The following is a 57,671-nucleotide window of genomic DNA, read 5'->3' on the forward strand; positions in this document are numbered from 1 at the left end:
CTAATCCTTTCTCCGTTAATCTGACAAGTTCCTGCCAGAAGTGTGTGAACAGGTAAAGTTACTCGTTCACTATTTAACAGCAATTGTACGGTTTCAGTCAATCGAATTTTTAGGGTACTTCCATTTTCTACTACCACTTTGTCACCGTCGCCGTGTATTACTGCTTCGATGGCGGTGTTGTTAGTGCGGGTTGATTTGGAGTTGGTTTTTGCACTGTTAGCGCCGTAGAAACCGTTAGTCGTTCTCTTTTCAGTTTCCGTCAAAATCATAGTATTAGGCTCTTCGGCTTCATTTTTGAGTAGCCCCTTGTTCTCCGCTTCTATTTCCTTTTTGAACAATGTGCGGTACTCAGCGGGTAATTGGCCACCGTAGGCTTTTTTGAGGGTCAAGTATTCTTTGGTCATTAATGGATCGGCAGATAGGGTAGGGGAGGTTCCACCTTCGGTTTGGCCACCCATATTCCTTTGATTCGCCATTTCTATTTGCCGTAAAACAGTTTCGGTCGCACGACGATTAAAATCACGGTCGGCTCGGTCTTGACTTTCCTCGCTTAATTGCTCCTTACTTTTTGGGCTGCGGTACATCGTCTTCAACACCCGTTGCTGCTCCCTTAGTTGTCGTTGGTTTTGCTGGGTAAACTGACGCTTTTGAAATGCTTTTTGCTCAGTAGGTGAAGCGTATTGTAGTTGATTATTCCTCCGTTCAATTGCTTGCAAATCATTTTCAGTCAAGTATTCATTCGTGCCCAGGCGTTGCGTCGGGTTCTGCCCCGTGAGCATTTCGGTATTTTGAGCAGCGTGTTGATCGAGGGCATTTGTACCTGAACGATTAGGGCTAAGGTCGGAAGGGGTAAAGTCTTTGTCATACTTGTCGTCATCCTTCACATTTTTTAGTTTTGCTTCGGGTGGGGCTAAGTCGAGGTGAGTACTATCAGCAGAATTACTTTGACCAGTTGAGATAAATCCACCCATCACTCCAAAAATTCCTATTCCGATTAAACAAGCAATTGGGATTAGAAACATGGCTAACTGTTTTTTATTAAAACTCAATTTTTTAGCCGTTTCAGCCCCTGCCGTCATGGGCACATGGTGCGGATTTGAGTTGTTATTCATGTGCATTGGTAGTGAAAAATTTAATTAAAAACATTCCTTATTTGCCAAATGAACCATGCGAAAAGTAAAAGCAAAACGCTTAAAATCAGTACGTTTCTTAGCCGAAAGCCTACTCGGTGTTGCCAGCTATTTAGGTAGTTTGCTATTTTAATAGTCAGTTCCGAAAACCATTTTCCTACTTGTTCGCCCACCTGAAAGGCAGGATGTTCTTCCTCTTTTTGGGTTTTTCTGAATAATGAGCGCATGGTTATTTTGAACGTTCCCGCACGATTTTGGAAGTAAGAATTTGGAAATCACGCATCAAAAAACCGTTGGGTGAATTATCAGAACGATTGATGTCCACCAAATACGTTTGCGTAATAAGTTGCCTTTCTGAAATAGCAGTAGCTCGTTCTTGAATAAGTGTTGCGTACGTGATGGTTCGGTAAGGATACATTCGTAAATCCGTTAAAACAGAATCTACTTTAACTCGTTGGGTTACGTTCCCTTGAATCATTTCACGATAAAAATTCTGCTCGCTGAGGTTATCATGTAGCTTCTTTGCAGACTCATCACAGAGAAATAACGCTTTTTTCATGTTGTCGTCAATGGATTTCGGGTCAGGCGAAACATTGAAGAATAGTTCGTGAAAACGACTTACATGGTGACGGGCTTCGGCTGGGCGATTGTCGGTTACGTCTCCGCAGGTTACTTCGATGGCTTCACCTCGATTGACCAGATAGATGCGTTTTGAGAAATCATTACTGTATTTGAACGCCAGTACCACTGCCGTAATAGAGATGAGAAATGAACAGGCAAATGCCACGATGACCAGCAGCCTACCTCGCTGGAAGTCCTTTTCTAATTGCAATAATTCTTTCATTTTTTGTCGTCGTAAATTTCAATGGATGCCCCTTTTTGATGAAAAACATAGGTTTTAGCTGTGTTGCGTTGGTATTTTTTGAATGACCAAATTACTATTGCAATCGTCATGAAGGCCAATAGTCCCAACGCTCCAAGATTGAAATTGAGAGTTTTTCGGTGGCGGTACAGTAGGTTATTTCGGTATTGAAATGATTTTAAAAGCATGTGTTTACAGACGGTTAATTTTACGATTCAAGCGATTCTTTTGGCGTTTACCTTCCTGTTTTGTCGCATTTAAGGCTCCGAGGGCTGTTGCTCCAACCGTAGATTTTGCCAAGCCACCCACTCCGCCAATTACCCCACCAACTACTTTCCCTTGTGAACCATAGCTTGCACCTTTGTTAGAACCTTGTTGGACACCTGTTGAAACGTTCTTGGGAATGTTTACTAAACCATCAAGTGAAGCTTTGCTCGTATCTCTCAATATTCGAGTACCAGCACCAGCCGTTCCTTTGGCCACTGATGAGGCTGCACTACCAAGCGTTTGATTAACCATGCGAGTAGCTCCTTGTACCATTGCCCCGACCCCGCCTACGGTTACGAGCATATTGGTCATAGAAGGAACTTGAAAATAGCCAATCAGAAACATGACGAGTAAGGCGATGTAGGCTAATCCTAAATACTCAGGTTGCTGAGCTTCAGCTCCTCCCGACTGTACGGCAACCGCAGGGTCATAGGCATTCAGGTAGGCATCAGAAGCGGCAAAGGCAATGCTGCTGTACAAAGCCGCAACGGTGGGCATAAGTGTGTAGTTGATGTAACTACCAAACCAACTGGCTATATTTTGAGTAAAGCCAGGAAATATCGCTAATACAAACGCAATGGGGGCGCCCATTCTTAGTACGAGGCGGTAACAGATGGAAATCAAGAATAAAATGGCTTCGGCCAAGTGCATGATTGCCATTAAAATATCTTGAAGGGCAGACAAAATCTGAAACTTAAATTCCTCTGAAAAACGTTGGAATCCAATTTTGAAATCAACGCCTACACTACCCAAACCCATGAATGCTTCACGGTCTTCGTTTAAGTCACCACCAAAAATTTCTTTGTATCGTTGAGGATTGGTACCAATTTCGTCCCACTTCTCCCGAATTTTCTTTTGTACCATTTCGGTGTTCTTCTTGACCTTTTCGTACAAATCTCCGTTTGATGCGTTGACCAAACTTACTGTTTTCTTGCCAAAAGCGTCCATCACGTCACACATTTTGGGAGCGGAAGCAATAAGTAACACCATGAGAAACGGACGTAGATACGGGAAAAAGTCAATCGGTTCGTTACGGGAAATTTGCCCAATCAATCTCGAAAATATATAGACCAACGCACCAATCCCCGCCACTGCCCGTATGCTGACCTCTATTTTTTCCGCTGCACCATTAGAACTGGTGAGGGTACTTTGATAGACGTATTCGAGCGTTTTTAGAATATCGAAATTCATGCTATTTCAGTTTGATACCTTCGTCAATTCGGTATTTTTTGGTCAGTTCTTCTCGCATCGGAACCAGTAATTCCCGTCCGAGTATCTTGACAATCACCTCAAATTCTTCTTTAGAAATCTCTTTACCGTCAGGGGTTGCCCAACCTACCGTTTTTGTCCCAGCCCAGTTTTCAATCGGTCGGTATCCTTCTGCAATTTTCATGGATAAAGCTATGCGCTGTGCCTTCATTTCGGCGATTTGTAATTCATCTTGATAATTTAAAAGACGTTTGTTAAAATCCTCTTGTGCCTGACGCATTTTGACAGCATCCTCGGTTTCGGTGTAGTTGTCCAAAACAGAAGTTCCTTCTGGGTAAAAAGCATCATAAGCTTGTTCGTTGCCATTGTTAAAGTTAAAATTCCCCCCTAATGGGTTGCTTGTAACGTTTGCTAAGGCAATGTCATAGAGCTTGGCCGTAGCCTGTCGATCTCGTAAATTTCCAGCTCTCCTCATGGACATAGCTCGGATTCGATTGTAGTATGCTTGTACCAGATTTTGAAATTTTCCCGCTCGTTCGTGCGCCATGTTGAGCCAGTTCATTCGTTCGGAATCATTCATTTCAAGGATATTTTGTGAGGTAGATTGCCTCATATCTTTCAAAATATCTGTTCCTGCTTTGGTTAAACCTTGAAAATCCTGAATAATTAGCTGGTACTCGGCAGGATAAATATGCCCATCCTTTCCAATTGAATTAGCCATTTGATTGAGCATCGAAGTCGTTTGGGTAATGGTTGAAACCAACTGGGTTCCCCTGTGAAATTGTTGTACTCCACTGGCTACTTTTTTCAACTTTTCGACATTTTTGACCAAGGTTTTAAATGAAGGGTCTTGCAGCAGTTTGATGAGCTGTGTAACTGCCGTATGCAGAGGGTCAGATACCACAAACTGTGCATTGGCTTTCAATTGAAAAAAGGTCAAGAAACCTATCAGAGTGAGTAATTTTAAGGGTTTTAAACGTAACATGGGAGTAAGTATTAAGGTTGAAAAACAGTTGTGCGTTCACCGTTTGCCCACGCTTTTACGGCACTTTCAAGGTTGCCGTTGTAGTTGTTTTGGGCTAAATCTTGAATTTCCTCCACCTCTCGTCGTTCAGTGGTAAAAGTTCCATAGGCCGTTTTGGAAACTTCAACCCCATAAACTTTGCAATAGTCCCCCAGTAACAACGCCAATTCTTTGTACGGTGGGCGATTTGGGTCTTTGCCTTTATTGATACTTAAAATGATGTTCGCTTGCTTTTCGGAGAGTGCCAGTGTCTGCATGATTTCGCCAAAACGTTTCTCATAATTGCTTTGGTCAAGCAGAAACTTAATCGGCGAATTGTTGATAATAGCATCTTTGACGATGGCATTTCCAACCAAATCATCTACTTCCTGTGTAACAACCCCCAATGAGCCGTAATGCTTCCTAACGGTCTTTGAACACCAGCGTAAGAAGTCAGAAAAACTGTCTTTTGCCAAAGCTTTCCACGCTTCTTCGATGACCAACATTTTCAACACCCCTTTGACACTGAATAGTTTACGAACGTAGGTGTTCATAATCATAATGGTTGTCACGGGAAAAAGTACTGGGTGGTCTTTGATATTATCTAACTCATAGATTACGAAAGGTAAATCCATGAGGTCAATGTTTTGCCGAGAATTGAGCAAGTAGTCATATTGCCCTCCTTTGTAGTAGGGACGTAAAACGTATAGAAAGTTTTGTAAGTCAAATTCCTTTTCTGAACGCCCCTGGTTTTGCTTAAAGATGTCAGGATAGTCATTTTGAGTGAACTCATAAAAGCTATCGAAACATGGAAAAATATCATTCCCGTCATTTCGATTGCGACGCAGAGCCACGTAGTATTCGTGAACAATACTCGAAATTGTTACTTCTTCGGATTTGGATGAGCGTTCCCCGTCTTTTTTCCAAAGAGCCATCAACAGATTCGCCAAAGCATCTTTGGTCTCTTCATCAGGGTTCAAGTCCTTCATGTAGAAGGGATTGAAATTAATGGGGTTATCTGTTTCGTAGGTAATGTACCTTCCTCCCATGAGTTTGCACAGTCGTTTGTACGAGTGTCCGACGTCCACCATGCTGATGTGTACGCCATGGGAAAGTAAGTAGTAAATGATGTTGTTCATTGTAAACGACTTACCCGACCCTGATGGGCCAATGACCATAAAATTTCGGTTGGAAATCAACCCTTTTTCCAACGGGGCAAAGAATGGGTCAACCATACATGGACGCCCAAAGCGATCGGTCAGTAGAATTCCATTTTTGTTGAAAAAACCGTCTTGGTAGTTGGTTTCTAAGTTCCAAATGCTCGTAGCTTCTTCCAAAAAACAGGTAGCCAAGTTATCCGTTCCGATTTCAGAAATATTTCCAGGGATACAAGCCCAGAACAACGTTTCAGCATCCCAAGTGGCTAACTTTGGTTTGAAGCCTAACTTAGAAATTGCCGCCGCAGCCAATGAACGGTAGTTATCAGCAATTTCAGAATCTCGGTGAAAAACCATTACATTGAAGTGTGCTTTTACGACCTTTCTATTGTTGGCTTTCACTTCTGCCATAAAGGCATCTTTGGCTGAAATACTTACTTCGTTTTCCTTCGACCATGCCGAAAAAGAATAATGTCGGCGAACTTCTCCGACCATGTCGTTTACCATGGCATCACCGTCGCAAACCACTAACGCTTGATTATATACGTGATTGCAGGAGAGCATCATTCCCAGTGTCGAACCCGTTGAAATGGGGAAGTGGCTGCTGTCGGTGGAAAACTGTTCGAGCCGAGCGGAATTTTGTAAATCGTTCGGAAAATCGTTGAGTTCGGTAATAGCGTAGGTATAAGTAGTATTACCTGCCACTTTCAAACCGTCTTTTGTTTCGAGATCATACAACGCTTCGTCATCAAATGAAAGCGAAAAGTATTTTTGAAAAAGCCCCGTTTCAGTTTTTGTACCGAGAATTTCATCTTTGTTTAACCTATTCAGCTTTACCTTTCCGGAATCGTTGAAAGTTGCCTCGAATTGATTCACAATGTCCGTAAACTCAATCCATGTTTTCGGATCTTGGATTTCCTTTGGTACCAAATGACGTTTGAGTAGCGAGGATTGTTGACTCGTTCGTTTCAAAGGCGAAGAAGCAGGCCGAGTAATGTACAAATAGCAACGATGCCGTAGATAGGGACGTTCTGCAAAGTGTCGTTCATTTTCCCAAGCCACATAATTGTTGGATTGTAGATAGACACTCTCAAAATTTGGGTTGTATTCGTCCTCAATAAACATGTCCTGCTTGTGAATCATGTAGCCAATGGGCAGAATCTTGATTGCTCGAACCAACACGTCGTGTAGCGTATCGTATTCGCTATCTGAGATGGCGAATATTTCGGGGACTTTCATTTCAAAAGCTACCGTCAAATCAGCATTTTTGGAAACGATAATGTCCGTTTCAGCATCCACTGCCAAAATAGGGAATATCGTTTCAAGGTTTTTTGCCTTATTTTGGTTGATATTTTTCACTTGCGTTTGGATAAAGTTCGTATTTCAATCAATCGGGCAAAAGAACGGTTTTGGTAAACAAAAAAAGGCTTATGATTTTTGACAGCCAATTTGATTTCGCCCCAGCGTCCGTGCCGTTTATTGGCATCATAAGTATAAAAAAGCGTACTTCCTGCGCTAATCAGCAATACCGAAATAGCAATCAGGGTGTTCAAACCGATGATATACAAAAACAGCGTTAGGAAAATACTCGCAATGATGCCGACGGCAGCGTAGTAGAAATGTTTGCCTCGTAGTCCTCGAAACTCAATTTCATTGTCAACGCCCCTAAATACAGGAAAAGACTTCATAGAATTGCACTGATTAAATAACCCATACTGAATAAAAACAACAATGAGCCGAACCATTTGAGCATATACTCGTAAATGTCCTCTTCTCCATTTTGAAATTTTCGGTAGATTTTGATGACTCCTACAATTGTAATGACGATACCGAGTAGCAATGAAGCTTGGTAGATTTCAATGGAAAGACCTTCTGCCGTTCCTGAAATTCCCGTAAAAAAGACATAAGCGCCACCTACTATGAAATTATCCACCATGACTACGATGCCACCAGCAAATAAGATTCCGATTAGCCAAATAAAAATCATACCTTCTACTTCTTCACCTCGGTTCCATTTTTGAAAGAGCCGTAATCCTGCAATGACCGCAGCGGCTGCCGCCAGTGATAGGCAGGTATTTCGGGCTATGGCGTAGAATGAATCCATAATTAAGGGTTAATGCCAAAATCTTGTTGAGTAACCCGCGGAGAACCAACTTCCATTTCTGAAACATAAGCACTCAGACCCGTAGTGATAGCAATCACAGCAAGTATTGCGGCTGCCCACCGCCAAATTTCAGTGGTAATGCGGTCGCTTTCACCTAATTGCCAGCGGGTATAAATCCGAAGCCCTCCAATCAAACCCATGAATCCACAAACCAAATACGTAAAAGTGATGAACATAGAAAGATTATTGTGTAGTGGTTCGGTAAACTGTTCACCAATTCCCACCCTCGAAAATCCACCTTTTTTAGTCAAATCTACTGATTGAGCAAATGTATATTCATTCATTAGTGTAGCCAGCAAAAATGAAGAAACGATATATTGAAGTCGTTTCATTGGCTTAAAAGAACACAGCTTGTAGCGTAGCTGCAATGGCCAAAATGAACAAAATGGCACCCATCCAACCAACTGCGGCTTTTTGGGTATCTTGGTCTCCGTTTTGCCATTTGCTGTATATCCTGAACCCTCCGACTAAGCCAACAATAGCTGCAATGACGTAAATAATGGTAGTTACTGGTGTAAAATAAGCTTGTAAAGCAGCTGCTTGTTGCTCTATCACTTGGGCTCCTCTTTGAACACCTGCGTTTTGTGCATTGACTTGTTTTAGGACTACTGTCGATAACAGAAGCGTGTACAAGTAGCAATTTTTCCTTTTCATAAATACATGAATTATTTGGGCTTGTTACTAATTTGATGTGCAAAGTAAATGACAAAATAATTATAATGTCAATTAAAATAAAAAATATTATTTATTTAAAACTCAAAATGTATCATTATTCATGTGTTGATTTAGGGTAGAAATGTACAAATACAAGTGCGTAGTTTATATAAAGATATTTTAATATTTTTATATTCTAGTATATCTTTATTTTGATATTTTCCTATTTATTGATTCATTTGTGGCAGAAAAAAGCACATAATCGCAATGAAAGTAATCACCGTAGCGCATCAAAAAGGAGGAGTTGGCAAGACGACATTGGCACTCAATCTTTCTTTTTTGTTTAAGGATACACTCAAGGTAGGTATTCTTGATACCGATTTACAAGGGAGTGTCGTTGGCTTGGGTGAGTTACTGGAGGGAGTAACACTTGTACCGAGGGAAGCTTTGGAAACGGGAGAAGTACCCGAATTAGATATTCTGATAATTGATACGCCACCTTATTTGACTGATCAACTTTCCACTTTGTTTGAAGTTTCAGACTTTGTTTTGGTACCAACGAAAGTGAGTTACTTAGACGTGATGGCAATTAAAGCAACCATTGCCTTGATTGCAGAAGCGCAAAAGAAAAACCCCGATATGAAAGCAGGTATTGTCTTAAATATGGTTAAATATCGAACAAGTGTGAATGCTGATATAAAGGGAATTTTGGATAGCTATTCTATTCCAACCCTAAAAACAAAGGTAATGGAACGAGTGAGTTACATACGTTCAGTTGTAGCAAATGGGGTAGGGAACATTGAGGATGAAAAAGCCCGTGAAGAAATGATGGCGTTAGCGGAGGAGATAGTTGAACAACTTTAAAAGAGTAATACAAAATGGCAGTAGATGACAAATTTAAAGAGCGGCTTGGTAAATTGGAGACAAAACTCAAAAAAGAGCCAGCTGAGTTGCCGATGCAAAAAGTGGAGCCTGTTCAGGCTGTAACTCCTAAAACGGTAAAAGAGCCAGAGGATGAAATTACCCAATTTAATGTCAAGATACCTTCTTCCTTGATGAAGAAAATTAAACTTAAAGCGGTTGAGCAAGATATTAATATTAAAGATATGGTAGCTCAAATCTTAATTGAGCATTTTAAGAACATGTAGAGGATGAGGTGGGAATACGAAAAACATCACTCAGAAATTGAGTACCCGATTGGTATTTTAGATTATGAAGCACTGGCTATTGGTATTTATGCAGGGTACAAAGTCTGTAAGGTATATGATTTGCATTGGTCGTACGGTTTACTGACATTCTTCGTTGCTGCGGTGACCTTTTGGGCATTGATTCAGGTGAGGTTTGTTCGTCTAATCTTAATTTGGAGCTTGACGCTCATCATTGGGTTTTTGACCTACTACATGGTACAAGACTCAGTGGATAATTTCATGGGAATTGTGGCTGGCTCATTGGTCGGATCGTTGATTTACTACAAACACACCAACGACTACAAAGTGTATCTCTATTATCAACAGTTGAAAGAACGAATGATTGAAGACGAAGAAAAGAGTTTTAAAGCAGCCGAGCTTCGGCGAAAATTTGAAAAGTAGCATAATTAGTATACCTATACCTTTGTCAATTTAATACACTAAAATACCGATTAGTGTATTAAATTAAATATTTTTATTATTTTAAGCCCCAAATTAAATTGATTGTTCAATGTCGGGGCTTTCGAGCAAGGAAAAAGAGGGATATGCTCAGGGGGTTGAGCTACTATTGATTATTGCCATACTGTTGTTAGTATTTCATTTTTTGTGGTTTTGCCATGAAATTTTAGCTGAAAGTCTGCCTATTCGAGGCTTTATTTATACGTTTTTGACTAAGTTTCATCGACAATTTGGATTGTTTGACACACCTATTCTGTCCAAAATTCTGACTTACTTTTTGATTTTTTTATATTCACTTGGCTCAAAAGGAAAGATTGACCCCAACGTGAAAAGGCAGAAAATAATGATTGATGCTGCAATGGGGACTACTTTATTCATGGGTTCAATTTTTTTGCTCTACCTCAAAACAGCCTTTTCTCCTATCTTGATTGATACGCTTTATATTATCGTAACATTGGTAGGTACGTTGTTTTTGGTCAAATCAGGCCAATATCTTTCTCGTTTGCTTTTTGTTCAGCCTGAAAATGACATCTTTAATGAAACGAATGAAGAGTTTCCCCAAAACGAAGCACTGGTAACAAATGAGTTTTCTGTCCATTTTAAAACAACGTACCATTTTCGAGGTAAATGGAGAGAAGGGCTGATAAATATTGTTAACCCGTTCCGTTCCACAATGGTATTGGGAGTACCTGGGTCGGGTAAATCGTATGCAATTTTGATACCTGCGCTTTGGCAGTCTATATATAAAGGATATACTGCTTACATTTATGACTTTAAGTTTCCTGACTTAACCGAAGAAGCCTACAATGCCTACCTAAAAACACTAAGGGAAAACAGCTTTGCATGGGGAAAGAAAGCCAATGGCGATCCGCTCATTCCCCAATTCTATGTCATTAATTTTGATGATATAGAGTACTCACATCGTTGCAATCCGCTTTTACCCGAGTTGATGACCGATGTTATGGACGCCTATGAGTCTGCTCAAACAATCATGTTGAACTTGAACCGTACTTGGGCGCAGAAACAAGGTGAGTTTTTTCCCGAGTCAGCGATTAATTTTTTGACCTCTGTTATCTGGTATCTACGCACTGTAAGTATGAAATATCAGGAATTGTACGAACAAGAGAAGCAGAAGGGGGAAGGTGAACAAAGTCCCAAATTGTTACAAGACTTTAAGCGACTGGGACAAATTTGTACGTTCCCCCATACGCTGGAATTTACAAATCGACGTTATGATGAAACATTCCAAGTAATGGAACAGTACCCCGAAGTCGAGATTTATGTACGTCCTTTTATTGATGCTAAAGCAGGAGGGGCAATGGAACAGTTGGAAGGACAGATTTCATCAGTTCGTATTCCGATGGCGCGGCTTTCGTCGCCAACGTTGTACTGGGTGATGACAGGCAATGATTTTAGCTTAGATATTAATAACCCCGACGAACCTAAAATACTATGTACGGGAAATAATCCTGAGCGTGTCAGCGTGTATGGAACCGCCTTTTCGCTTTACACGTCTCGCATGATGAAATTGGTGAACAAGAAGGGTAAACTAAAATCAGCACTTTTTTGGGATGAGTTGCCGACGATGTTTATCAAAGGAATAGACATGCTCATTGCTACTGCACGGAGTAATAAAGTAGCGACATGGTTAGGATTGCAAGATTTTGAACAGCTAGTTCGCGACTATGGCGAAAGGGAGGCTAAAGTAATTATCAATATTGTAGGTAATATTTTCTCAGGGACGGTAGTTTTTGAAACTGCCGAAAAGTTGGCTCGTCGATTTGGTAAAACAAACCAAGAGAAAGAGTCGATAACGTACTCTAAAAATGATACTACCATCAATGTATCGACACAGCAAGCGGATGTAATACCTGCCTCAAAAATTTCTACCTTAAAACAAGGAGAGTTTGTGGGGCAGTTTGTGGATAATTTTGGCGAAGAGTTTGATTTGAAGACGTTCAAAGCATTTGTGAGCGTAGAAAAAGACCAACTTCAAAAATCGGAGAAGTTACCTAAAATCAACGATTTAGGGAGGTTGGTAGAGAAGAAGTACGAGATAGATTACTATGCCCTTACCGAGCCTGAAAAGGTTTCTTATAAGAATAAACTCCTACAAGAACATTATCATCGAGTGAAACAAGATATTTCGCTACTCATAGAGTACGAAATGGCGGAATACCAAATAACCATACCCACTAAAAAGTAACTAATCTAACCACCGCTCAAGCGGTTTACCTTGAAAAAGTAAAATACAATGAATCCAAGAGGAAGACCTAAGTTAGCTGCCGACGAAAAAGGAAACTACAATCCGATTTTGGTTGGCGAAGATGTGCTAAAAACGTTACAGATTTCTTCAGAACAGCCTGAAGAACAGGCCGAGTTACAAGCCAAATTAGCAACTATCAAGGAAAATACGGAAGCAAGTGAGTATTATTGGAAGCTGGTTTTTACGTATTCTTTTTTTGTGTATAAAAATCGTAAAATGACAGATGCTATTTTTGACAGAGCTGATACTACTACCCTTGAGTCAATCAAAAAAATGAACCTAAAGCAGTTAGCGGAGACTGTGGGAATTGAGTATCATAATTTTAAAAACATGTACTCAGGTCGGGGGAATGCCAAGAATTTGTTGCAATATCAGTCATTTTTGTACGAAAATGGAGTCAATTTTATTTCGCTACAATATACCGATACGCTCATCAATAAGGCGTATTCTTATTATCAATTGCTGCAAAGTGATAAATATACGAGCGAAGAATTGAAGGATTTGTTTTTCTGATTTGCTTACAAATCTCGGTGTAAGCAAATCAAAATTGCTTTACCGAGATTTGTGATAACCTAAAAGAGAGATAGATTATTGTTTTCGAAAATAACCTTCCAAAAATCGAATCCCGAGTGTCAAGTATTCAGCGGGATTTACATAAATACTGTTTTTCTTGATGGCATAATGTAAGTGTTTCCCCGTGGAATGACCTGTATTCCCTAATATTCCAATCTTTTCGCCAACGTTTAAAAATTGATTTTTTTTCACCTGAATATCAGCCAGATGGCCGTAAATGGTCTGATATGAGTTACCATGATTAACAATAACGAATAAACCGAGGGCGTTATCATAGCCCACTTGCTCTACTAAACCTGTTGCTGTCGTTCGGACATATTGATAGTTTCCTGCAATGTCAATTCCGCTATGGTGCTGAAACTTGCCCTTCAATGGGTGTTTACGCCAGCCGAATCCCGAAGAAATTCGGTTTCCCTCCCAAAAACCAACAGGTGGTAGGCAAGGAATGGTAAAAGCCACAACTGGATTTGATTCAAAAAAATAAGGAAATTGACGAATAATCTCGGCATGAGATAATTGCTGTAATTTGATTATTAATGACCTTTCTGAGTGCAGAATACTATCTAACACTGCTTGGGCGTTGGTTATTATTGGAAATAAAAATAAGATTATTTTCAATATATATTTAATCATAAAGGTAAAAATAAATAATTTGTTTTATTAAAATGACTTAACTTACTTTGTGATTGAAAAATAAGTTGAGCCATTTTTCAACTGCTAATCCATAACAATTGATGATGTTATCTCTTAATGACCTAACAAAAAGGTACGGGGCCGAACGAATCAACGTAGCTATTCAGCCGCTTTACATTGCTGACGGTGAAGAACCGCTCGACCCAAGTAAATATGTGATAAATGCTTCTATCAATGACCCTGAACTATGGGAATCACTGTCTAATGACGAGCAAAATCTACTCTATACAGCTCATTTGGATACCCTTTTCGATACCAAAGACTTGTTAAACTCACTGTTCGATGTCAATGAACCCGACGGTGGTTTTGAAATTCCTGACTAACCTCTAAGTCCGAAAAGACCATGCAAGATGTCAAAAACCGAGCTTCGAGAGAGCAATTAGCCATCCTTCGACATTTAAACAAAGAAGCAGTGCGCTACATCGCATTCGGTGATTTTGCTTTAAATGGCATTGATAATAGCCGCACCATTGGAAATGTTCAACTCTGGATTGAACCTACACCCGATAATGTTGAAAGATGCAATAAGGCCATCAAAAATATGTACGGGGCCAGGAGTATCACCCAATTGCCCCCAAGCGTCGTTACCAATCCAGAAGCCAAACGTATTTTAACGCTGGGCAGTGGTGAAGTTCGAGTTGCTGTTTACCCTGCAATCAGTGGTTTTCATCCTGCCGAGTTTAAAGAAGTCTATCAACGAAGCGAGAAAGGTAGAGCGTATTTGCCAAGTCAAACGGGTAAATTAGATGGCTCTGTTGGGTACAAGCAGTTAAATCTGAACGACTTGTATCACAATGTCAGAGAGTCAAAGTCGGTTCATAAGGCTTGGAATCTGGAAACTATTGAGCGATTTGCTGTTAAAAATGATTTGACCTTAAAAAAGCTTGATGGTAGCGAAATTACGGCGCAAGATAAGGTAGCTATATCATCCCAAACTCAACGAAAAGGCGGACGTATGACCCGAGATTTGAGCCAAATAAAGCAGGATTTAGATTTAGAAATTGTATTGCAACACTATGGTTATCAGTTAGACAAAAAGAAGTCTCGCCCCAACGATGCTTGGCGGCTTTACGAAACTGGAATCAAAGGCGATAAGCAACGCTTGGCAGTAGCAGCCGTAAAGGATTACGGAACAAAGTTTTTTGTAGACTTAAACGATCCGCAATTTAAAGGGGATATTTTTAAGTTTATGGAGCGGATGGAACACGGGAACTATCGCCATATTTTTCAGACCATTGACTCAATCATGATGCAAGACGGATTCGCTGAAAAGAAGCGTATGGTTGAGCCAATGATTGAAGTCCCTGCCAATTATTTCTTGAAAGATACGCTGCTCCGTGAGCAGGATTTGTATAGCAAATATCAGATTGCCCCGCTAACTGATACTGAATACTTGGAAGGTCGGACTATTACAAAAGAGGTGCTTTTTTCCAAAGAATTTGAGGGGCGAATCAAAAATGTGGCGTTTGATACAGGTGTGATTCGGCATGTGAATACGGCCTTTCCTATGTATGTCCGTGACGGAAACATTGCGTCAATGGACATTCGAAATTTGGCTTACAAAGCATTTCCCGAAGGGGAGCGAGGAGAGGCATTATGGCATTCAAATCGTTTTTTTGAGGCAAAAGAATTACTGAAATTTGACAAAGGGCAAGAAATTCCACAAGGTACTATTGGTACAATTTATCGCCAAGATACTAAAAATGTAGTGTTCTTATATGGAGAATTAGGCGAAGAGAAGCATGTTATTCTACCCATTGAGCAAGCAAAAACAGGGTTTTATGAAGTTCCTGTTCAACGAATTGTCATTTCAGAATCAGCCATTGATGCGATTTCGTTAAAACAATTGAACCCTGAACAAGCCGATGAACGACGTTTTTACGTAGCAACAGGTGGGCAGCCTGGCGGGAAACAAGTGGCTTTTTTGCAAGAAATCCTCAATCGAAATCCACAAGCTCAATTAGTGATTGCACAGGATGGCGATAATGCGGGGCTACGATTTGCGGTGAATTACTTGGCCTTAGACCACCCGTCCGAAAACCCCGAGATGAAGATTAAGCCCTACCTGACGTATTCATCGCCTACCAATCAGCAAACAAAAAAAACGGAAGAGAATACTGAAAACCAAGAATCCGTCGGAACAAATCGGTTGAATTTAGAGCTTCGCTACCCCTTAGCGTTGGGAGCAAGAAAAGCGCAGGAACTAAACGAAGGTTTCATAAAAGATTTGGTCGAAGACATGAACTTGTTCGTGAAAAGATACAGCACGGATTTGAACGATAAAGAAAAGAAAATCAATGAGTTTCAGCGGGAAACGATGTTGGATGAAAACATGAAATACATGATTACCCGTACGATTATTCACTTTCCGAATGACACTAAATTATTGACCAAAGCACTGAATAGGATAAGCGATGAAATAGAAAAACGGCAAGAACAAAAACTGTTTCAAATCGTGCGTCCAACTCGTCAGCAAAAAGATTTGAACGATGTGTTGAGAGAACGTAACGGTCAAGCCTTACCTCCTTCTCATAACCTTAAATTGCCCGCACCGCCCACAATTAAACCTTACCAAGAGATTCAAAAATCAAAACAGGAGGAAATAAAAAATGCTGAATCACAAGGGTTTGGACAGGGAAAGAACAAAATTGGTTTTTGATAAAAAAATGGAACAGGATTACTTTACCCTATACTTACAAAGCTATCTGCAAAGCGAGTTTCCCGATGTGCTGGCTAAACTCACCACGGAAGAAATAGAAAATCTTGTTTCAGAGCGGGTAAATCAAGCTGCTTCTATTTTTGAGCAGGAACGATTATCAGGTAAGGATGTTTTACAAGCCCAAGAGGTAGCCATTGCTGACCTCACCAATGGGCTGTCTTTCTCGATATATACATTTTTGAATAACTTGCTCGAAACCGAGTTTCTGCCTGACTATCAAAGACTAATCGCATCAGAGAAACGGCAAAGCTTTCTCATCACCATTTGCCCCTTGCTTGAAAAGTTGGTGAAAAATTACGAAGAATCAGACACAGGCGAGAATCAGCGACTCTGCTACCATTTAATTATCGGCCAACTTGAAACATTGATTCAGACGCATGGCGTTTAATCCCAAACACCACCTTTTACAAAATACCGAGGCAATTCGCCTTGCGTTGCAATTACAAAAAATGGGTAAAGCCCCAACGCAGGAACAATCGGAACTCATTCGGCAATATGCAGGATTTGGAGGAATAAAAGCTATTCTTTTGCCATTAGAAGACGACAGCACTTGGCAAACCAAAGCAGATACAGAACTACGACCTTACGTACAAACCCTGTGGGAAACAATAGAAAATGAAGTAGGAGAACAACGGGTTGAGGAATACTGGCAAAGCCTCAAAAACAGCGTATTGACAAGTTTTTACACACCACCTGCGGTAATTGAAGCTCTGGGCGAAGCTATACGAAATACGGGATTCGAGGTAAATGGTTTTTTAGACCCTTCGGCAGGATTGGGGCAGTTCTCGGATGGTTTTCAGCGAGTCGGTTTGCCGCTTTCTAATCCCCTTTTGATTGAAAAAGACCTGCTGACAGCGACACTGTTAGAAACCCTACACGGTAAAAAACAAGTTAAACAACAAGGGTTTGAAGACATCAACAGTCGCTACCTGAATACATTTGATTTAGTTGCCTCTAACATTCCCTTTGGAGATGTGGCTGTGTGGGATGCTGCCTTTGCCAATAGCAAAGACAAAACCAAACGACAAGCCTGCCGCAGTCTGCACGGCTATTTTTTTGTCAAAGCCGTGGATGTGGTCAAAGAGGGTGGGGTAGTGGCCTTTTTGACGACCGATGCTTTGATGAATAGCCCAAGTAATGAGCCAATTAGGCAGTATTTGATGCGGAATACCCATCTGGTAAGTTCGGTTCGTTTGCCCCACAATTTGTTCACTGACTTTGCAGGTACAAGCGTTGGCAGCGATTTAATTATCCTGCAAAAAGACACGCAAAAAACGAGCCTGAGCCAGCGGGAGCGACTTTTTATCCAAAGCACTCGCCGAGAATATCCCGGTAACCAATATTATGAAGACCTCAGCCGCATTGTTCATACCCAATTGCAATTTGATACTGACCAGTACGGAAAACCCGCCCAAATTTTTACCCATCAAGGTGGCACCGAAGCCATAGGGCAAGCATTGAAAAAAATGCTGGACGAGGATTTTGATCAGCACCTCAAAATCGTTGTACCAACAGCAAAAGCTAGTGTTTCAATTAGTAAAGCACCGCTTACGCCGCAATTAGACCTTTTTGCCACGATTCAACCAACGCCAGTCATTGAACCTCAACCCTTTGAGGGTATAAAATATCCTCACCTGAAAGAAGGCTCATTGGTGGAACAAAATGGGGAAGTAGGCAAGGTCTATGAATTGGCGGAGAAAAATCCCCTTTTTCGCCCTCTTGAATTCTCAAAAACCCAACAGGGAAAAGTTAAGAGCCTGATTCAGCTTCGAGATAACTACTACCTACTGTATAACTTTGAGCAGGAATTTCAAGCCGAAAATGCAGGTTTACGACAATTACTCAATGAATCGTATGACCAATTCACTGCCCAATATGGCGAATTAAATCGTAAAGAAAACGTAGGGGTAGTCCTACTGGACTCGCAAGGCAAAGAACTGTTGGCCTTGGAACGAGTCAAAGACGGACAATTTATCAAAGCCGATATTTTCGAGCAACCTGTTGCCTTCTCCAAAAAACAACGCATCGAAACCGCCGAGGATGCCTTGCTTGCCTCGTTGAATTGGTTTGGGAAAGTGAATGTAGAATACATGCAGGAAATCAGTGGCCAAAGCCAAGAAAAGCTGCTGAACCAATTGCAAGACCGTTTGCTGTATAACCCGATCCGGGAAGAATACCAAACCCGTGAAATGCTTTTATCGGGCAACGTTTTTGAAAAACTACAAGCCGTTGAAGACTACTGCGAAACGAATCCTCACCACACCGAAGCTCTCAGAACCCAAGCGGCATTACAGGAAAATCAACCCGAAAAAGTCCCTTTTGAATTGTTGGAATTCAACTTTGGTGAACGTTGGATTCCGACACAGGTATATCAGGATTATTTAAGTCATTTGTTCGACATTCCTATTCGGATTCAATATGCCCCATCCACTGACACATTTACGGTACGCACCTCCCGAAGTACCCAAAGCAATGCCAAAATTACCACAGAATTTGCCGTTAATGCCCAAACCCGCACCTACGACGGTCTTGATTTAGCTGAATATGCCTTACTGAACACCAATCCACATATTACTAAAAAGTTGTACGATGGAGGACAAGAAGTGACGGTTAAAGACCAGGAGAAAACCCAACTGGCGGCGAGTAAGATTGAGCAGATTCGTAATCAGTTTCCCAACTGGTTAAGTGAGCAACCAAAAGAGCTCAAAACCGACATAGAACAGTGTTATAACCAACTGTTTAACTGCTATGTGAAACCCCAATACGACGGTCAGCATCAACAATTTCCGCACCTCAATTATAAAAACTTGGGTATCCCGAGTTTATATCAAAGTCAAAAAGATGCCGTGTGGATGTTGTTGCAAAACGAAGGGGGCGTAGCCGACCACGAAGTAGGTTCGGGAAAAACCCTGATTATGTGCGTAGCGGCTTACGAAATGAAGCGATTAGGAGTCGTTAATAAACCCATGATTATCGGTCTCAAAGCCAATGTGCATCAGATAGCCGAAACTTTCCAATCTGCTTATCCCGAAGCCAAATTATTGTATCCACAGGCTGGTGATTTTAGTCCTGAAAACCGAGTCAAGCTATTCAACGACATCAAAAATAATAATTGGGATTGCATTATTTTGACCCACGACCAGTTTGGTAAAATCCCCCAATCGCCCAGAATCCAGCAAAAAACCGTCCAAGCCGAATTAACGAACGTCGAGTTGGATTTGGAAGTAATGCGTCAACAAAACAACGAAGTATCCAAAGCAGCCCTGAAAGGTTTGGAAAAACGCAAAGCCAATCTGACGGTAGAAATGTCCCGTATCAATCACCAACTCAAAGAAAAAAAAGACGACGTTCCCGACTTTCAGCAGATGGGTATAGACCATTTGTTTATTGACGAAAGCCACCGTTTCAAAAACCTGATGTTTACGACCCGTCACAACCGAGTTGCGGGCTTAGGTAATCAAGAAGGAAGCCAGAAGGCTATCAACTTACTGTACGCCATCCGAACCATGCAGCAACGAAAAGACAAAGACTTATGCGCCACTTTTTTATCGGGGACAACCATCAGCAACTCATTGACTGAGCTGTATTTGATATTCAAGTACCTGCGTCCCAAAGAGCTACAAAAGCAGAATATCGTCAATTTTGACGCTTGGGCAGCGGTATATGCGAAGAAAACCACCGATTTTGAATTTTCGGTGACCAACAATTTGATTCAGAAAGAACGCTTTCGTTATTTCATCAAAGTTCCTGAACTGGCCATGTTCTACAATCAAATTACCGATTTTAGAACGGCGGATATGATTGGAATTGAACGTCCAAAATTGAACCAAAAGCTTGTTCATGTGCCGCCCACCCCGCAGCAGGAAGATTTTATTCATAAGCTGATGAAGTTTGCCGAAACGGGTGATGCGACTTTGCTCGGCAGGCCTAAACTAAGCGAAGGCGAAGAAGCAGCGAAGATGCTGATTGCGACCAATTATGCCAAGAAAATGGCGTTGGATATGCGACTGCTTAACCCCAATTACGATGACCACCCCAATAATAAAGTAAGCCAATGCGCTAAGAAAATGGCCGAACACTACCAGCAAACCAAACAGCACAAAGGAACACAGTTGGTTTTCTCGGATTTGGGAACCTATAAACCTCATCAATGGAACGTATATAGCGAATTGAAACGAAAGCTGGTAGAAGATTACCACATTCCGCCCAACGAAATTAAATTTATTCAAGAGTGCAAAAATGAAGCCCAGCGTACCAAATTGTTTGCTGATACTAATGCAGGCAAAGTAAGAATCCTGTTAGGTTCGACTGAAATGTTGGGAACTGGCGTGAACGTGCAGCAGCGCATCGTGGCCATGCACCACTTAGACATTCCTTGGAAACCCTCAGAACTCGACCAACGTATAGGAAGAGGAGTTAGGAAAGGAAACGAGATTGCCAAAGTGTATGGCAACGAAGTTTATAATTATGTGTATGCCGTCGAAAAGACGTTGGATAACTACAAGTTCAACCTGTTGCAGAACAAATCGTTGTTTATAAGCCAAATCAAAAACTCCAATCTGGCCACCCGACGGATTGACGAAGGAAGTTTGGACGAGAAAAACGGCATGAATTTTAGCGAGTACATCGCCATTTTGTCGGGCAATACCGATTTATTGGAAAAAGCCAAGATTGAGAAGCGATTGGGTAGATTAGAATCAGATTTGTTGATTTACAACAAAGATGTGGTACAGGCAAAACAGCGTTTAGAAGGAAAGGAACGGCAAGCAGGCAAAGGAGAAACGCAATTGAAAAAAGTGGAGGCCGACCAAATTCATCTCAAAAAAATAAACGCTTATGTCGAAAATGGGAAGCTAAAAGGACAGCTCGTTATCCCCGATTTGGACAGTAAAGACCCCAAAGAAATCGGTAAAAAACTCATCATTATTGACAAAAATAACCGCAACGCCGAACCCAAAGTGGTAGGAGAGTTGCACGGCTTTAAGTTAGAAGTAACGACGATTACCAATTTTGTGGAGGGATATCCTCAGCGAGAAAACCATTTTTCAGTCGTTTCTCCCAATGGCATTAAGTACCAGCACAACAGCGGACAAATGCCCCGAACGCCCGAAATTGCGGCTCAGTTTGTTCATAATGCCCTCGAAAAAATTCCTAAAATTGCCGAAGACCAGAAAAAGCGGTTAGTAGATTTCAAAAAAGACATTGACCAACTGAAAGAATTTGTATCTAAGCTGTGGCCGCATAAGCAGGAACTCTCACAGCTTCGCCAAGACTTGCAACAAATCGAAAGGAAGATTCAGGAGTCTTTGACGGAGAAGGTTTCGGAGAAGAAAGAAGAGAAAAGGATGGGGGTGAAGGTGGGGTAAGTTAATATGAAATTCTACGTTCTCTGACCCAGATTAGACTTATGATTGTATTTGCATTAAGGTAATAGCACTTTTCATAAAGCTCTGTATCGTTATCTCTGGTATTATTAGGAAACCAATCGTCAGAATAAACAATTTCCTCATTTTCACTTTTGCTCCTACCATTAAAAAAATCCCCTGCAATAGTATTTATAGGTACAGAATCCCCTTTTTGGGGTAGCCATTTAAAGGTAAAATCATCCGTTCGCATGCTCCAAAGTATTTTCCCCTCTTTGCAACAAATTATTGACATGGGAAACATACTTAATTCGAAATATCGAAAAATTGCCGCAGTTGTACTCACGTTAAAAGTGTCTTGTATATGCTGTATAAGGGTTGAACTTAATGGTCTCCTTTGGCATTCTTGCCTCATAAATCTTTCAGGCATAAGCAAACAAGATGCAAAGAAATCAGCTTCTTTTTCAACAGGGTTTTTAGAACTAATTAGTTGATTAAATGAAGGATGTGATGGAACCAACCCATTTTGCAAGGCGATACGGTGTTCATCAATAAAGTAATGACCTAACTCATGAGCGAATGTATAACGAGTTCTTGGTTTGTAAGGTAACTCTAATCGGTTGAGGTTAATAAAAATGTGAAAACTACCACATTTGTGTTGCAGTAACCCGTCAAAATAATCACCATAGTCACCGTAAGAAAATGTAATGGATTCCTCTTGGGCAATAACTTCTGAATCAACGGGGTAACGATTGAAATAATACGATGTTGCAGCATCTGCATATTGGGCAATTTGACGCTTTCGCATAAAAGTGAGCATAAATCTAATCGTTTCTCTTAATGTCTTCTGCTTTCTTTCTGTCGTCTTCCATCAACTTTAATATTTCGTCAGGAATTTCTTTCCCGTCACGTGCAGCTTGTGCCAAGTTTTCTTGGATAGTTCTATCAGCACCTAAATTATAAATTTTTGTGAGTTTAACCCGTCCTTGTGCAAGTAGTTGCATAGGATCTTGTAGCTCTGGGGGTAATGGCTTTTTAGGCAATTGAGTTATCTTTGTCATCAAATCGTCAAGCTCTTCGGGATTTTCGGGAAAGAGATAGCCTAAACTCCTTAATGCCGATTGAAATTCTGGCCCTAAACCACCAGATAGGGTCTCGTTGTCATCAAGTATCATGGTTACAGAGTTGTTTGGAGGTTGGGAATAGAAGAAGCCAAGTCTTCTTTAATGGCTTTATTTCCACGCTCAATAATTTTACGAATGTTAGCCTTCGTGGTACTATACTTGGATGCCAGTTCGTCTAAAACCCTTACTGGCATATTTTTGGCTTGTGAGCCATTTCCGTGTTCATAATACTGCCAATAAGTCAAAACAATGTGTTGGTCTCGCTCACTAAGTCGTTTTACAGCAGATTCAACAGCAGCTAAATATTTAGAAGTATTCTTAACTGATTGTTTCGCATTGGCAATCATGTTTTGATATGCTATACTATCATCTTCCTGTCGGTTGATGGTATTTGTACTTTCTAACAAAAGTCTTTTTGTTTCATTTTTGGCAATTGTTGCCAACCAACCGTATAGCTTTTTAGCTATTTGTTCTCTGTTAGTTTCGCCATTTGTATCGAAAGTATGGCTGTATTGATAAACAGCAATCAATGTATTTTGAAAAACAGCTTTTGCCAAATCGTCCGAATCGTAATGAGAGGAACAGATTTGTGTGATTAAATTCCAAAGAAAATCCTTGAAGCGGCGATGAAACTCAGTGAAAGCTACGTTTCTAACTTCTGGCTCATCAACCATAGATATATAGACCAGCAAATCTTCATCCGATTCCTTTTTTAAATCTTCGATTATCTGCGACATATTAAGTTCGTATCGGTGTTATCACACATAAATATAAGTATTAACCGTGACAATCTGATTTGTCACGGTTTTTTCTTTTATAAATAAACGATAAAATAAAATGAGACAAGAAACTTTGATTACATCCGACTTGCAAGAACAAGAGGACATTGTAGATGTAGCACTTTTTGCGGAGAAAGGTATTATGCCTCCCAAAGAAAAAAAGTACCGTATTTTAGTTGATCAACACCCCCATATTTTCACAAAAGAGAGGGTAATAGGTTTTGAGATTTTGAAAGAAACAGGGCATGTGCCTGTTAAATGTTTTTCTCTTTACCAGAAATTTAAAGGGTGTGATTTTGAAAAAATCAGTTTGGATGAAGTTGTAGATTTGACCAAAATTGGGATTGAGCGATTTGTTACCAAAGGGCCTGAGGTTTTTAATTACACCCTTGATGCCGAACCAGAAATGACTGATAAATCCCAAATGACTCCAAATGAAATTTTGAAGGCAGCGGGATTGAATCCCAGCGATTATTTTCTGGTACAAGTTTTAGATGATGGTACACAGAAGTCGTATCAATCTATTCCTGAGGAACCAATTGAGATGATTTGTGCTGGGATGCAATTTGTTAGTGTTTTTAGTGGGCCAATGCCAGTTTCTTAACCCCAGAAAGCAACTATGGCAAGGATAGATTTTATCAACGAACTGAAAGAGCTTGGGTACACGCCTGTCGAGCTTGGGGGTAATAAGTTGACTATTGAGTATCAAGCATCAGTAGGCAAGAATATTGGCAAGAAAGTATGGCTTGGCCTGGAAGTGGATGATAGCTTTCCAATGAATTGCCCGACTGGTCCACACTTTAAGTCAATATCTGCTGGTTGGATAAATCCAGATAATCAAATTATCAACCATAATAATTTTGGTACCGAATGGCATTATTGGAGTCGACCATTTGCGGATTGGAACAGAACCAATCATAGTGTCAAGGCTTACTTTGGGCATTTGCGAAATCTTTTGTTCCATTTATGAAAGAAGGAAGCGTAGTTTTGACGGAAGAATTGCATCAAGGATTAGTGCAGCACTTGATTCGTCTGGACGGCCAAGAAGATTTATGTTTTGTTACTTACGCACCAAGCAGTGGAATAAATCGTTTTACTGCAATTATAACCTCTATCATAGTACCAGAAGCTGGGGATAGAGAAGTGCATGGTAATGTAACCTTTTTCTCCAAATATGTTGAGAGAGCCTTGAAAATTGCTAAAATTAGGGGTGAAGGGCTGGCATTTTTGCATTCCCATCCTGCTAAGGGCTGGCAAGGAATGAGTAGAGATGATATAATCGCAGAAAAATGCCTCAGTCCTACGGTATATGGGGCTACACAATTACCATTACTTGGAATGACATTGGGTATTGATGAGGTTTGGAGTGCTCGTTTTTGGAGAAAGCATCCCATAAAACGACGATTTTATTATCGACTTTGGTGTGAGAATGTGAAAGTTGTAGGAAAAAAACTATCAGTTTCTTTCTTGCCACAACAGAAAAGTCATATAAATCCTAAGCGACAAATAAGAACAATTTCTGCATGGGGAGAACAGACTCAAAAAGAGCTATCACAATTAAAAATAGGTATTGTTGGTTTGGGTAGTGTTGGCAGTATGGTAGCAGAAGTACTTAGCCGAATGGGGCTTACTAAATTTGTGCTTATTGACTTTGATAGAGTGGAAGAAAAAAACCTTGATCGCTTGGTAGGTGTTTATCCCAAGGATATCGGTAAACCCAAAGTTGATGTGATTGCCAAATCTCTCAAACGAAGTGCCAGTTCCGAAAAGATACACATTGATAAATATCAGTTCAGTATTTGTGAGGAAATGGGTTTTCGAGCATCACTTGATTGCGATGTATTGTTTAGTTGCGTGGATCGACCTTGGCCGAGACAGGTATTGAATTTTATTGCTTATGCCCATTTGATACCAGTTATAGATGGAGGTATTAAGGTGAGAACAAATACCAAGAATACTGTTATCAAGGGTGCTGATTGGAAAACACAAACGGTTGGCGTTGGTCGGACTTGTCTGGAATGTTCAGGTCAGTATGAAACCCACTGGGCTAATTTGGAAAGACAGGGATTGCTTGATGATTCTAATTATATAGAAGGATTACTTGATAAATCAGTTGTTGATTCTCACGAGAATGTTTTCGTATTTAGTTCTCATTTGGCTTCTATGGAAGTTATGCAGTTGTTGAGTCTTGTCATAGCACCCTCTGGAATTAAATTAGGGCAGCAAATCTATCATTTTATGACAGGAACGTCCGAAAATGTTTCTATGAATGGATGCGAACCTGATTGTTTTTTTAATCAAATATTGGGAAAAGGTGATTTGATAAGTGTTAAGCCATTTGGTGAACACGAAGTGGCAGAAGTAGCAAGAAAAAATCACTAATAAGTCGGACAAAGTAGAAATTAGCCCCACCTTTCCAATCTTTTTAAACATTCATCTCTGGATAGTCGCTTATTTGCCGATAACAATTCATCCAAAATCCAAAGGATACCACAGGCTTCGATACCATCCAATGAAGCACAATTTCGGAGTCGGTTATCGTCTGTCAGCAACAAGTACACATTTTTTTGAAAATTATATGCCTGCCAAGCTCTCTCAGAAGGGTTTCAGTCTAATGATTGTGTCAAAAATAATCATTACATAAAAATAAAATAAAAAATATTTAAAATTTTTGAACTAAAAATTATCATTGTATTGTTAAGAAACTATGAAACCAATTAAAGAAATAGCGGAAATCCTTTTTGGTCTGTATGCCAAAGAAAGAAGCACAACCGGCGGGGTGTTGTACTTGCAAATTGGTGACTTTGATGCCAATGGAAATCTGGTTTTAGGCAAAGATAAAACTTATATAAACCCAACTGAAATTAATAACGAAAGACAATTCTTAACTTCTGGCGACATACTTTTACCAGCCAAAGGGCTAAAAAATGCTGCTTTTCATATCAATGAACATCATTTGCCTGCCGTGGCTTCTTCGCTGTTTTTTGTGATTCGACTACAAGATACAACCATCTTGCCTCAGTTTCTTGCCATCTATCTGAATCACCCAGCAACTCAGTCAAAAATAAAAGCCATGATTAGCTCTACTTTGACTGTGCCTGTTTTGAACAAAAAAGAGTTCCAAGAGCTGCCTGTACCTACAATTTCGTTGGCTGAGCAAAAAGAAATCATTCAATTGCACCACATTTACCAACAGGAACGAGCAATTACAATTCAATTACTGGAAAAAAAAGAACAACTATTTCACGGGATATTCACTCAAATCATAACCCAAGATCATGTCTAAAATCATTACCCAAGCCGAAATCAACAATACCGTTTGGAAAGCCTGTGATACATTCAGGGGTGTAATAGACCCCAGTCAGTACAAAGATTATATCTTGACTTTTCTGTTTGTGAAGTACCTGTCCGACTTATGGAAAGACCGCTATAACTACCATCTGAACCGCTACGATGGCAACATCGAACGGACCGAAAGAGCCATGCGAAACGAGCGTTTCCAATTGCCCAAACATTGCCAATATGATTATCTCTATACTAATCGCAGCGAACCCAACATTGGCGAACTCATCAACGAAGCACTGGAAGAGTTGCAAGACTCGAACCGCACTAAGCTCGAAGGCGTATTTCGGAATATTGATTTCAATTCAGAGGCCAATTTAGGGCAGACCAAAGACCGTAACAGACGACTGAAAAACCTCATCGAAGACTTTAAAAATGTAGATCTCACGCCATCTCATTTGGAGTCGGCTGATGTTATTGGCGATGTTTATGAATTTTTGATTGAACGTTTTGCCTCTGACGCAGGTAAGAAGGCAGGGGAGTTTTATACCCCCTCACCAATCGCTACGCTTTTGGCAGCCTTAATGAACCCCCAGCCTGGTAATCGCATTTGTGATCCTACTTGCGGTTCTGGTTCTTTATTGATTAAAGTCGCTCAAAAAATTGGCTCTAATAATTTCTCCATCTACGGCCAAGAGGTAAACGGCTCAACGTATGCGCTTGCCCGTATGAACATGTTTTTGCACGGTATGGACGATGCTACCATCCGTTGGGGCGACACTATCAATAACCCGCTATTGCTGGAAGGCGACAACCTGATGAAGTATGACATTGTGGTAGCCAATCCGCCATTTTCACTCGATAAGTGGGGAGCCGAAGATGCAGGTCATGATCGCCATAATCGTTTTTGGCGGGGAGTTCCACCAAAATCAAAAGGTGATTTCGCCTTTATTAGCCACATGATAGAAACTGCCTACGAAGGCAAAGGTAAAGTGGGTGTAGTTGTGCCTCATGGCGTGTTGTTCAGAGGTGCAGCCGAAGGCAAGATTCGCCAGCAACTTATCGAAGACAACGTGCTCGAAGCCGTCATTGGTTTGCCTGCCAATCTATTTTTCGGGACAGGTATCCCTACTGCCATCATGGTGTTTAATAGAGGCAAACAAACCTCAGATGTGCTCTTTATTGATGCCTCCAAAGAATATGTAGAAGGCAAAAACCAAAATTCACTCAGCCTCGAAAATATCAATCATATTACAGAAACATACAGAGCGTTTCAAACGTCCAAATCAGAGGTAGGAGTTATTGAAACTATGTATGCCTACCGTGCTGATATTGAGGAAATACGCCAAAACGATTATAACTTGAATATTCCCCGCTACGTGGACACCTTCGAGGAAGAACCCGAAATAGACCTGAAAGCCACCCAAAACGAGATTGATAATCTTGAAAACCGATTGACCGATATTAAGCAGCAAATGAAAGCCTATTTGCAGGAATTAGGATTTTAAATAATTATAGCCATGAAAACAGTTACGAAAAAAGAAAAAAATAGAACCCCCATACCTCCTAAAACAATTTTAAGGCTTTGGGTTAAAGCAGCTGGAAGATGTCAGTTTGAAGGTTGTAACAAGCAACTTTGGAGGGATGATATAACAATGAAAGAATGTAATAAAGCATACGTAGCTCACATTGTTGCGGCAGAAGAAGGTGGAGAACGTGGAGATCCGATAAAGTCGAAGCTACTTTGTACTGAATATAGCAATTTGATGTTGTTATGCGCTGATTGTCACAATAGAGTTGACGAAAAAGGTATTGGAGGCAAAAATTATCCAGAAGATGTACTTCTCAAAATGAAACAAATCCATGAAGAACGGATTGAGAGACAAACAGGAATAGATCAAGATAAGCATAGTGAAATCTTGCTTTTTGGAGCAAACATAGGAAAGCATGATTCACCGCTGTGCTATAAAATGGCACATCAAACAATCATTGACACACATTATCCATCAAGCCAAAAGGGAATAGAACTTGGGTTGACAAATAGTGGAATCCTTGATCATACTCAACGATTTTGGGAATGTGAAGAGGAGAACTTGCGGATAAATTTTGATAATTACGTAAAACGCCAAAGGCAATCAGGTACAATTAAACACCTATCAGTCTTTGGGTTAGCTCCCCAGCCCTTACTGATTCTTCTGGGTAGCCTATTGGGTGAATTACACCCAACGGAGGTTTATCAGCTTCATCGAGAGCCGAAAACATGGAAGTGGTTGAATGAAATGGACGAGGTAACTTTTGAGGTAATTAAACCTCAAAATAGTTACCCAACCGTTGCTTTGGTATTTGCGTTGAGCGCTACGATTACGGAAGACCGTATCGTGAGCGTATTAGGTGAGGAATGTTCAATTTGGACATTTACAGTGAACAAACCCAACAATGACTTTCTGAGAAACAGAGAGCAATTGGCACGGTTTAGAACGGAATTGCGATTGCTCTTGAATGAAATAAAGGCCCGCCATGGTCAAAATAACCTCATTCACGTATTCCCTGCAATGCCCAGTGCCATGGCAATTGAATTGGGAAGAGTAAGAATGCCGAAGGCAGACTTGCCGATGCTCGTTTACGACCAAAATTTTCAAAACCCAGCTGGTGGGTTTTACCAAACAATCAAAATTGATTAAAAATGACCCCAGAAATAGACAGAGAGTACAGCAAAATTCTTGATAAAATTGCCGAAAAATTAGACCTTACCGATAACCAGTATGAAATTGCTACCCGCAGTTACCAAGCCGTAGCAAGTTGGTTAGATGCCCCCGATTCTCCATTAAGACCCTACCGCCCACATATTAGCCCACAAGGGTCATTTAGGTACGGCACAGTGATTCGTCCGCTTTTGGAAGATGAAGAATACGACGTTGATTTGACCTGTAAACTACATATTTCTGAAAGCCAAATTTCGCAACAGTGGTTAAAAAAAGTAGTAGGTGACCGCCTGAAAGCAAATGAAACCTACAAGCGTATGCTTGCGCCCGAAAAACGGAGATGTTGGCGACTGCAATACAATGACCAATTTCGTTTTCATTTAGACATCGTACCGTCTATTCCCGACAGCGCTCAGTATATTCAACAACTCACTACACAACTGGCCGTACCTCGTTCGCTGGCCGTTTATGCCCTTTGTATTACTGACAATGAAATGTGGGATACCGATATTGATTTTCCCAAAAGTAATCCCGAAGGTTACGCACTGTGGTTTTTACAGACTATGAAAGTGGAGTTTGATCGCCGACGTATGCTTTTGGCGGAACAAATGAAAATGAGTGTGGACGATGTACCTGAGTACCGAGTAAAAACCCCTCTACAACGGGTAGTGCAACTTTTGAAGCGGCACCGAGATTTGCGCTATGGAGATAACCCCAATTCACCCATTTCAATAATAATCACCACCCTTGCGGCCAAAGCCTACCAAAATGAAACCGATATTTTTGTAGCCCTACGCAATGTATTGAGCCGAATGGCAAGTTTTATCGAGCTGGATGAGCAAGGTAATAAAGTTGTTAAAAATCCCGTAAATCCACTTGAAAACTTTGCTGATAAATGGGCAGAAAACCCCGAAAAGGAAGAATTGTTTTTTGAATGGCTCAACCGAGCTAAGCGAGACTTTGACCAGCTCGCTCAAAAACGTGGACTACCCGAACTTGCAGTACCGTTGCAACAGTACTTTGGTGAAAACATAGTGAAAAAAGCCCTTAATGAGGTAGCTGAACAAACGTTGAAAGAACGAGAAGCCAATCGTCTCTTTATGGCGGCAGGAACGGGCATTTTGAGCTCACAACAGACTCCCAAAAGTGTACCTGTAACCCAACACAATCCGTATGGGAGCGATAAAGGTTAAAAAGCTGACCCCTATAATGCAGGGAGCAAGGTTAAAAGCCTTGTTCCCCTTGTCTGATTTTACGGTGCTGGCACACGGTTTGGGTATTAGGTGGAAAGGCTACCTACAACCCAATCCTATCAGCCAACTTTATCAAATAAGCGTCACGTATTTTCAAGGTAAACCGCCAATTACCAAAGTACATACACCGTTAATTATTCCCGATGGCAAAGAACTCCCTCATGTATATTCACAGACCAAACAGGAGCTTTGTCTCTATTATCCCAAAAATAACGAATGGCACAGCGGTTTGTGGATTGTAAGAACCATTGTCCCTTGGGCATCAGAATGGCTATATCATTACGAAAACTGGGTAGCTACTGGCGATTGGAAGGGTGGTGGAATTGAGCACGAACAACCCATCAAAGTAGAGGTAGAATCAAAGAAAAGATTTAGTGTATTACTACCCAAATTATTGAAACGCTAATCAAGCCCAACATGGAGTACACCATACCGCTACTGCCACTACCCCAAGACATCGAAACAAGAGTAGTATTGAAAAAAACGGCTAAGGCACATCAGAGATTGGCTGAACTGAAAGGTATTGCCCAAACCAACCCTAATAATGCCATCATTATCAATTTATATCAATCAACGGCTTTTTGAAACAATCATGAATGTTCTTAAACTGTAACCAAAACGCCGTTTTTCTTTACCTATTCTCAAAACAAGTAAACAAAAAAACCAATTTCTTTACCTATTTTACACCCATGCACAACCCCAAAAACTCCCTCCCCAACGGCTGGTCCCTTAAAAAATTGGGGGAAATTGCGAAGATTACATCAGGTGGAACACCAGATAGAAGTAAACCCAGCTATTGGAATGGTGAATATCCTTGGATTTCAACTTCATTGATTGATTTTAACGTAATTGAAAAGTCAGAAGAGTATATTACGGAAGAAGGTTTGTCAAATTCATCGGCCAAATTATTCCCAATTGGTACTATACTGATGGCTATGTATGGGCAAGGGAAAACACGGGGTAAAGTAGCACTATTGGGTATGGAAGCTGCTACTAATCAGGCGTGTGCAGCAATTATTTTAAACAATGGACAGACTATTACAGATTTTGTTTTTCAAAATTTAGCCAGTCGTTATGAAGAAATTAGAGGGCTAAGTAACGTGGGAAATCAAGAAAATCTAAACGGAGAACTTATCAAAGGACTTCCCGTAAAACTCCCCCCCCTGGCTGAACAGCAGAAAATAGCGACTATCTTGGGTACTTGGGATGCCGCCCTCCAAACCACCAACGCCCTGCTCAACGCTCTCCAAAAACGTAAAAAAGGACTGATGCAACAACTCCTCAGCCCCAAACCCGACTGGAAAGAGGTGAGGTTGGGGGAGGTGGGGAGTTTTTCTAAGGGTTCAGGCATAACAAAAGAAGAACTGATTGAAAATGGAATTCCATGTATTCGATATGGAGAAATTTATACAGTTCATCATTTTGTCATAAGAAAATATCATTCATTCATTTCGGAGCAGACGGCTTCTTCAAGTAAACAAATTAAACAAAATGATATTCTCTTTGCTGGCTCTGGTGAAACGCTTGAAGATATTGGTAAAGCAGTTGCGTTTATTGGAACTGACGAGGTTTATGCTGGTGGCGATTTAATTATTTTCAGTCCTCAGGGTGGTGATAGCATTTTTCTTTCTTACATCATAAATAGTGCTTTTGTAAGAAAGCAGATTCGAGCCTTTGGACAAGGACAAAGTGTTGTTCATTTGTATTCACGTGATATTGAAAAACTAAAAATACACCTACCTCCATTCACCGAGCAAACCCGCATTGCCGCCATTCTGAACGCTGCCGATGCGGAGCTACGGCAAACGGAGGTGTATTTGGAAAAACTCAAAACGCAAAAACGAGGCCTGATGCAGCAGCTATTGACGGGGAAAGTGCGGGTAACAACAAGATAAAAGCCCTGGTTACGAACCAAGGCTCAAAAGCTTTTTTGATTGTTGCGGCTGCTTCGGCAGTCCGACCGATACAGACAAGGGTCAGACCGAGTCAGCTTAGTGCAAAAGTGTTTAAATACTTAAACATTTCTAAATAAAGTACAATGATTTTTGCATAATGTACAGTAAAAATCAATTAAATCACCCTAAAACACAAAACGAAGTGTACACTTAGTAATTATAAAATGACAACGTCATGGCAAATTGTCATCAACAATTCATTACTTATCGGAGTAACTTGGATATACCGCCAACTACCTTTAATCGCTTGAAAACTGCCCAATATGGGGTAGAAAAACAACTGAGAAAGTATTTCGATAAAAGGGAAGGGTATAATGTAAAGGGCTTCAAGGTACAAGGTTCAAAAAGCATCAGCACCATGATTCGAAAGCAAGGCGATACAGTAGATATAGATTTTGGGATTTATTTTTATCCCAAACCCAATGTACAGCCCGCTACACTGATTGAGCGAGTATATGATGCTCTTTATGATTTACGTACTACTTATGCCCCTACTCGTAAGAATAAATGCGTAAGAGTAATTTATCGTGAAGAATCAAAAATCCACATTGATGTACCTATTTTCTATTTAGAACAGCTAAGGGGAGAGCGCAATCCACAATTGGCTACTCGAAACGGTTGGATTTCGAGTGATGCAACCGAATTTGAGGCATGGTATAAAGACAATAAGGGCAGTAGAAATGTGCAATTGACGCACATTATTCGCTACCTAAAAGGTTGGGCAACCCATTATGGACAGGATTTTGAAATGCCCAAAGGAGTAGCGATGACTGTTTTGGCAGCTACCCATCACGAAAAGCACAGCCGAGATGATATAGCATTTTTAGCAACCATCATAAATATCAGACAAACTCTTCAAAGGGGTTTTAGTTGTAATATGCCCGTAAAACCACATGACGACTTGTTGAGAAATATAAATACATTGTCAAAGCGACAGGCATTTTTTCACCATCTTGATGCCCTAATAGAAGATGGAGAAATCGCTGTTAAAACAACAAAGAAAGAGAAAGCAATCCAGCTTTGGCATAAGCATTTAGGTAAACATTTTCCCACCTATTAACCTTTTTAAAAAAAATAGTACCTGTTTAACCGCCGTAAATCATAGAAGAAGTACATTGTTTAACGTCTAAAATTATGAATCCCTCCTTTCGAGAAGACGACATCAGCCAAATACCTGCCCTATTTACCTTACAAGCCATAGGGTACAAGTATCTTACCCCATCCGAAGCACTGCGACTTCGGGGCGGGAAGACCAGCGGTATATTATTGGAGGGGGTTTTGCGAGAACAAATACACAAAAACAATTCTTTTCGCTATAAAAACCGAGAACATCAGTTTTCAGAAACTAACGTAAGCAATGCTATCTATGCTTTACAAGATTACCCATTACAAGAGGGCTTTATGGCCTCAAACAAATACATCTATGACCTTCTGACGCTGGGGAAGAGTTTTGAGGAAACTATTTTGGGAGATAGAAAAAGCTACACACTCCACTATATAGACTGGAAAAACCTTGCCAATAATGTCTTTCATGTAACCGAAGAACTCAGTGTTCAACGTTCCAATCGTTCTGATGGGGCTGCCACCAGTCACTACCGTCCTGATATTATTTTGTATGTCAACGGAATTCCGTTGGTCGTTATTGAGTGCAAAAGCCCAAAGATTGATAAACCGCTCAGTCAGGCCATATCACAACATTTACGCAATCAAAACGAAGACGGCATTCGTGGATTATACGTGTTTTCACAGCTTTGTATGGCGTTATGCGAAAATACTGCACAATATGGTACCACTGCCACCGAAGAAGAGTTTTGGGGGGCATGGCGAGAGCAATATACTAACAGACAGGCCGAAGAAAATCAAAAAACGACCTTGCAGACGCTAAAAAACGAAAGTATTAACAATACAATTTATTGGGAAAACCTATTGTGTAATGAAGAACGAGCAGGGCAAGAAAACCCATATAGAGAAGCAATTGGAGCGCAGTGGAGTATTACAAGTCAAGACGAATTACTATATAATACCTGCCGCCCCGAAAGGCTTTTTGATTTGATTTTCAACTTTATAGTCTATGATGCAGGAGCCAAAGTCATAGCTCGATACCAGCAATATTTTGGCGTTCGTAAGACCTTAGAGCGATTGAAAATTTCAAGACCATCGCCCTTTGTACAAGGAATTATGGTAAGGTCAGGTGGAGTAATCTGGCATACGCAGGGGAGTGGTAAATCTTACACGATGGTCATGCTTGCGCAGTTGCTGGCCATGGAAAAAACAATTCCGAATCCAAAAATTATTTTAGTAACTGACCGTGTAGAATTAGACGACCAGATTTACCAAACCTTTGCCAAGTGCGATAAAGAAGTAGTACAAGCCAAAACAGGCAACGATTTAGTAGCTTATTTAAGCCAAAGCTCGGATGCTATCGTTACAACCATTATCAACAAATTTGAGGCTGCCGTTAAAAAAATGTCGGAGGCCATTACTACTCCAAATGTTTTTGTACTGGTAGATGAAGGACACCGTACCCAATACGGCACGCTGAATGTAAAAATGCAACGGGTACTGCCAACCGCTTGTTTTATCGCATTTACAGGTACGCCTTTAATGAAAAAAGAAAAGAATACCGCTGCTAAGTTTGGCGGTATCATAGATAGCTACACCGTATCTGATGCCGTGGCCGATGGGGCAGTAGTGCCGCTTTTGTTTGAGGGGCGGTCGCCACTTTTCAATGTAAACGAAAGGCCATTAGATAATTATTTCAATAAAATTTCGGAGCCGTTGAATAACTATCAGCGAGCCGATTTGAAGCGAAAATTTAGTCGTCAAGATGCGCTTACCGCAGGGGAGCAGATTATTTATGCCAAAGCTTGGGATATTTCGCAACACTATAAAGACAACTGGCAGAGAACTGGTTTTAAAGGGCAATTAGTAGCTCCCAACAAGCAAGCTGCCGTGAGGTATAAGCGGTTTTTAGACGAAATTGGACTGGTATCCAGTGAAGTATTGGTATCGCCACCCGACGACCGAGAAGGAATAGAAGATGCCTACGGACACATTAGCGACGAGGTGTTGATTCACTGGAAAAAGATGATGGACAAATACGGTACAGCCAAAAAGTATGATGAAACCCTACGGCAAGCCTTCAAAAAAAATGATACGCCCGAGATTATCATTGTGGTTGATAAATTATTGACAGGCTTCGATAACCCACGAAATGTAGTGCTGTATTTGTGTCGAAGATTGAGAGAACATACGCTTTTTCAGGCTATTACCCGTGTAAATAGAAAGTATGCGGGAAAAGAGTTCGGTTACATTATTGATTATGACGGTGTAATTGAAGAATTGAATCGTACCCTTCAACTATATACCAGTTATGAGGATTACGATAATCAAGATTTAGAAGATACGATTACAGACATTCAAGAAGAGATTCAGCAATTACCGCAGGCCCATTCTATGGTTTGGGATATATTCAAAACCATATCGAACAAGAAAGATTCAGCAGCTTATGAAAACTTTCTTTCCGATGAGGCTTTACGAACTTTGTTTTTTGAAAGACTATCTCGCTTTGCTCGGTTACTTAAAATGGCACTTTCTGCTTATCAATTTGTTACCCAAACCCCTGAATACGATCAAGAACGATATAAGCACGACCTTTTGTTTTTTCAAAACCTGAGGCAATCAGTTATTCAAATTTATTCATTAGAGATTGACTACAAACAGTTTGAAGGGCAAATACAGAAGTTGATTGATACCCATGTGTCCGCCGATGAAATCATCAGTATTACCGAACAGGTCAATATTTTTGACAGAGAAAAATTTGAAGAAGAAGTTCAAAAAATAACGGGTGCAGCATCGAAGGCACACGCTATTGCGAGCCGAACACAAAAGACGATTACAGAAAAAATGGAGGAAGACCCTACGTTTTACAAGCGATTTTCGGAAATGATAAAAGATACCTTAGAAGCTTATCGGCAACAGAGGATTAATGAAATTGAATTTTTGAATAAAGTTAATGACATCAAGGAGGCTGTTTTAAATCGCAAGGCAGATGATATCCCCGAGTTACTCCAAGGCAGAGATACAGCTCAGGCTATTTATAGAATTTTGGCAGAAAAAATAAGTACAGGCGCTTTAATAGAGCAAACAACATGGTTGGCACTTTATATTGATGAGGCTATTCAAAAAACTGTGTTTTCTGGTGGAGTTGCTATTGTTGATTGGCAGAATAAAAGCGAAGTAGTAGGGAAAATGAGAACGGCTTTTGATGATTTACTGTGGGATTTTAAGAGCGATTATGGCTTAGAGTGGAATACGAGTATGCTGGACGATTTGATTGAAAAGTTTATTAGCATTGCCAAAGTTCGTTTCAATGGAAAATCATAGTATCAAATTTGGCTCAGTAGAAATTGTGTTTTCGATTGAATATCGAAAGCGTAAAAGTTTATCAATTACTGTTTTTCCTGACGGATTAATAACCGTTATTTCCCCAACAGATACTGCCATTGAGCAAATCAAGGCGAAGGTACACCGCAAGGCAGCGTGGATAATAAAACAACTGGATACCTTCCAACAGTTTCAACCAAAAACAACTCCAAGAAAGTACATTTCGGGTGAAACCCATTATTATTTAGGTCGTCAATATCGCCTAAAAGTAATAGAATCCGAGAAACGAGAAGTGATTTTTCGTGGGGGATATATTGAGATTTATACTCTTGATAAAACGAACAAACCAGTAATTGAAAAAGCCTTAGAAGAATGGTATCGAGTAAAAGCGAAAGAAAAGTTTGGACCTGTTTTTAAGAAGTGTCTTGAAAAATTACCGTTGGAAGAAGAGCTTAAAGCAAATCTTAATTTCAAACTACTATCAATGCCCAAACGCTGGGGAAGTTGTACCAACGTAGGAAATATATTGCTCAATCCTAATCTTGTCAAAACATCAAAAGCCTGTATCGAATATGTGATTTTGCATGAGTTGTGTCATTTGGTAATTCCATATCATAACGCAGCTTTTTACGAGTTGCAAACTATATTAATGCCTGATTGGCGAGAGTTGAAGAAGAAATTGGACTTTTCGATATAGATATATAATTGTAAATACTTGTTTTTATAACGTAATTATCACGATATAATTTTGATATATAAAAACCTTCCTATATCTTTACTACAAGATAACCGCTTACTATTATGCCACAATTAGATCGCTCCAACTTCAAGTACAACGCCAAAGTCTTTGAAAAAACCTGCCTTTGGTGTGGCATTATTTACTTTGCCAGTCGGTCAACGGCTAAGTATTGTTCAGCTACTTGCCGTGGTTGGCCTTTATTAAAGAAACGGGGGTAATGTTCCACGATATTGAGTTAACTATTTGTAATGTAGTGTTCTACGTTCAAAATTTCACTTTTTCTTTTATAAAATCCTTTTTTGTCCCATTGCTTCAAGATAACGGTAAACTGTTGACCGGCCTACACCAATGATGCCGGCGATTTCTTCGGCGGTTTTCTTTTCCTTGTAAAGCATCACTGCGGTTTCTGCTTTTTTAATGGCATCCGGACTAAGTCCTTTCTTTTTCCCACCCATACGTCCCCTTGCACGTGCAGCTGAAAGCCCAGCCCTGGTGCGCTCGCGGATAATATCCCGTTCAAATTCGGCCAATGAAGCAAAGATGTTCAGAAAGAAGCGGCCCTGGGCAGTCGAAGTATCAATGGCATCCTTCAAAGAAATGAACTCTATTTTCCTTTCTTCCAGCTGGGCAATTAGGTTAACCAGCTCCCGCAATGATCTTCCGAGCCGGTCAAGCTTGTACACCACTACTGTATCGCCTTCCCGGAGCATTTCCAGCATCTTCAAAAGTTGTGGGCGTTCTTTGCCTGATGAGATCTTCTCCTGAAATATCTGCTGGCATTTTGCCAGCTTCAACTCGTCAATCTGCATATCCAGTACCTGGTCTTGGGTCGACACCCTTGCGTATCCTATTTTCATACTTTGGAATCCCACTAATCTGGTAATTTTTCAAAAATAGGATTTTATTTAATGGGACAACAATTTGGTATTGATATTTGATACGAATAGGATACATTTCATGGTCATTTCAAAATCCCGTAGAACGTTCGTTTACTGGGATTCTATTTTTTACAATTTATGAGATTATTAGAAATTTTAGACAAGGGCCAGCAGAATGAATTTGATAACCCGCCCAAGTTCGATTACGGACAAAGAAAATTCTTTTTTACCATGCCCAAGTGGGCAGAAGATGAATGCAGGACTATGCTGAGCCCTGTTAATCAAGTTGGGTTTGTGATTCAGGTCGGTTATTTTAAGGCAAGTGGGCGGTTTTTCAATGCAAAGAATTTTAACAGGGCAGATATTGAATTTATAATACGACGTTTGGGTGTATCCATTAACTGGGGTAATATTGAACAAACGTATGCACGTAGCGTTATTCATCGACACCGGCAGGTGATTTTAGAAAGTTTTGGTGTCGAGCCCTTTGATGACAGACAAAAGGAAGTGGCTTTGAGGGAGGCTATCAAATTTGCCAAACGGCAAATGCGGCCTGCTGCTGTATTCGGCTCCCTGGCTGAGTACATGCGCATCCACCGGATCGAACTGCCAGCTTATTATACTTTTTCGGTTATCATTTCTGATGCTTTCAAATGGATGCATAACGAGCTGGAATCGCTCATAGAAGTGCACCTGTCAGAAAAAAATAAAGAGCAGCTAGATGCGCTCCTGTCGGTTCAGAAGGATCCACACACAGACCAGCCCGTCAGGTTCTACCTGATCACACGTATTAAGCGCAGCCACCAAACCATGAAACCCATGGCCATTAAAGCCAATATTGAAGATTATTTATACTTAAAGACCCTGTATACTGATCTAAAACCATTATTGGCACTTTTGAACTTGTCGGATGAAATGATAGAATACTATGCCCAGTTTGTAATCCGGTCACAGGTTTTTCAAGTTTCAACCCGGCAGGAAAACCGTAAATATTTGATGATCATATGCTTTATCGTCTACCAGTATTATTTTCTGGGGGATTTGTTGGTCGAGATACTGTTAAGGGCATCACAACAGATTGAAAATACCTCTCAACGTGAGGTCAAAGAAGCGATCTTTCAAAAGCATGTTGAATCCCAGCAAGAGATGGAGCAGTTTATTAAGGTGAGTGCTCAGATGGTCAAGGAAGCTAAAGATATTGAACGGGTTGCACTTGATTTCTCCCAGACCAATGATCAAAAGGTAAAGCATTTTATAAAGTGGGTGAACGGGGATGTATTCAAGCGCTTTACAGATAGCCAAAATAGCATTGAGCAATTAAAGAAAGGCGGTTACGCGAGTAAGGACGATACTTATTACCAGATTATGGAAGAGAAATCACGAAAACTCCAGACACGGGTAGCGGACATACTACGGCATATTAATTTTGAAGCGAAAAACGAAAACCTCACTCAGGCCCTGGAAGAATTTAAAAAGAGGGATGGCCGCCTGCCGGAAAATCCGCTGGATGGCTTTTTGGGCAAAAAAGAACAACATTATTTTAAAAATTCTTCCTCCCGAAGCTCTTTGTACAAGGTTTTACTGACCCGGCATTTAGCCCATGGAATCAAATCGGGACAGGTAAATCTGACGGATTCTTTTTTGCACAAGCCATTTTTAAAATACCTGATCGAAGAATCGGTGTGGGTAAATCAAAAAGAGCAATTACTGGAAAGTGCTGGACTACAATGGATCAGTGACTTCAAAAGCCTCCTAACCGATCTACAGGGAAGTCTTGGAAAGGCATTTGCCCATACTTTTGAGCGGATTGACAAGGGACAAAATAAATTCGTTGAGACCAGAAAAGATGGTAAACCACGCTTTATAGAACCTAAAACGCCCGATAAACCTGGTATCGATATGGATCTTTGGCCGCCTGAAGGGTCCATTCCGATCATTGAAGTTTTGAATACTGTAAATGCCAAATGCAATTTTACAGATGCGTTGCAACACTGGAACAAAAAAAACAAACCAAATCGGCCCAACGACACGGTTTTTCTGGCGGGATTGATCGCCTATGGCTGTAATATAGGGGTTGGCCCTATGGCTCGTAACTCTCAGAATGTATCGGCCAATACGCTTGACAATACCGTCAACTGGTATTTTACCCTTGAAAACATTCAAGAAGCCAATGACGCTATCCTGATGTTGATGGGGAAACTAAAAATCAGTGAATTATTCCGGAAGGACCCCAAGATCCTACATACTTCCAGCGATGGGCAGAAGTTCTATATCCAGGTAGATTCGATACATGCCAATTATTCTTATAAATACTTTGGCAACGAGAAAGGAATTGTGATTTACTCCTTTATTGATGAAATGCACCGGCTTTTCTATTCTACTTCATTTAGCTCTTCACAACGGGAAGCCCCTTACGTAATTGATGGTCTGATGCACAACCAGGTTGTCGAATCCGATATTCATTCAACTGATTCTCATGGATTTAGCGAGATTATTTTTGCATTGACTCATCTATTGGGGATTCGTTTTGCTCCCCGGATCGAAGATTTCCAGAGCCTTATTTTCTATATTTTCCCCAGAATGAACGTGGAATCCCTTAAAAACTATCAAATCAAAGTGGGTAATCCAATCCAAACCAAGCTGATTGAAGAGCAGTGGGACGAAATAATGAGAATGGTTGTCAGTATTAAACTCAAACATACCACTGCATCCACGTTGTTGAAAAGACTTAGTTCCTATTCACAGCAGCACCAGCTTTACCTGGCACTTCGTGAGCTTGGGCGGGTAGTAAGGACTTTGTTTTTGCTGAAATATATGGACGATGAAATGCTCCGCAAGAGAATAAACCAGCAGAACAACAAGACTGAAAATTCCCATCAGTTTGCAAAGGCTGTATTCTATGCGAATAATGGGGAAATACGGTTTGCTTCCCGTCAGGAGCATCTGATCACGGACTCTTGTAAACGTTTAATTCAGAATGCAATTGTTTGCTGGAATTATTTACACTTGTCCAAGGAGCTGATAAAAGTCTCCGATAAACAGCGTGATGAGATGGTTAAAGCCATTGAGCAGTCATCGCCCGTCAGCTGGACACATGTCAATTTGCACGGAAAATTTGACTTTTCAGAAGAGGCTTTAAAGGGATCCGTAGATTTCGACCTGGAAGAGATTTTAAACTTTGAAATCAATAAATGAAAGCAGAAATGGGAAATTTTGATTTTTTTAACCGTAATCCACTGTATTATATATCAGTAAGTCGATTTCGTGGAACATTACCCCCATTTCTTTAATAAAGGCCGTGGTTATGCTAACCAAGCCAAAGCTGCCGAAGAAGCTATGCCTTATGACGAAACAGAGAAAATGATTTCGGCACTACTTTCTGAAAATGCCCATTTAAAAGGGCAAGTGCAACGGTATGTACTTGAAAATGAGGAATTGAGAAAGGCATTGGAACGTTTTCAATCAAATGGCAATTAAAAAAAGCATGAAAGAACTCTTGATGTATTTTAACCGATTTCAAGCATTGCCACCAGAGGCTGAAAAAGCCATTACTGAAATATGTTCTATGATTACTATCAAGAGAAACGAAGATTTGCAATCTATCGGACACACTTGCCTAACCATTTATTTTGTCAAAAAAGGCATCGCACGAATTTATTATTATAAAGACGGCATTGACATAACCGAATCTTTTTCGCCAGAGAACACCATAATTGCACGAGTCGAAAGTCTTTTTACGGGTACTCCCTCTCGAAAAGCCATTCAAATTGTGGAAGATGCCGAAATTATCGCTATCAATGCTACCAAGTTGTTCCAGCTTTATGATACTTTCCCAGCAATTGAACGACTATTCAGGAAAATTTTTGAGAGCGCCTATGTCGAAACAGTCAACCGAATCGAAAGTATCCAATTCCACTCCGCAGAGGAGCGTTATCTGGCTCTTCTGCAAGACACCCCCAACATTATACAACGGGTTCCCCTCAAATGTATCGCTTCTTATTTGGGTATAACACAGGTAAGTTTGAGTCGGATTAGAGCTAACATTAAATGATTATTTAACAAATGTAAAAGGATTGTATTTTTGGTTGCCTGACCTTTGTGAAGAATTAAACCCCATTTACAATGGCAACAGTCAAAACAATTGATACCCAGACGCTGAGTGATTGGTTAACAGCAGATAAAAAAGTATCTATTTTAGATATTCGCCCTTTATCCGAAAGAACCGAGTGGCACATTCCACAAAGTATTCACTTAGACGTTTACGAAAATTTAAAGGCAGGAAACAGAGACGCATTCGACTTTTTGCTTTTGGATAAATTATTCCCCATTGTTACCTTATGTGCCGGTGGAAACCTAAGCCTTTTTGCCGCTGAATTACTATCCGAAAATGGCTATGACGCTTATTCTCTTGAAGGTGGCATGAAAGCATGGAATTTTGCTTGGGATACAGCTATTATAGAACTCGGCAACGTTAAAATCATCCAAGTCAGGCGATTAGCAAAAGGGTGTTTATCCTATATAATAGGTTCAGGAGAGAAAGCAATGGTTATTGATGCCTCGCTTCCCCCTTCCATTTATTTGAACCTTGCTGCTCAACATGGGTATGTCATCGAAAAAGTAGCCGATACCCATATCCACGCAGATTATGTTTCGAGAACCAAGGAATTAGCGGAAGTCACGGGAGCAGCACATTTGATGATTGATTTGGCAAATGTTAATTATAACTTTACACCTATTAAAAATGGCGTAGAACTGGATTTAGGAAAAACAACCATAAAGGTCATTCATACCCCAGGTCATACTCTTGAAAGTACCTCGTTTCTAATTGAAAACAGTGCTTTACTGACAGGAGATACTTTATTTACAGATAGCGTTGGACGACCTGATTTGAAAGCCAACGAACAGGAAACATGGTTGAAAGCTGCGATGCTTTATGACTCGCTCCACTTGATTGCAATCTTAAACGATGATATTAAGATTTTACCTGCCCATACCTCAAAGTCAATTGAAATCGGTCAAGAGATTGTTTCAGCAAACTTAGGCCAAATCAAAAAGTCAATTAAGCTGCTATCGCTCGAAAAAGAGAAATTCATTGAAGCTATTTTGTCAAAATTGCCGCCTACTCCTGCTAATTATTTACAAGCAGATTTAGAAGCAGGCGCAAACCGCTGTGCTGTTCAATAAATCTATGAAAAATATACAACAGGGGTTACGGGAAAACTGGCAACAATTTTCGTACTTAGTGATTGTCAATGCTTTTGTAGGTGGTATGCTTGGTCTTGAACGTACAGTTTTACCCCAACTTGCTGAACAAGAATTTGGCATTAGGTCCAAGACCGCCATTTTTTCATTCATCATTACTTTTGGAATCACAAAGGCGATTTGTAATTATTTTACGGGCAAATGGGCAAATGTTTTCGGTCGAAAGAAATTACTTGTCTTAGGCTGGGTTTTTGCATTGCCTATTCCTTTTATGCTAATATATGCCGAAAGTTGGACATGGATTGTGCTAACCAATATTTTACTCGGCATTAACCAAGGATTGACGTGGAGCATGGCAGTTGTAATGAAAATAGACCTTGTAGGCGACAAAAACCGTGGCTTGGCGGTTGGCATCAACGAGTTTGCGGGGTATCTATCTGTTGGAGTAGTTGCTTTTCTGACTGGCTTTCTGGCCGAACAATATGGCGTTAGACCTTACCCTTTTTATATCGGTATTTTATTTTCGTTTTTAGGGCTTGGAATAAGCATTTTTAAGGTTCAAGACACGGGACATCACGTATTAAAAGAAACACAATTAAATAACAAAACTCTTCTCCCTCATCCATTCTTAGATACCTCCTTTCGGCATAAATCGTTGAATGCCATTACCCAAGCAGGTTTGACCAATAATCTTAACGATGGTATGATATGGGGGCTTCTCCCCTTACTGTTGCTCAATCAGCACTTTGAACCTACCACTATTGGGGCGATTGCAGCGGTATATCCTTCGGTTTGGGGAATCGGTCAGTTATTTACGGGAAGATTATCTGATATTTATTCCAAAAAGCTACTTCTATTCTGGGGGATGCTGATACAAGGCTTAGCGATTCTGTTTTTGGCTTTTGCTTCTACATTTACCCATTTTATACTCATAGGAGTCACCTTGGGGTTGGGTACTGCACTGGTTTATCCAACATTCCTAAGTGCTATTGCTGATTACACCAATCCAACGCAACGAGCCGAATGTTTAGGAACATTTCGTTTCTGGCGAGATTTAGGGTATGCCATCGGAGCTTTATTGACAGGCACAGTCGCTGATGCCTTCGGTGTGAATATGTCCATTACGTTTATTGGTGTACTGACCATTATTTCGGGGGCTATTATTTTACTGAGAATGGATAATCAAAGTGCTTTACCTAATTCATAAATTTCTTTCAACTTATAACCCCAGCTTTGTAGCGGCATTATGTTGCTTGATGTCTTCGATACGGGTGTATCGCTGAATCATAGCACTTGTTTTATGCTTCGATTGGCGCATGATTTCTGAGTCATCGGCTCCATTGATTTTGGCAATTGTAATAAACGATGCTCGAAGGGAGTGGGCTGAATATCGGCCACCTATATACTTTTTGACTGTGTCATAAACAGTCATGTCATTAAGTCGTTCTTCCGTGATTTTATCGCCTTTTCGCACTCGAACAAACAGTGGCCCTGTTGGTCTCTCCAAACGTCCAATCCAATTTTTTAGATTTCGTATCGGGCAAAAATCGACTTCTGGGCTATAAAAAAAAGCTTTCTCCTCCGATTCGCCGTATGGGTTAGTCTTACTCTTTGATAAGGAAATAATAACTCCATCCTCATTGAATTGTACGTCTTCGATATTCAAACTCACCAATTCCGACCGGCGATAAGCTCCTGCAAATCCAATTAACAACAAACATTTGTCACGCAAACCTGCGTTAGTATTTGTGTCTATTCCTTGCAAAATAGTTTTCAAGTCCTTCATCTTAAAAGCAGGAGCTTGCTTTTGTCGAACGCCATTGGTACGCTTGATGCCTTCCATCACTGCACGAAAAGCTTTGTCTTTGGTAGGCAAGTCCAAATTGCTTAGTTCGTGTAGTTTACTAATTGCTGCCAATTTTCGATTGATGCTTGCCCACTTGTGGGTATCAGCTAAATGCGACACGTAAGCGGCCAGCGTTACAGCTGAAACGGGTAAGTCAGTTTGACCATGTTCAACGCACCAGCCTTTAAAATCCTTAATGTCCGATTTGTAGGCCCGTTGGGTGTTGGCCGCCCCCTCTAAACCCTTGCGGGCGTAGTCGGCCATTTTTTGAAAAAGCACTTCACTGACAGGGAAAGACCGACCTATCTCAATTTCCGTGATTTCATTGGTCATCTCCATCGCTTTTTTTGTATTCATTCCACTTTTCCCAATCAGCTGGACGTAACAAACTTTTGATATATTCATCCATCCCAAGGTCACGACGCTCCATCACATGACGCCGAAATGGCCAAGTAGATTTCGCCGCTTCAAAACCTTCCTTCCTAAAAGTATTTCTTACTCTTTCGGGCAAGCCTTCTAACCAATCCTCAAAATCTTCAATCGTCTCTTCACCTCTGGCAAGGCTCATATAGCGATACGACGCATTTCCAAAATTGAAGAATAAGACCAAGAAGTCAAATCGGTCGGAAGGGCTTTCCACCAAGGCGTCTATCTGATTTTGCTGTGTCTGCTTGTGAGGGTGTTTGACGTAGATGAGTTTTTCAAGTTCTGTTCGGGACATAATTTTAAGTTTTTCACAAAGATATTATTACTTACGATAAGTAAAGGTTATCGTAAGTAATAAAAAATTATTACGATTACATTTCTTATAAGGTGGTATTAGCGTTTCCTTCGTTTAATCTGAAAATTATGTAAAAAGTATCGAAAAAAATGTAACCTTCTATTCCCTTGCATATTCGTACATTTGTCGCTATCAAAGCATAGTGTAATGAAGCAAATCATCAAGCGCACATTTTGCCTTTACTTAGCCATCCAAGTGTTGTTTGCCAGCACAGGGTTTGCTATGTATGAGCATTGGTGTTTGATGAAGGGAACAAAGACAGTTTCTTTTGTTCATGAAGAAAAATGTCAGAAAGTAAGCCATAAAGCCAGTCATAAAAGGTCTGGGTGTGGAGACAGTTTTAAGCGTAGCAAGTGCTGTTCGGACAAAGTGTCTTACTATAAAATTCAAACCCCTTCGGCTGACGGCAGTTCGGTACATTTCATAAGTCAGCACATTGATTTAGTATCTATTTTCAATCCTATTTATTTCTCTTCAAGGGCTTGGCTTAGTCAAACCGTTTCGTTCCGTTTACCGCATTTTTACAGCCCTGCGCCACCACTTCACGGGCGTAGTATGCTCATTTTTGTACAATCCTTCCTGATTTGATTAGGTAAAATGCCCACTGTGGGCTGATGGCAACCTTTCGGGTTGCTTTTTGGTGTTTTCTTTTTCACCATGATTACCTAATTTATCATGTCTTCCTACCTACGTTTCTTAGAAAAATTATGAAACTGTACATCAAAAATATGGTGTGCAGTCGCTGCAAAACTGTGGTTCGTCAAGAACTTGAAGCACTTGGACACCAAGTATTAGCAATCGAATTGGGCGAAGTAGTACTCGAAAAGCCAGCAACCGAAATGCAACTCAGCCAAATTTCGGAACGATTACAAATGCATGACTTTGAATTGTTGAGTGACAAAAAACAACAGCTAATTGAGCGAGTCAAAACGGTTATCGTTGAATTGGTTCACCTCCAAAATGACGGGCTTCGACGGATGAAACATTCGGATTACATCACGGAAAAAGTAAGTCGAGATTACCGATACCTCAGTACACTTTTCTCAGAAGTGGAAGGTATTACCATTGAGCAGTATTTAATCAATCAGAAATTAGAACGGGTAAAAGAACTACTGGTCTATGATGAATTGACTCTTTCACAAATCGCTGATTTACTTAATTATAGTAGTGTAGCTCACCTCTCAGCACAGTTCAAGACCATCACGGGAATGACCCCAAGTCAGTTTAGAAAAATTCGGGATAAGAAAAGGAAGCCACTGGACGAGGTATAACAAAAAACAAAAACATGAAACGGAACGATTTTTTAAAAACACTTGGATTTGGAACGGCAGGAGTGCTGGTCGGCGAGAGTTTGTTGTCTGGTTGTATGAATCACGACATGGCGACAATGAATATGACAACGGCTCCTACCGTGGTTGAGGGTGCATTTAATACGAGCTTACCCATTCCCGAAACTATTACTTCGGGAACAGCACTGAATGCCCGCAGTCAAAATGCCGCAATTTTGGCGGGAAAATCCAGTCAAGTATTGGGGTACAAAAACGGCATTTTAGGACCCACTTTTCGGGTACAGCGTGGCAGTACAGTTACGATTCCTTTTACCAATGGCCTGTCAGAAGAAACTAATATTCACTGGCATGGTTTGCTTGTACCTGCTGCGATGGATGGTCACCCCAGCCAAATGGTGACGGCAGGGCAGTCCTTCAATTATACTTTTAAGATTGACCAAGCGGCAAACATGGCTTGGTATCACCCACACCCACATGAAAAAACGGGTAAACAAGTTTTTACAGGGTTGGCAGGAATGTTTATCGTCGAAAGCCCCGAAGAAAAAGCGTTGAATTTACCTTCGGATGCCTACGAACTACCCTTAGTGATTCAGGATAAACGATTGGATGCCAATGGGGCAATCATGTATAGCCCAACCTTAGAAGAGGTAATGATTGGTTACATGGGGGAAACCATTACGGTCAATGGTGTGAGCTCCCCTTTTCAGCCTGTTACAACTCGAATGTATCGTCTTAGAGTTTTGAATGGCTCAAACGGACGAATGTACAATTTAGCATTGAGCAACGGCAATTCTTTCATGGTTATTGGTTCAGACGGCGGCTTACTTCCTGCTCCTGAGACCGTTACAAGTCTATTACTTGCCCCAGGCGAACGAGCTGATTTATTGGTGGATTTTAGCAAAATAGCTCTCAACAGCGAAGTGTACTTGCAGAGTAATTCTTTTTCGGGAGTGAGTTCACAAGGAAGCCAAACCTTCAAAATCTTGAAGTTTATGGTGAGCAAAACTGAAACGGATATATTCAAAATGCCAACCTCGCTCAATTCTATAATGTCTCTATCAAGTGCTTCTGCTACCAAGACCCGCACCTTCGATATTGGGGTAATGATGGACATGACTTCTGGAAGCCACGGTGGAACAATGGCTATGAAAGGGATGCACACGATTAACGGGAAGATTTTCAATATGGATCGCATTGATGAAAGCGTAGCCCTGAACAGCACCGAAATCTGGGAATTTGACAACACAATGGGTGACGAACCACATCCCATGCACTTACATGGTGTGTTTTTTCAAGTTGCGAGTCGAACAGGTGGACGAGGAAATATCCAACCCCACGAAAAAGGATGGAAAGACACGGTTTTGGTCATGCCCGGCGAAAAAGTATGGATTATCGCTAAGTTTGAGAAGGCAGGGAAGTTTGTATTTCATTGCCATAACCTCGAACATGAAGATGACGGGATGATGCTCAATTTTGAAGTTAAATAGTATCCTTATACACATTCGACTAATATTTTCATTAACCTTTCAATACAATGCTTAGTAGAATAATTTTAATACTTTTCATTGTCACTACGGTCGCCCGTGGGCAACAAGCCCTATTCCCCAACAAAGGTATTCAACCTGCCATTTACGTAGGTGAAAACGAATCCATAGAAATGGTATTCGGTAAGGGGAATGCGTTTTATTACGCTTCTTCCCAAAATAAAGGTCAGTCTTTTACGATGCCAAGCTTGGTTGACAGCTTGCCGGGATTGCATTTAGGCGTGTCAAGAGGGCCACAAATTGCATCTTCTCATCTTTCCACGGTGATTACTGCCATAGATAAGAAGGGTGATTTGTATGCCTACGTACTTAATCGTAAAACAGGCAAATGGCAAAACCGCCTTATTATCAATGATATACCAGAAATTGCCAAAGAAGGTTTCAATGCCTTAGCGAGCGATGGTAAGGGTACTTTTTTTGTGGTTTGGCTTGACCTGAGAGACGATAAGAAAAACAAGATTTTTGGCGCAATTTCTAAGGATGGCGGTCAAACGTGGAGTAAGAATAAACTTATCTATCGTTCACCTGATTCGACAGTCTGTGAGTGTTGTCAGCCCTCCATTCTTATGAAAGACAAACAGGTAGTTGTAATGTTCAGGAACTGGATTAGTGGTTCACGAGATATGTATGTAACGACTTCAAAAGATGAAGGAAACACTTTTCAACCCGCCGTAAAAATGGGAAATGGAACATGGAAACTCAACGCCTGCCCAATGGACGGTGGAGGAATCAGCTTGAATACAAACGGCGTATTAACGACGGTATGGCGGCGAGAAAATCAACTATTCACTGCAAAGTTGGGCGAACCTGAACAATTCCTCGCCCAAGGGCGAAATGCTTCCATTGCGGCCAGTAACCAAAACACGTTTATCGCATGGCAAAATCAAGGTCAAATTTGGTTGAGCCAATCTGGGCAAAAAGAACCGATGACATTAGGTACTGGTAGATTTCCGAGAGTCGCTATACTCAATGAGCAACAGGCTTTCTGTACATGGGAGGATAATGGCATCATAAAAGGGCTGGTTTTAAATAGCAATGCGAAGTAAAATAACGACATGACAATAAAGTAAATATTTGGAAATAGTATGGTAGAAAAACTCATTCATTTTGCCCTGCACAACAAATTGATTGTGATGGTACTGGCGTTGGGCTTGTTCGGTTGGGGCGTGTATTCTGTCCGAACAAACCCCATTGATGCTATCCCGGATTTGTCCGAAAATCAGGTCATTGTTTTCACTGAATGGATGGGTCGTAGTCCTCAACTCATTGAAGACCAAATCACTTATCCATTGGTTTCAAACTTACAAGGAATACCCAGCATCAAAAATGTACGGGGTACTTCTATGTTCGGGATGAGCTTTGTTTACGTCATTTTTGAGGACAATGTAGATGTCTATTGGGCAAGAACACGAGTGATGGAACGACTCAATTATGCCCAACGATTACTTCCACAGGGAGTAACGCCTTCATTAGGCCCCGATGGCACAGGTGTAGGACACATTTTTTGGTATCACCTCGAAGCCCCGGGCATGGACTTAGGGGAGCAACGAGCCTTACAGGATTGGTATGTCAAATTTGCCCTACAAACCGTAAAAGGGGTTAGTGAAGTGGCTTCTTTCGGCGGCTTTGGCAAACAGTATCAAATCAACATTGACCCCTACAAGCTTAATTACTTTAATGTCCCGCTGATGGATGTATTGAATTCTATTCGTAAGAATAATAATGATGTAGGCGGTCGAAAATTTGAAATGTCAGACATGGCCTACATCGTGCGGGGATTGGGTTACATCAAAAATGTCAAAGACATTGAAGATATACCCGTAGGAAATTATGGCTCCATTCCTGTGAGGGTAAGAGATGTAGCAACCGTTCAAATGGGTGGAGAGCTCCGTTTGGGCATTTTCGATGTAAATGGTGAAGGCGAAGTAGTGGGTGGAATCGTGGTGATGCGTTACGGTGAAAATGCTGATGCTGTTATCAAGGACGTAAAAATCAAGATGAAGGAAGTCGAAAAAGGGCTTCCGCCAAACGTCAAATTTAAGGTTTCCTATGACCGCAGCGAGCTGATTGAAGCGGCAGTAGAGTCAGTAAAAGGAACCTTGATTGAAGAAATGATAACCGTTTCGATTGTAGTTCTCATCTTTTTGCTGCACTGGCGCAGTGCCTTAATCATTCTGATACAGTTACCGATTTCAGTGGCTATTGGCTTTATTCTGCTCAATGCCTTTGGTATTTCTTCAAACATCATGTCGTTAACGGGTATTGCTTTGGCTATTGGCGTGGTAGTAGATGACGGCATCGTGATGGTTGAAAATGCGTATAGGCATCTTTCAGAAGCCCAATTGGATAAAGAAAAAAATCAAAGTATATGAGTTGGTTTAAAATTAAATTTCGAGTCTCAAAAGACCCACTTACTCCCGATGAACACTCGGAGATTATCGAAAAATCATCGAAACAGGTAGGCCCTGGGGTATTTTTTTCGACGATTGTGACGATTGCTTCTTTCTTGCCCGTCTTTTTGCTGACGGGTATGGAAGGCAAGCTGTTTTCTCCTTTGGCTTGGACTAAGACATTTATCCTTCTCGTTGATGCTTTTTTGGCAATTACCCTAACGCCTATACTAATTGTTCTACTACTTCGGGGGAAATTGAAGCCCGAAAGTGCCAATCCAATCAACCGATTCCTCGAAAAAATCTATACCCCTATTCTAAAATGGTGCTTAAAGTATCGTAAAACCACCATTAGTATTAACATATTGGCCTTGGCCGTTAGTGTTCCAATGATGCTAAATTTAGGAACGGAATTTATGCCTCCACTCGACGAAGGTTCGCTGCTCTTCATGCCTGTCACTCTCCCAGACGTATCAAATTCAGAAGTAAAACGCCTGCTGCAAGTCCAAGATAAATTGATGAAAACCGTGCCCGAAGTAAGCCACGTTATGGGAAAGGCAGGTCGAGCCAACACCGCTACCGACAATTCACCTATCAGTATGCTGGAAACGATAGTACTGCTCAAACCCAAAAGTGAATGGCGGGAAGGCAAAACCAAAGATGACATCATCAACGAACTAAACGCCAAACTGCAAATTCCTGGCGTAACCAATGGCTGGACGCAGCCCATCATCAACCGTATCAATATGCTTTCGACGGGAATTCGCACCGATGTGGGTTTGAAGGTGTACGGGCAAAGTTTAGATTCAATCAATCGAGTGTCGCAGATGCTCAAAAAACAATTGGATGGCATTGACGGGATAAAAGACTTATATGTTGAACCCATTACAGGTGGTAAATACATTGATATAATAGTCAAAAAGGAGGAAATCGGGCGTTATGGATTGAGTGTTGATGACGTAAACATGATTGTAGAAAGTGCCTTGGGAGGTATGATTCTAACTACTACCGTAGAAGGTCGTCAACGTTTTACGGTCAATGCTCGATTTGCCCAAGACTTCCGAAACAATATTCAGGCTCTAAAACGAATGCAGGTTCAAACCGCAAGCTACGGCCCAATTCCCTTGGATGCCGTTGCCGAAGTGAAAATTTCAGAAGGGCCACCTATGATTAACTCAGAAAATGCCATGCTTCGGGGTACTGTACTTTTCAATGTCAGAGACCGAGATTTAGGAAGTACCGTGGAGGAAGCGATGAAGAAATTGGAATCTTCGGTAAAAAAACTGCCAAAAGGTTATTTTATTGAATGGAGTGGGCAATGGGAAAACCAGATTCGTGCCAATCGTACCCTCAAAATTATCCTGCCCATCGTGCTGGTCATTATCTTCTTTGTGTTGTATTTCACCTACAACTCCATGAAAGAGGCGCTAATTACCATGATTACCGTACCATTTGCCCTCATTGGCGGGGTATATATGGTGTATTTCTACGGGGTCAATCTTTCGGTAGCGGTGGCAGTGGGTTTCATTGCTCTGTTCGGTATGGCTATCGAAACCGCTATGCTTATGACGATTTACCTCAATGAAGCTATGCAAAATTTGGTGTTTGCCAAAGGTAATTCAAAAGACACCATCACTAATGCGGATATTCGAGAATATGTGATTAGGGGAGCAGCCCAACGACTTCGCCCCAAACTCATGACCGTTTCTGTTTCTTTGTTTGGTCTAATTCCGATTCTGTGGGCAACGGGCGTAGGTTCAGATGTGATGCTCCCTATTACGATTCCGCTCATTGGCGGTACAATTACTTCTACAATTTATGTGCTATTGGTTACACCTGTTGTGTTTGAGATGACCAAAGAATGGGAGCTAAAACGCTACGGAAAAATTGAACTTTATGATGTTAAAGAGTAAAAAGCCATGGTTAGCAGTAGGGCTATTGCTCTATGCTATTGTTTGCGAAGCGCAACAAAAACTGAATTTGAGCGGGATACTCCATCGAATTGAGGAAACCCACCCTGATTTGAAAATGATGGACGCCAAAGTCAAAGAACTGGATGCGTATGCCGAAGGTGCTCGAAACTGGGAAGCCCCCAAATTTGGTGCGGGATTCTTTATGACCCCGTACAACTATATGATGTGGAGTCGGGCGGGTGCATTATACCACGAAGGCATGAATCAGGGCATGGGATCATTTATGGTTCAGGGCGAACAGATGATACCCAATCGTAAAATGCTTGATGCCGAAGAACGCTATATGAAATCTATGTCGGGTATGGAAGTCGCTCAAAAAGGTGTAATGCGAAATATGCTTTTCTCGGAAGCTAAAATGGCATATTACCGTTGGCTGGTATTGGAAAAAAAGAAAAATGTGTTGAAAGAAAGTCAAAACCTACTCAAATATATGATTGAGTCGGCAGAGGTTCGGTACAAATACAATCAGGAGAAACTAAGCAGCATTTACAAAGCCAAAGCTGCCCTCTTAGATTTAGACCGCATGAACCTGATGTTTGACGGCGACATTCGTCAGCAAAAAGTAATGCTCAATACGCTCATGCTGCAAGATCGAGCCACTGATTTCCAGATTGACACGCTTTCTTTGACCTATCTGTACCCAAATACTCCGTTAAATTTGGATACCAATGCCGTAATAAACCGCAGTGATTTGAGGGTGATTGACCAAAACCTGACCATTTCCCGCTACAAACAGGAGGTGGAGTTTCAGAAACTCAAACCCATGGTCGGTGTACAGTACGGCCACATGTTCGCTTTTGGTAACCAATGGCAGTTTACGCTTATGGGTATGGTCACGATTCCTTTTGCCAAATGGTCAAGCCGACAAATTAAAGCCAATATTAAAGGGCTTGATTATCAACGACAGGCCTATAATAAACAACGTGAAGGTTTGACTAATCAGATTTTGGGGAATTTGGCTGATCGTCAGGTAATGATGCAATCATACCAAGCCCAAATTAAGCAATACGAAAACGAGCAGTTTCCCGCTTTGCGCAGACGTTATCAAAGTACCTTATTGGCTTACGAACAGAACACCGACGAATTGTTCATGGTACTTGATGCGTGGATGGAGCTCAAAATGGCTCGTATGAACCAGTTAGATTTATTACAACAACTACTGCAAGCACAGGTAGAATATGAAAAAGAATTGGAAAAAAGATAACTGCCTCGTTTGGCTTGTTTTTGTCTTGTTCGTTGGTTTATCGGGTTGTCAATATATCAACCAATATTTCCAAAAAGGCGAAGACAAACCAAAAGATGTGTATGCCTGCCCCATGAAATGCGAAGGCAACAAAACCTACGACAAACCTGGACCCTGTCCTGTTTGCGGTATGGATTTGGTAAAAGTGCCTAACCACCAAACCCACGGCGATACAGCAACGGTTATGATGGGGCAAATGAAAAAAGCAGGCAAGCAATATTACTGTACCATGAAATGTGAGGGCGAGAAAACCTACGATAAACCTGGTTCCTGTCCCGTGTGCGGTATGGATTTAGTCGAAAAAAAAGAAGCTGTCTCGGCTGAAAAAGCTGTTTATACCTGCCCTATGCACCCTCAAATTCAGAAAGACAAAGCAGGTTCTTGCCCGATTTGTGGGATGGACTTAGTAAAAAAAGGAGGTGCTACCGAAGCACTTTCGTCCAATGACAGTTTAGCGATTCTGGTGAAGCCTACTTATGAATATGTGTTGAGTGGCGTAAAAACTACCCAGCCAGAGCACCGCTCTCAAAAAATGGTGGTCAATGCCTTTGGTTTTTTGAGTTATGATGCACGGGCCTTAAACAGTATTGCCACCCGCTTTGGTGGTCGAATAGAGCGCCTGTATGTACGGTATCCGTTCCAAGCGGTGAACAAGGGGCAGAAAATCATGGACATTTACAGTCCAGAAATTGTAACAGCCCAACAAAACTTGATTTTTTTGTTACAAAACGATGCTGATAATCAGGTTTTAATAGAAAGTGCCAGACAACGACTATCGCTGTTGGGCTTAACTTCTGAGCAAATAAAGGCTGTCGAACAAAACAAAAAACCAACGATGCAATTGAGCATTTACAGCCCGTATAATGGTGTGATTGTCGAGCGTGGTGTTGGGGGGGCGGCCCCAATGCCTTCACCTTCGGGTGGAAGTGGCAGCATGAGCAGCGGGATGGGCAGTTCAAAAACTGGTTCGTCAATTGCGCCGCCACCTGCCGCTCAAAACGGTGAATTGACCCTCAAAGAAGGTATGTACGTGCAAAAAGGACAACGTTTATTCGATGTACAAAGCACCGGTACGGTCTGGGCAATGCTTGAATTTTACCCAACTGATGTACCCAAAGTCAAAGTAGGTCAGTCGGTGATGATTATGTTGGAAAACAACGAAGAAAACCAGTTTTTCGGTAAAGTAAACTACCTCGAACCCATGATTTCGGCCACCAATCGCAATCCACAGGCAAGGGTATATCTGAGCAATCCAAATGGCAAATTGAAAATCGGTTCATTGGTCAATGCCTCTATCAATGCTGGCAGTCAAGCTGCATTATGGGTGCCGACGACTGCCTTACTTGATATGGGCAGAACCAAAACCGCATTTGTGCAGGAAAAGGGAGCGTTCCGCTCCCGTACGGTCAAAACAGGCTTACAACAAGGGAACTGGATTCAGATACTATCTGGACTTTCGGGCCAAGAAACGATTGCTGAAAACGCCCAATTCCTTATGGACAGCGAAAGCTTTGTAAAATCTAACGAACTCTCAATGCAATGAAAAGACGAGCATTTATCAATACCGCAGGTTTAATGGGGCTAACGGTGCTTTGGGAATCGTGCAAACCTAAAAGTGCCGAAAAAGTACCTGACAATGTATTTTATACCTGCTCAATGGACCCACAGGTGATGGAAAAGAAGCCTGGTACCTGCCCGATTTGCAAGATGGCTTTGACCAAAATTGTCATTGACCCCAACATGAAAAATCAGGGCTTAAAACTAAGTGACCAACAAAAACAACTGGCAAACGTACAGGTAGAAACGGTAGCCCTGCGGCCACTCGGTGAAGAAATTACGCTGGCGGCCATGCTCACCGAAAACAAAGACAAACTCTCAACCGTCACGGCTCGGATACCTGGGCGTATTGAAAGGCTGTTGATACGCAACGTAGGCGAATTTGTACGAGTCGGACAACCCATTTACGATATATACAGCGAAGAACTCTCGGCTTCGCAAAGGGATTTCTTGATTGCTTCGCAAAAACAGAAAGTGCTGAAAGACACAGACATCAACTTTAAACAATTAGTTGAAGCTGCCAAGAATAAATTGGTACTCTGGGGAATGACCGATGCCCAAATTGCTGAATTGGAGAAGTCAGAACAACCCAACAACAAGCTAACCGTGAACAGCAAATATGCAGGTGTAGTGAGTGAAGTTCTTGCCGAAGAGGGTTCATACCTCAGCGAAGGCAGCACCGTCTTGAAGCTCTCCGACCTGAGTATGCTATGGGCAGAGGCACAATTGTACGTCACCGAATTGCCATTTCTCAATCAAACAAAGGAAGCCCTTGTGGAGATTCCGTACTATGCTGACCGCATCATTAAGGGGCGGGTTAATTTTGTCAATCCTGAGTTGATGCCTTCGAGTAAAATCGTCACAATTCGGGTGGACATTCCAAATGGAAAACGAGAGTACCAGACAGGTATGCAAGCCTACATCACCCTGAAAGGCAAGGTAAAAAATACCATAGCTGTACCCACTAACGCTCTTATTCAGGACACCAACGGCGTTACGGTCTGGTTAGAAAACGCTGACGGTGCTTTTGAAAGCCGCATGG

54 protein-coding genes (1 of these 54 running past the window's edge) are annotated in these 57,671 nt (G+C 41.1%); 36 read left to right on the plus strand and 18 right to left on the minus strand.

Annotated features, from left to right (window positions below):
* The 11 genes from traM to P1X15_RS26405 all read right to left on the minus strand — a co-directional run.
* On the minus strand, positions 1-1,112 hold a 1,112-nt coding region (traM, locus tag P1X15_RS26355), incomplete at its 3' end, for a conjugative transposon protein TraM (protein ID WP_277341127.1).
* 20 nt (positions 1,113-1,132) lie between these two features.
* Positions 1,133-1,357, minus strand: coding sequence for a hypothetical protein (locus tag P1X15_RS26360; protein ID WP_277341128.1), 225 nt, complete (start codon positions 1,355-1,357; stop codon positions 1,133-1,135).
* A 2-nt stretch (positions 1,358-1,359) separates the two neighbouring features.
* Positions 1,360-1,974, minus strand: coding sequence for a conjugative transposon protein TraK (gene traK / locus P1X15_RS26365; protein WP_277341129.1), 615 nt, complete (start codon positions 1,972-1,974; stop codon positions 1,360-1,362).
* Entirely contained in the window at positions 1,971-2,180 is a 210-nt protein-coding gene (locus P1X15_RS26370) for a hypothetical protein (RefSeq protein ID WP_277341130.1), read from the minus strand. The genes traK and P1X15_RS26370 overlap by 4 nt, the downstream gene beginning before the upstream one ends.
* Before the next feature lie 4 nt (positions 2,181-2,184).
* Positions 2,185-3,450, minus strand: a complete 1,266-nt coding sequence (locus P1X15_RS26375) for a hypothetical protein (protein ID WP_277341131.1) — start codon at positions 3,448-3,450, stop codon at positions 2,185-2,187.
* A gap of 1 nt (position 3,451) precedes the next feature.
* Positions 3,452-4,453: a hypothetical protein gene (locus tag P1X15_RS26380; protein ID WP_277341132.1), complete on the minus strand. Its 1,002-nt coding sequence runs from the start codon at positions 4,451-4,453 to the stop codon at positions 3,452-3,454.
* Between the two features lie 11 nt (positions 4,454-4,464).
* On the minus strand, positions 4,465-6,987 hold the full coding sequence (locus tag P1X15_RS26385; RefSeq protein ID WP_277341133.1) for a TraG family conjugative transposon ATPase: 2,523 nt from the start codon (positions 6,985-6,987) through the stop codon (positions 4,465-4,467).
* Positions 6,984-7,316: a DUF4133 domain-containing protein gene (locus P1X15_RS26390; RefSeq protein ID WP_277341134.1), complete on the minus strand. Its 333-nt coding sequence runs from the start codon at positions 7,314-7,316 to the stop codon at positions 6,984-6,986. Before P1X15_RS26390 ends, P1X15_RS26385 begins: the two co-directional genes overlap by 4 nt.
* Positions 7,313-7,732, minus strand: coding sequence for a DUF4134 family protein (locus P1X15_RS26395; RefSeq protein WP_013931209.1), 420 nt, complete (start codon positions 7,730-7,732; stop codon positions 7,313-7,315). The genes P1X15_RS26390 and P1X15_RS26395 overlap by 4 nt, the downstream gene beginning before the upstream one ends.
* Positions 7,733-7,734: 2 nt before the next feature.
* A complete protein-coding gene (locus P1X15_RS26400) occupies positions 7,735-8,124 on the minus strand; it encodes a DUF4134 family protein (protein WP_277341135.1) in 390 nt (129 codons plus the stop codon).
* A 4-nt stretch (positions 8,125-8,128) separates the two neighbouring features.
* Positions 8,129-8,446: a DUF4134 family protein gene (locus P1X15_RS26405; RefSeq protein ID WP_277341136.1), complete on the minus strand. Its 318-nt coding sequence runs from the start codon at positions 8,444-8,446 to the stop codon at positions 8,129-8,131.
* Between the two features lie 267 nt (positions 8,447-8,713).
* On the opposite strand from P1X15_RS26405, the gene P1X15_RS26410 reads away from it, so the two are divergent.
* The 5 genes from P1X15_RS26410 to P1X15_RS26430 all read left to right on the plus strand — a co-directional run bounded on the left by P1X15_RS26410 (position 8,714) and on the right by P1X15_RS26430 (position 12,871).
* Positions 8,714-9,310: a ParA family protein gene (locus P1X15_RS26410; protein ID WP_277341137.1), complete on the plus strand. Its 597-nt coding sequence runs from the start codon at positions 8,714-8,716 to the stop codon at positions 9,308-9,310.
* Positions 9,311-9,324: 14 nt separating this feature from the next.
* On the plus strand, positions 9,325-9,594 hold the full coding sequence (locus P1X15_RS26415; protein WP_277341138.1) for a hypothetical protein: 270 nt from the start codon (positions 9,325-9,327) through the stop codon (positions 9,592-9,594).
* A gap of 3 nt (positions 9,595-9,597) precedes the next feature.
* Complete coding sequence (locus tag P1X15_RS26420; protein ID WP_277341139.1) at positions 9,598-10,035, plus strand: hypothetical protein; 438 nt, start codon at positions 9,598-9,600, stop codon at positions 10,033-10,035.
* Positions 10,036-10,144: 109 nt separating this feature from the next.
* The gene (locus P1X15_RS26425; RefSeq protein WP_277341140.1) at positions 10,145-12,298 is read left to right on the plus strand and encodes a YWFCY domain-containing protein; all 2,154 of its coding nucleotides are present in this window, start codon (positions 10,145-10,147) and stop codon (positions 12,296-12,298) included.
* A gap of 48 nt (positions 12,299-12,346) precedes the next feature.
* Complete coding sequence (locus P1X15_RS26430) at positions 12,347-12,871, plus strand: hypothetical protein (RefSeq protein ID WP_277341141.1); 525 nt, start codon at positions 12,347-12,349, stop codon at positions 12,869-12,871.
* Between the two features lie 75 nt (positions 12,872-12,946).
* On the opposite strand, the gene P1X15_RS26435 is transcribed toward P1X15_RS26430, so the two are convergent.
* Entirely contained in the window at positions 12,947-13,564 is a 618-nt protein-coding gene (locus P1X15_RS26435) for a M23 family metallopeptidase (RefSeq protein WP_277341142.1), read from the minus strand.
* A gap of 101 nt (positions 13,565-13,665) precedes the next feature.
* Here P1X15_RS26435 and P1X15_RS26440 point away from each other — a divergent pair, with 101 nt between their 5' ends.
* The 4 genes from P1X15_RS26440 to P1X15_RS26455 are packed head-to-tail and all read left to right on the plus strand — an operon-like array spanning position 13,666 to position 21,709.
* Positions 13,666-13,947, plus strand: coding sequence for a hypothetical protein (locus P1X15_RS26440; protein WP_013931285.1), 282 nt, complete (start codon positions 13,666-13,668; stop codon positions 13,945-13,947).
* A 20-nt stretch (positions 13,948-13,967) separates the two neighbouring features.
* Positions 13,968-16,283: a toprim domain-containing protein gene (locus tag P1X15_RS26445; RefSeq protein WP_277341143.1), complete on the plus strand. Its 2,316-nt coding sequence runs from the start codon at positions 13,968-13,970 to the stop codon at positions 16,281-16,283.
* 7 nt (positions 16,284-16,290) lie between these two features.
* The gene (locus P1X15_RS26450; protein WP_277341144.1) at positions 16,291-16,731 is read left to right on the plus strand and encodes a DUF1896 family protein; all 441 of its coding nucleotides are present in this window, start codon (positions 16,291-16,293) and stop codon (positions 16,729-16,731) included.
* Positions 16,721-21,709, plus strand: a complete 4,989-nt coding sequence (locus P1X15_RS26455) for a helicase-related protein (RefSeq protein ID WP_277341145.1) — start codon at positions 16,721-16,723, stop codon at positions 21,707-21,709. Before P1X15_RS26450 ends, P1X15_RS26455 begins: the two co-directional genes overlap by 11 nt.
* Position 21,710: 1 nt before the next feature.
* Here the strand turns inward: P1X15_RS26455 and P1X15_RS26460 are convergent, their stop codons facing one another.
* Genes P1X15_RS26460 through P1X15_RS26470 form a run of 3 tightly spaced genes read right to left on the minus strand, consistent with a single transcriptional unit; the run spans position 21,711 to position 23,567 of the window.
* Positions 21,711-22,526, minus strand: coding sequence for an ImmA/IrrE family metallo-endopeptidase (locus P1X15_RS26460; RefSeq protein ID WP_277341146.1), 816 nt, complete (start codon positions 22,524-22,526; stop codon positions 21,711-21,713).
* Between the two features lie 4 nt (positions 22,527-22,530).
* Complete coding sequence (locus P1X15_RS26465; protein WP_277341147.1) at positions 22,531-22,881, minus strand: hypothetical protein; 351 nt, start codon at positions 22,879-22,881, stop codon at positions 22,531-22,533.
* A 2-nt stretch (positions 22,882-22,883) separates the two neighbouring features.
* The gene (locus tag P1X15_RS26470) at positions 22,884-23,567 is read right to left on the minus strand and encodes an RNA polymerase sigma factor (RefSeq protein ID WP_277341148.1); all 684 of its coding nucleotides are present in this window, start codon (positions 23,565-23,567) and stop codon (positions 22,884-22,886) included.
* A gap of 100 nt (positions 23,568-23,667) precedes the next feature.
* On the opposite strand from P1X15_RS26470, the gene P1X15_RS26475 reads away from it, so the two are divergent.
* From P1X15_RS26475 to P1X15_RS26535, 13 genes are all read left to right on the plus strand, one after another.
* Positions 23,668-24,213, plus strand: coding sequence for a multiubiquitin domain-containing protein (locus P1X15_RS26475; RefSeq protein WP_277341149.1), 546 nt, complete (start codon positions 23,668-23,670; stop codon positions 24,211-24,213).
* Between the two features lie 15 nt (positions 24,214-24,228).
* Positions 24,229-24,579: a hypothetical protein gene (locus tag P1X15_RS26480; RefSeq protein WP_277341150.1), complete on the plus strand. Its 351-nt coding sequence runs from the start codon at positions 24,229-24,231 to the stop codon at positions 24,577-24,579.
* Complete coding sequence (locus tag P1X15_RS26485; RefSeq protein ID WP_277341151.1) at positions 24,576-25,991, plus strand: ThiF family adenylyltransferase; 1,416 nt, start codon at positions 24,576-24,578, stop codon at positions 25,989-25,991. Before P1X15_RS26480 ends, P1X15_RS26485 begins: the two co-directional genes overlap by 4 nt.
* 325 nt (positions 25,992-26,316) lie before the next feature.
* Positions 26,317-26,895 (plus strand): restriction endonuclease subunit S, encoded by a 579-nt coding sequence (locus tag P1X15_RS26490; RefSeq protein ID WP_277341152.1) that lies wholly within the window; start codon positions 26,317-26,319, stop codon positions 26,893-26,895.
* The gene (locus P1X15_RS26495) at positions 26,888-28,399 is read left to right on the plus strand and encodes a type I restriction-modification system subunit M (protein ID WP_277341153.1); all 1,512 of its coding nucleotides are present in this window, start codon (positions 26,888-26,890) and stop codon (positions 28,397-28,399) included. The genes P1X15_RS26490 and P1X15_RS26495 overlap by 8 nt, the downstream gene beginning before the upstream one ends.
* A gap of 12 nt (positions 28,400-28,411) precedes the next feature.
* The gene (locus tag P1X15_RS26500) at positions 28,412-29,572 is read left to right on the plus strand and encodes an SAVED domain-containing protein (RefSeq protein WP_277341154.1); all 1,161 of its coding nucleotides are present in this window, start codon (positions 28,412-28,414) and stop codon (positions 29,570-29,572) included.
* Between the two features lie 2 nt (positions 29,573-29,574).
* Positions 29,575-30,786, plus strand: coding sequence for a nucleotidyltransferase (locus tag P1X15_RS26505; RefSeq protein WP_277341155.1), 1,212 nt, complete (start codon positions 29,575-29,577; stop codon positions 30,784-30,786).
* 16 nt (positions 30,787-30,802) lie between these two features.
* Complete coding sequence (locus P1X15_RS26510) at positions 30,803-31,252, plus strand: hypothetical protein (RefSeq protein WP_277341156.1); 450 nt, start codon at positions 30,803-30,805, stop codon at positions 31,250-31,252.
* Positions 31,253-31,263: 11 nt separating this feature from the next.
* Positions 31,264-31,431, plus strand: a complete 168-nt coding sequence (locus P1X15_RS26515) for a hypothetical protein (protein ID WP_277341157.1) — start codon at positions 31,264-31,266, stop codon at positions 31,429-31,431.
* A 104-nt stretch (positions 31,432-31,535) separates the two neighbouring features.
* Positions 31,536-32,741 (plus strand): restriction endonuclease subunit S, encoded by a 1,206-nt coding sequence (locus tag P1X15_RS26520; RefSeq protein ID WP_277341158.1) that lies wholly within the window; start codon positions 31,536-31,538, stop codon positions 32,739-32,741.
* Between the two features lie 235 nt (positions 32,742-32,976).
* Complete coding sequence (locus P1X15_RS26525) at positions 32,977-33,861, plus strand: CBASS cGAMP synthase (RefSeq protein ID WP_277341159.1); 885 nt, start codon at positions 32,977-32,979, stop codon at positions 33,859-33,861.
* A 74-nt stretch (positions 33,862-33,935) separates the two neighbouring features.
* Positions 33,936-37,187, plus strand: a complete 3,252-nt coding sequence (locus P1X15_RS26530) for a type I restriction endonuclease subunit R (RefSeq protein WP_277341160.1) — start codon at positions 33,936-33,938, stop codon at positions 37,185-37,187.
* Entirely contained in the window at positions 37,138-37,884 is a 747-nt protein-coding gene (locus P1X15_RS26535) for a M48 family metallopeptidase (protein WP_277341161.1), read from the plus strand. The genes P1X15_RS26530 and P1X15_RS26535 overlap by 50 nt, the downstream gene beginning before the upstream one ends.
* A gap of 326 nt (positions 37,885-38,210) precedes the next feature.
* Here the strand turns inward: P1X15_RS26535 and P1X15_RS26540 are convergent, their stop codons facing one another.
* Complete coding sequence (locus P1X15_RS26540; RefSeq protein ID WP_277341162.1) at positions 38,211-38,783, minus strand: recombinase family protein; 573 nt, start codon at positions 38,781-38,783, stop codon at positions 38,211-38,213.
* 159 nt (positions 38,784-38,942) lie between these two features.
* Here P1X15_RS26540 and P1X15_RS26545 point away from each other — a divergent pair, with 159 nt between their 5' ends.
* The 5 genes from P1X15_RS26545 (at position 38,943) to P1X15_RS26565 (ending at position 45,213) form a co-directional block, all read left to right on the plus strand.
* Positions 38,943-41,999: a Tn3 family transposase gene (locus tag P1X15_RS26545; RefSeq protein ID WP_277341163.1), complete on the plus strand. Its 3,057-nt coding sequence runs from the start codon at positions 38,943-38,945 to the stop codon at positions 41,997-41,999.
* Positions 42,000-42,068: 69 nt separating this feature from the next.
* Entirely contained in the window at positions 42,069-42,281 is a 213-nt protein-coding gene (locus P1X15_RS26550; RefSeq protein WP_277341164.1) for a hypothetical protein, read from the plus strand.
* Between the two features lie 7 nt (positions 42,282-42,288).
* Complete coding sequence (locus P1X15_RS26555; RefSeq protein WP_277341165.1) at positions 42,289-42,855, plus strand: Crp/Fnr family transcriptional regulator; 567 nt, start codon at positions 42,289-42,291, stop codon at positions 42,853-42,855.
* A 71-nt stretch (positions 42,856-42,926) separates the two neighbouring features.
* Entirely contained in the window at positions 42,927-43,988 is a 1,062-nt protein-coding gene (locus P1X15_RS26560; protein WP_277341166.1) for a rhodanese-like domain-containing protein, read from the plus strand.
* 4 nt (positions 43,989-43,992) lie between these two features.
* Entirely contained in the window at positions 43,993-45,213 is a 1,221-nt protein-coding gene (locus P1X15_RS26565) for an MFS transporter (RefSeq protein ID WP_277341167.1), read from the plus strand.
* A gap of 12 nt (positions 45,214-45,225) precedes the next feature.
* Here P1X15_RS26565 and P1X15_RS26570 read toward each other — a convergent pair whose 3' ends face one another.
* Positions 45,226-46,209 (minus strand): tyrosine-type recombinase/integrase, encoded by a 984-nt coding sequence (locus P1X15_RS26570; protein WP_277341168.1) that lies wholly within the window; start codon positions 46,207-46,209, stop codon positions 45,226-45,228.
* Positions 46,175-46,573, minus strand: coding sequence for a hypothetical protein (locus tag P1X15_RS26575; RefSeq protein WP_277341169.1), 399 nt, complete (start codon positions 46,571-46,573; stop codon positions 46,175-46,177). The genes P1X15_RS26570 and P1X15_RS26575 overlap by 35 nt, the downstream gene beginning before the upstream one ends.
* A 207-nt stretch (positions 46,574-46,780) precedes the next feature.
* On the opposite strand from P1X15_RS26575, the gene P1X15_RS26580 reads away from it, so the two are divergent.
* From P1X15_RS26580 to P1X15_RS26620, 9 genes are all read left to right on the plus strand, one after another.
* Complete coding sequence (locus P1X15_RS26580; RefSeq protein WP_277341170.1) at positions 46,781-47,221, plus strand: HYC_CC_PP family protein; 441 nt, start codon at positions 46,781-46,783, stop codon at positions 47,219-47,221.
* 119 nt (positions 47,222-47,340) lie between these two features.
* On the plus strand, positions 47,341-47,904 hold the full coding sequence (locus P1X15_RS26585) for a helix-turn-helix domain-containing protein (RefSeq protein ID WP_277341171.1): 564 nt from the start codon (positions 47,341-47,343) through the stop codon (positions 47,902-47,904).
* Between the two features lie 14 nt (positions 47,905-47,918).
* Positions 47,919-49,409, plus strand: coding sequence for a multicopper oxidase family protein (locus P1X15_RS26590; RefSeq protein WP_277341172.1), 1,491 nt, complete (start codon positions 47,919-47,921; stop codon positions 49,407-49,409).
* 47 nt (positions 49,410-49,456) lie between these two features.
* Complete coding sequence (locus P1X15_RS26595) at positions 49,457-50,512, plus strand: sialidase family protein (RefSeq protein WP_277341173.1); 1,056 nt, start codon at positions 49,457-49,459, stop codon at positions 50,510-50,512.
* Positions 50,513-50,551: 39 nt separating this feature from the next.
* Positions 50,552-51,838: an efflux RND transporter permease subunit gene (locus P1X15_RS26600; RefSeq protein WP_277341174.1), complete on the plus strand. Its 1,287-nt coding sequence runs from the start codon at positions 50,552-50,554 to the stop codon at positions 51,836-51,838.
* Complete coding sequence (locus tag P1X15_RS26605) at positions 51,835-53,769, plus strand: efflux RND transporter permease subunit (RefSeq protein ID WP_277341175.1); 1,935 nt, start codon at positions 51,835-51,837, stop codon at positions 53,767-53,769. Before P1X15_RS26600 ends, P1X15_RS26605 begins: the two co-directional genes overlap by 4 nt.
* A complete protein-coding gene (locus P1X15_RS26610) occupies positions 53,753-55,033 on the plus strand; it encodes a TolC family protein (protein ID WP_277341176.1) in 1,281 nt (426 codons plus the stop codon). The genes P1X15_RS26605 and P1X15_RS26610 overlap by 17 nt, the downstream gene beginning before the upstream one ends.
* The gene (locus tag P1X15_RS26615) at positions 55,008-56,615 is read left to right on the plus strand and encodes an efflux RND transporter periplasmic adaptor subunit (RefSeq protein ID WP_277341177.1); all 1,608 of its coding nucleotides are present in this window, start codon (positions 55,008-55,010) and stop codon (positions 56,613-56,615) included. The genes P1X15_RS26610 and P1X15_RS26615 overlap by 26 nt, the downstream gene beginning before the upstream one ends.
* A protein-coding gene (locus P1X15_RS26620; protein ID WP_277341178.1) for an efflux RND transporter periplasmic adaptor subunit crosses the window boundary here: on the plus strand, positions 56,612-57,671 show its 5' portion. The gene runs 149 nt beyond the window's last position; 1,060 of the gene's 1,209 nt are visible here — the first part of the coding sequence; the start codon lies at positions 56,612-56,614; the stop codon falls past the right edge of the window. The genes P1X15_RS26615 and P1X15_RS26620 overlap by 4 nt, the downstream gene beginning before the upstream one ends.

This window comes from Runella sp. MFBS21 (genome assembly GCF_029433105.1).
Lineage (GTDB): Bacteria > Bacteroidota > Bacteroidia > Cytophagales > Spirosomataceae > Runella.

Bases quoted from the DNA above. Each gene is read 5' to 3' on its own strand.
- P1X15_RS26445 (WP_277341143.1), top strand. From the start codon at position 13,968: ATGCAAGATGTCAAAAACCGAGCTTCGAGAGAGCAATTAGCCATCCTT.
- P1X15_RS26585 (WP_277341171.1), top strand. From the start codon at position 47,341: ATGAAACTGTACATCAAAAATATGGTGTGCAGTCGCTGCAAAACTGTG.
- traK (WP_277341129.1), bottom strand. From the start codon at position 1,974: ATGAAAGAATTATTGCAATTAGAAAAGGACTTCCAGCGAGGTAGGCTG.
- P1X15_RS26410 (WP_277341137.1), top strand. From the start codon at position 8,714: ATGAAAGTAATCACCGTAGCGCATCAAAAAGGAGGAGTTGGCAAGACG.
- P1X15_RS26615 (WP_277341177.1), top strand. From the start codon at position 55,008: ATGAAAAAGAATTGGAAAAAAGATAACTGCCTCGTTTGGCTTGTTTTT.
- P1X15_RS26575 (WP_277341169.1), bottom strand. From the start codon at position 46,573: ATGTCCCGAACAGAACTTGAAAAACTCATCTACGTCAAACACCCTCAC.
- P1X15_RS26580 (WP_277341170.1), top strand. From the start codon at position 46,781: ATGAAGCAAATCATCAAGCGCACATTTTGCCTTTACTTAGCCATCCAA.
- P1X15_RS26510 (WP_277341156.1), top strand. From the start codon at position 30,803: ATGCAGGGAGCAAGGTTAAAAGCCTTGTTCCCCTTGTCTGATTTTACG.
- P1X15_RS26375 (WP_277341131.1), bottom strand. From the start codon at position 3,450: ATGAATTTCGATATTCTAAAAACGCTCGAATACGTCTATCAAAGTACC.
- P1X15_RS26415 (WP_277341138.1), top strand. From the start codon at position 9,325: ATGGCAGTAGATGACAAATTTAAAGAGCGGCTTGGTAAATTGGAGACA.
- P1X15_RS26370 (WP_277341130.1), bottom strand. From the start codon at position 2,180: ATGCTTTTAAAATCATTTCAATACCGAAATAACCTACTGTACCGCCAC.
- P1X15_RS26545 (WP_277341163.1), top strand. From the start codon at position 38,943: ATGAGATTATTAGAAATTTTAGACAAGGGCCAGCAGAATGAATTTGAT.
- P1X15_RS26595 (WP_277341173.1), top strand. From the start codon at position 49,457: ATGCTTAGTAGAATAATTTTAATACTTTTCATTGTCACTACGGTCGCC.
- P1X15_RS26500 (WP_277341154.1), top strand. From the start codon at position 28,412: ATGAAAACAGTTACGAAAAAAGAAAAAAATAGAACCCCCATACCTCCT.
- P1X15_RS26400 (WP_277341135.1), bottom strand. From the start codon at position 8,124: ATGAAACGACTTCAATATATCGTTTCTTCATTTTTGCTGGCTACACTA.
- P1X15_RS26540 (WP_277341162.1), bottom strand. From the start codon at position 38,783: ATGAAAATAGGATACGCAAGGGTGTCGACCCAAGACCAGGTACTGGAT.
- P1X15_RS26470 (WP_277341148.1), bottom strand. From the start codon at position 23,567: ATGTCGCAGATAATCGAAGATTTAAAAAAGGAATCGGATGAAGATTTG.
- P1X15_RS26475 (WP_277341149.1), top strand. From the start codon at position 23,668: ATGAGACAAGAAACTTTGATTACATCCGACTTGCAAGAACAAGAGGAC.
- P1X15_RS26450 (WP_277341144.1), top strand. From the start codon at position 16,291: ATGGAACAGGATTACTTTACCCTATACTTACAAAGCTATCTGCAAAGC.
- P1X15_RS26555 (WP_277341165.1), top strand. From the start codon at position 42,289: ATGAAAGAACTCTTGATGTATTTTAACCGATTTCAAGCATTGCCACCA.
- P1X15_RS26455 (WP_277341145.1), top strand. From the start codon at position 16,721: ATGGCGTTTAATCCCAAACACCACCTTTTACAAAATACCGAGGCAATT.
- P1X15_RS26480 (WP_277341150.1), top strand. From the start codon at position 24,229: ATGGCAAGGATAGATTTTATCAACGAACTGAAAGAGCTTGGGTACACG.
- P1X15_RS26515 (WP_277341157.1), top strand. From the start codon at position 31,264: ATGGAGTACACCATACCGCTACTGCCACTACCCCAAGACATCGAAACA.
- P1X15_RS26505 (WP_277341155.1), top strand. From the start codon at position 29,575: ATGACCCCAGAAATAGACAGAGAGTACAGCAAAATTCTTGATAAAATT.
- P1X15_RS26490 (WP_277341152.1), top strand. From the start codon at position 26,317: ATGAAACCAATTAAAGAAATAGCGGAAATCCTTTTTGGTCTGTATGCC.
- P1X15_RS26395 (WP_013931209.1), bottom strand. From the start codon at position 7,732: ATGGATTCATTCTACGCCATAGCCCGAAATACCTGCCTATCACTGGCG.
- P1X15_RS26590 (WP_277341172.1), top strand. From the start codon at position 47,919: ATGAAACGGAACGATTTTTTAAAAACACTTGGATTTGGAACGGCAGGA.
- P1X15_RS26570 (WP_277341168.1), bottom strand. From the start codon at position 46,209: ATGAATACAAAAAAAGCGATGGAGATGACCAATGAAATCACGGAAATT.
- P1X15_RS26605 (WP_277341175.1), top strand. From the start codon at position 51,835: ATGAGTTGGTTTAAAATTAAATTTCGAGTCTCAAAAGACCCACTTACT.
- P1X15_RS26600 (WP_277341174.1), top strand. From the start codon at position 50,552: ATGGTAGAAAAACTCATTCATTTTGCCCTGCACAACAAATTGATTGTG.
- P1X15_RS26440 (WP_013931285.1), top strand. From the start codon at position 13,666: ATGATGTTATCTCTTAATGACCTAACAAAAAGGTACGGGGCCGAACGA.
- P1X15_RS26560 (WP_277341166.1), top strand. From the start codon at position 42,927: ATGGCAACAGTCAAAACAATTGATACCCAGACGCTGAGTGATTGGTTA.
- P1X15_RS26360 (WP_277341128.1), bottom strand. From the start codon at position 1,357: ATGCGCTCATTATTCAGAAAAACCCAAAAAGAGGAAGAACATCCTGCC.
- P1X15_RS26465 (WP_277341147.1), bottom strand. From the start codon at position 22,881: ATGATACTTGATGACAACGAGACCCTATCTGGTGGTTTAGGGCCAGAA.
- P1X15_RS26495 (WP_277341153.1), top strand. From the start codon at position 26,888: ATGTCTAAAATCATTACCCAAGCCGAAATCAACAATACCGTTTGGAAA.
- P1X15_RS26390 (WP_277341134.1), bottom strand. From the start codon at position 7,316: ATGAAGTCTTTTCCTGTATTTAGGGGCGTTGACAATGAAATTGAGTTT.
- P1X15_RS26405 (WP_277341136.1), bottom strand. From the start codon at position 8,446: ATGAAAAGGAAAAATTGCTACTTGTACACGCTTCTGTTATCGACAGTA.
- P1X15_RS26485 (WP_277341151.1), top strand. From the start codon at position 24,576: ATGAAAGAAGGAAGCGTAGTTTTGACGGAAGAATTGCATCAAGGATTA.
- P1X15_RS26435 (WP_277341142.1), bottom strand. From the start codon at position 13,564: ATGATTAAATATATATTGAAAATAATCTTATTTTTATTTCCAATAATA.
- P1X15_RS26530 (WP_277341160.1), top strand. From the start codon at position 33,936: ATGAATCCCTCCTTTCGAGAAGACGACATCAGCCAAATACCTGCCCTA.
- P1X15_RS26380 (WP_277341132.1), bottom strand. From the start codon at position 4,453: ATGTTACGTTTAAAACCCTTAAAATTACTCACTCTGATAGGTTTCTTG.
- P1X15_RS26430 (WP_277341141.1), top strand. From the start codon at position 12,347: ATGAATCCAAGAGGAAGACCTAAGTTAGCTGCCGACGAAAAAGGAAAC.
- P1X15_RS26520 (WP_277341158.1), top strand. From the start codon at position 31,536: ATGCACAACCCCAAAAACTCCCTCCCCAACGGCTGGTCCCTTAAAAAA.
- P1X15_RS26525 (WP_277341159.1), top strand. From the start codon at position 32,977: ATGGCAAATTGTCATCAACAATTCATTACTTATCGGAGTAACTTGGAT.
- P1X15_RS26425 (WP_277341140.1), top strand. From the start codon at position 10,145: ATGTCGGGGCTTTCGAGCAAGGAAAAAGAGGGATATGCTCAGGGGGTT.
- P1X15_RS26565 (WP_277341167.1), top strand. From the start codon at position 43,993: ATGAAAAATATACAACAGGGGTTACGGGAAAACTGGCAACAATTTTCG.
- P1X15_RS26610 (WP_277341176.1), top strand. From the start codon at position 53,753: ATGATGTTAAAGAGTAAAAAGCCATGGTTAGCAGTAGGGCTATTGCTC.
- P1X15_RS26460 (WP_277341146.1), bottom strand. From the start codon at position 22,526: ATGCTCACTTTTATGCGAAAGCGTCAAATTGCCCAATATGCAGATGCT.
- P1X15_RS26420 (WP_277341139.1), top strand. From the start codon at position 9,598: ATGAGGTGGGAATACGAAAAACATCACTCAGAAATTGAGTACCCGATT.